This is a genomic window from Escherichia sp. MOD1-EC7011, from assembly GCF_002965005.1.
In the GTDB taxonomy this organism is placed as follows: Bacteria; Pseudomonadota; Gammaproteobacteria; order Enterobacterales; family Enterobacteriaceae; genus Escherichia; species Escherichia ruysiae.
This window is the reverse complement of the sequence record NZ_PTRD01000019.1, coordinates 57,672-114,039: the sequence shown is the minus strand read 5'-3', so window position 1 is coordinate 114,039 and position 56,368 is coordinate 57,672. Positions and strand designations below refer to the sequence as shown.

At 51.9% G+C, this 56,368-nt stretch carries 56 protein-coding genes, 3 tRNA genes, 1 pseudogene and 1 other annotated feature (2 of these 61 only partly in view); of the genes and pseudogenes, 39 read left to right on the top strand and 21 right to left on the bottom strand.

Annotated elements, in window-relative coordinates:
• A protein-coding gene (gene fhuF, locus A7098_RS09295) for a siderophore-iron reductase FhuF (RefSeq protein WP_032227059.1) crosses the window boundary here: on the bottom strand, positions 1-568 show its 5' portion. Its footprint begins 221 nt before the window's first position; 568 of the gene's 789 nt are visible here — the first part of the coding sequence; its start codon is at positions 566-568; the stop codon falls past the left edge of the window.
• A 140-nt stretch (positions 569-708) separates the two neighbouring features.
• On the opposite strand from fhuF, the gene A7098_RS09290 reads away from it, so the two are divergent.
• Entirely contained in the window at positions 709-945 is a 237-nt protein-coding gene (locus A7098_RS09290) for a DUF1435 domain-containing protein (protein WP_000941740.1), read from the top strand.
• A 38-nt stretch (positions 946-983) separates the two neighbouring features.
• Here the strand turns inward: A7098_RS09290 and A7098_RS09285 are convergent.
• The 4 genes from A7098_RS09285 to rsmC form a co-directional block, all read right to left on the bottom strand.
• Positions 984-1,070: transfer RNA gene (locus A7098_RS09285), tRNA-Leu, on the bottom strand.
• Between the two features lie 33 nt (positions 1,071-1,103).
• Positions 1,104-1,190 (bottom strand) — tRNA-Leu (locus A7098_RS09280).
• 28 nt (positions 1,191-1,218) lie between these two features.
• Positions 1,219-1,305, bottom strand: a tRNA-Leu gene (locus tag A7098_RS09275).
• 300 nt (positions 1,306-1,605) lie between these two features.
• Positions 1,606-2,637, bottom strand: a complete 1,032-nt coding sequence (rsmC, locus tag A7098_RS09270) for a 16S rRNA (guanine(1207)-N(2))-methyltransferase RsmC (RefSeq protein ID WP_001272352.1) — start codon at positions 2,635-2,637, stop codon at positions 1,606-1,608.
• 102 nt (positions 2,638-2,739) lie between these two features.
• Here rsmC and holD point away from each other — a divergent pair, with 102 nt between their 5' ends.
• The 8 genes from holD to A7098_RS09230 all read left to right on the top strand — a co-directional run bounded on the left by holD (position 2,740) and on the right by A7098_RS09230 (position 9,205).
• A complete protein-coding gene (holD, locus tag A7098_RS09265) occupies positions 2,740-3,153 on the top strand; it encodes a DNA polymerase III subunit psi (protein WP_000204010.1) in 414 nt (137 codons plus the stop codon).
• The gene (gene rimI / locus A7098_RS09260; RefSeq protein ID WP_001092448.1) at positions 3,122-3,568 is read left to right on the top strand and encodes a ribosomal protein S18-alanine N-acetyltransferase; all 447 of its coding nucleotides are present in this window, start codon (positions 3,122-3,124) and stop codon (positions 3,566-3,568) included. The genes holD and rimI overlap by 32 nt, the downstream gene beginning before the upstream one ends.
• Before the next feature lie 14 nt (positions 3,569-3,582).
• Positions 3,583-4,260, top strand: coding sequence for a pyrimidine 5'-nucleotidase (gene yjjG, locus A7098_RS09255; RefSeq protein WP_000870704.1), 678 nt, complete (start codon positions 3,583-3,585; stop codon positions 4,258-4,260).
• A gap of 90 nt (positions 4,261-4,350) precedes the next feature.
• Positions 4,351-5,940 carry a peptide chain release factor 3 gene (gene prfC, locus A7098_RS09250; protein ID WP_000175941.1) on the top strand — a complete coding sequence of 530 codons (1,590 nt, stop codon included), beginning with the start codon at positions 4,351-4,353 and terminating at the stop codon, positions 5,938-5,940.
• Between the two features lie 402 nt (positions 5,941-6,342).
• Entirely contained in the window at positions 6,343-6,948 is a 606-nt protein-coding gene (osmY, locus tag A7098_RS09245) for a molecular chaperone OsmY (protein ID WP_032224325.1), read from the top strand.
• A 115-nt stretch (positions 6,949-7,063) separates the two neighbouring features.
• The gene (locus A7098_RS09240) at positions 7,064-7,225 is read left to right on the top strand and encodes a DUF1328 domain-containing protein (protein ID WP_000490275.1); all 162 of its coding nucleotides are present in this window, start codon (positions 7,064-7,066) and stop codon (positions 7,223-7,225) included.
• Between the two features lie 121 nt (positions 7,226-7,346).
• A complete protein-coding gene (locus tag A7098_RS09235; RefSeq protein WP_010345506.1) occupies positions 7,347-8,420 on the top strand; it encodes a patatin family protein in 1,074 nt (357 codons plus the stop codon).
• Positions 8,417-9,205 carry a metal-dependent hydrolase gene (locus tag A7098_RS09230; protein ID WP_085460292.1) on the top strand — a complete coding sequence of 263 codons (789 nt, stop codon included), beginning with the start codon at positions 8,417-8,419 and terminating at the stop codon, positions 9,203-9,205. The genes A7098_RS09235 and A7098_RS09230 overlap by 4 nt, the downstream gene beginning before the upstream one ends.
• 114 nt (positions 9,206-9,319) lie before the next feature.
• On the opposite strand, the gene A7098_RS09225 is transcribed toward A7098_RS09230, so the two are convergent.
• Positions 9,320-10,183 (bottom strand): YjjW family glycine radical enzyme activase, encoded by an 864-nt coding sequence (locus tag A7098_RS09225; RefSeq protein WP_001088440.1) that lies wholly within the window; start codon positions 10,181-10,183, stop codon positions 9,320-9,322.
• A complete protein-coding gene (locus A7098_RS09220; protein ID WP_032224330.1) occupies positions 10,155-11,705 on the bottom strand; it encodes a YjjI family glycine radical enzyme in 1,551 nt (516 codons plus the stop codon). The genes A7098_RS09225 and A7098_RS09220 overlap by 29 nt, the downstream gene beginning before the upstream one ends.
• A 257-nt stretch (positions 11,706-11,962) precedes the next feature.
• On the opposite strand from A7098_RS09220, the gene deoC reads away from it, so the two are divergent.
• The 4 genes from deoC to deoD all read left to right on the top strand — a co-directional run bounded on the left by deoC (position 11,963) and on the right by deoD (position 16,378).
• Complete coding sequence (gene deoC / locus A7098_RS09215) at positions 11,963-12,742, top strand: deoxyribose-phosphate aldolase (protein WP_001298497.1); 780 nt, start codon at positions 11,963-11,965, stop codon at positions 12,740-12,742.
• Positions 12,743-12,981: 239 nt separating this feature from the next.
• The gene (gene deoA / locus A7098_RS09210) at positions 12,982-14,304 is read left to right on the top strand and encodes a thymidine phosphorylase (protein WP_000477816.1); all 1,323 of its coding nucleotides are present in this window, start codon (positions 12,982-12,984) and stop codon (positions 14,302-14,304) included.
• A 51-nt stretch (positions 14,305-14,355) separates the two neighbouring features.
• On the top strand, positions 14,356-15,579 hold the full coding sequence (deoB, locus tag A7098_RS09205; RefSeq protein WP_033549597.1) for a phosphopentomutase: 1,224 nt from the start codon (positions 14,356-14,358) through the stop codon (positions 15,577-15,579).
• Between the two features lie 79 nt (positions 15,580-15,658).
• Entirely contained in the window at positions 15,659-16,378 is a 720-nt protein-coding gene (gene deoD / locus A7098_RS09200) for a purine-nucleoside phosphorylase (protein ID WP_000224879.1), read from the top strand.
• Between the two features lie 148 nt (positions 16,379-16,526).
• Here deoD and A7098_RS09195 read toward each other — a convergent pair whose 3' ends face one another.
• From A7098_RS09195 to A7098_RS09185, 3 genes are read right to left on the bottom strand one after another with little or no spacing between them, the layout of a single operon-like run.
• Complete coding sequence (locus A7098_RS09195; protein ID WP_000999212.1) at positions 16,527-16,790, bottom strand: helix-turn-helix domain-containing protein; 264 nt, start codon at positions 16,788-16,790, stop codon at positions 16,527-16,529.
• A 31-nt stretch (positions 16,791-16,821) separates the two neighbouring features.
• The gene (gene lplA / locus A7098_RS09190; protein WP_105280694.1) at positions 16,822-17,838 is read right to left on the bottom strand and encodes a lipoate--protein ligase LplA; all 1,017 of its coding nucleotides are present in this window, start codon (positions 17,836-17,838) and stop codon (positions 16,822-16,824) included.
• A 27-nt stretch (positions 17,839-17,865) separates the two neighbouring features.
• Positions 17,866-18,510 carry a YtjB family periplasmic protein gene (locus A7098_RS09185; protein ID WP_105280693.1) on the bottom strand — a complete coding sequence of 215 codons (645 nt, stop codon included), beginning with the start codon at positions 18,508-18,510 and terminating at the stop codon, positions 17,866-17,868.
• 105 nt (positions 18,511-18,615) lie between these two features.
• On the opposite strand from A7098_RS09185, the gene serB reads away from it, so the two are divergent.
• Genes serB through nadR form a run of 3 tightly spaced genes read left to right on the top strand, consistent with a single transcriptional unit; the run spans position 18,616 to position 22,268 of the window.
• On the top strand, positions 18,616-19,584 hold the full coding sequence (gene serB, locus A7098_RS09180) for a phosphoserine phosphatase (RefSeq protein ID WP_001132952.1): 969 nt from the start codon (positions 18,616-18,618) through the stop codon (positions 19,582-19,584).
• 48 nt (positions 19,585-19,632) lie between these two features.
• Positions 19,633-21,015: a DNA repair protein RadA gene (gene radA / locus A7098_RS09175; protein ID WP_001029698.1), complete on the top strand. Its 1,383-nt coding sequence runs from the start codon at positions 19,633-19,635 to the stop codon at positions 21,013-21,015.
• Between the two features lie 20 nt (positions 21,016-21,035).
• Positions 21,036-22,268, top strand: a complete 1,233-nt coding sequence (gene nadR, locus A7098_RS09170; RefSeq protein WP_105280692.1) for a multifunctional transcriptional regulator/nicotinamide-nucleotide adenylyltransferase/ribosylnicotinamide kinase NadR — start codon at positions 21,036-21,038, stop codon at positions 22,266-22,268.
• Positions 22,269-22,502: 234 nt separating this feature from the next.
• On the opposite strand, the gene ettA is transcribed toward nadR, so the two are convergent.
• Positions 22,503-24,170 carry an energy-dependent translational throttle protein EttA gene (ettA, locus tag A7098_RS09165; protein WP_000046760.1) on the bottom strand — a complete coding sequence of 556 codons (1,668 nt, stop codon included), beginning with the start codon at positions 24,168-24,170 and terminating at the stop codon, positions 22,503-22,505.
• Positions 24,171-24,380: 210 nt separating this feature from the next.
• Here ettA and sltY point away from each other — a divergent pair, with 210 nt between their 5' ends.
• Entirely contained in the window at positions 24,381-26,318 is a 1,938-nt protein-coding gene (sltY, locus tag A7098_RS09155) for a murein transglycosylase (RefSeq protein WP_000409436.1), read from the top strand.
• A gap of 89 nt (positions 26,319-26,407) precedes the next feature.
• Positions 26,408-26,734, top strand: a complete 327-nt coding sequence (gene trpR, locus A7098_RS09150; protein ID WP_000068670.1) for a trp operon repressor — start codon at positions 26,408-26,410, stop codon at positions 26,732-26,734.
• Positions 26,735-26,818: 84 nt separating this feature from the next.
• On the opposite strand, the gene yjjX is transcribed toward trpR, so the two are convergent.
• Positions 26,819-27,340 (bottom strand): inosine/xanthosine triphosphatase, encoded by a 522-nt coding sequence (yjjX, locus tag A7098_RS09145; RefSeq protein ID WP_032224345.1) that lies wholly within the window; start codon positions 27,338-27,340, stop codon positions 26,819-26,821.
• Between the two features lie 51 nt (positions 27,341-27,391).
• Between yjjX and gpmB the strand changes: the two genes are divergently transcribed.
• Positions 27,392-28,039 carry a 2,3-diphosphoglycerate-dependent phosphoglycerate mutase GpmB gene (gpmB, locus tag A7098_RS09140; RefSeq protein WP_000942335.1) on the top strand — a complete coding sequence of 216 codons (648 nt, stop codon included), beginning with the start codon at positions 27,392-27,394 and terminating at the stop codon, positions 28,037-28,039.
• Here gpmB and robA read toward each other — a convergent pair.
• Positions 28,036-28,905, bottom strand: coding sequence for an MDR efflux pump AcrAB transcriptional activator RobA (gene robA / locus A7098_RS09135; protein ID WP_000371672.1), 870 nt, complete (start codon positions 28,903-28,905; stop codon positions 28,036-28,038). The genes gpmB and robA overlap by 4 nt on opposite strands.
• A 211-nt stretch (positions 28,906-29,116) precedes the next feature.
• Between robA and creA the strand changes: the two genes are divergently transcribed.
• From creA to creD, 4 genes are read left to right on the top strand one after another with little or no spacing between them, the layout of a single operon-like run.
• Positions 29,117-29,590 carry a protein CreA gene (gene creA, locus A7098_RS09130; RefSeq protein ID WP_000875485.1) on the top strand — a complete coding sequence of 158 codons (474 nt, stop codon included), beginning with the start codon at positions 29,117-29,119 and terminating at the stop codon, positions 29,588-29,590.
• Between the two features lie 12 nt (positions 29,591-29,602).
• On the top strand, positions 29,603-30,292 hold the full coding sequence (gene creB / locus A7098_RS09125; protein WP_001188653.1) for a two-component system response regulator CreB: 690 nt from the start codon (positions 29,603-29,605) through the stop codon (positions 30,290-30,292).
• Entirely contained in the window at positions 30,292-31,716 is a 1,425-nt protein-coding gene (creC, locus tag A7098_RS09120; RefSeq protein WP_032224350.1) for a two-component system sensor histidine kinase CreC, read from the top strand. Before creB ends, creC begins: the two co-directional genes overlap by 1 nt.
• Before the next feature lie 57 nt (positions 31,717-31,773).
• Positions 31,774-33,126 carry a cell envelope integrity protein CreD gene (gene creD / locus A7098_RS09115; protein ID WP_000920370.1) on the top strand — a complete coding sequence of 451 codons (1,353 nt, stop codon included), beginning with the start codon at positions 31,774-31,776 and terminating at the stop codon, positions 33,124-33,126.
• A gap of 58 nt (positions 33,127-33,184) precedes the next feature.
• Here the strand turns inward: creD and arcA are convergent, their stop codons facing one another.
• A complete protein-coding gene (gene arcA, locus A7098_RS09110; RefSeq protein ID WP_001194358.1) occupies positions 33,185-33,901 on the bottom strand; it encodes a two-component system response regulator ArcA in 717 nt (238 codons plus the stop codon).
• Positions 33,902-33,996: 95 nt separating this feature from the next.
• On the opposite strand from arcA, the gene yjjY reads away from it, so the two are divergent.
• From yjjY to A7098_RS09075, 7 genes are all read left to right on the top strand, one after another.
• Entirely contained in the window at positions 33,997-34,137 is a 141-nt protein-coding gene (gene yjjY / locus A7098_RS09105) for a protein YjjY (RefSeq protein WP_001303782.1), read from the top strand.
• A gap of 399 nt (positions 34,138-34,536) precedes the next feature.
• Positions 34,537-35,223, top strand: a complete 687-nt coding sequence (locus A7098_RS09100) for a tRNA/rRNA methyltransferase (RefSeq protein WP_085460295.1) — start codon at positions 34,537-34,539, stop codon at positions 35,221-35,223.
• 212 nt (positions 35,224-35,435) lie between these two features.
• Positions 35,436-35,501, top strand: coding sequence for a thr operon leader peptide (thrL, locus tag A7098_RS09095; RefSeq protein ID WP_001386572.1), 66 nt, complete (start codon positions 35,436-35,438; stop codon positions 35,499-35,501).
• Positions 35,437-35,556: a sequence feature (Thr leader region), on the top strand. (Overlaps the previous gene by 65 nt.)
• A 25-nt stretch (positions 35,557-35,581) precedes the next feature.
• Complete coding sequence (thrA, locus tag A7098_RS09090; RefSeq protein ID WP_105280691.1) at positions 35,582-38,044, top strand: bifunctional aspartate kinase/homoserine dehydrogenase I; 2,463 nt, start codon at positions 35,582-35,584, stop codon at positions 38,042-38,044.
• Between the two features lies 1 nt (position 38,045).
• Positions 38,046-38,978: a homoserine kinase gene (gene thrB / locus A7098_RS09085; protein ID WP_000241673.1), complete on the top strand. Its 933-nt coding sequence runs from the start codon at positions 38,046-38,048 to the stop codon at positions 38,976-38,978.
• A complete protein-coding gene (gene thrC / locus A7098_RS09080; RefSeq protein WP_105280690.1) occupies positions 38,979-40,265 on the top strand; it encodes a threonine synthase in 1,287 nt (428 codons plus the stop codon).
• Between the two features lie 213 nt (positions 40,266-40,478).
• Entirely contained in the window at positions 40,479-40,802 is a 324-nt protein-coding gene (locus tag A7098_RS09075) for a DUF2502 domain-containing protein (RefSeq protein ID WP_032224357.1), read from the top strand.
• Positions 40,803-40,840: 38 nt separating this feature from the next.
• On the opposite strand, the gene yaaA is transcribed toward A7098_RS09075, so the two are convergent.
• On the bottom strand, positions 40,841-41,617 hold the full coding sequence (gene yaaA / locus A7098_RS09070) for a peroxide stress protein YaaA (RefSeq protein WP_000906161.1): 777 nt from the start codon (positions 41,615-41,617) through the stop codon (positions 40,841-40,843).
• Positions 41,618-41,686: 69 nt separating this feature from the next.
• Positions 41,687-43,117 (bottom strand): sodium:alanine symporter family protein, encoded by a 1,431-nt coding sequence (locus A7098_RS09065; protein ID WP_105280689.1) that lies wholly within the window; start codon positions 43,115-43,117, stop codon positions 41,687-41,689.
• A 279-nt stretch (positions 43,118-43,396) separates the two neighbouring features.
• On the opposite strand from A7098_RS09065, the gene tal reads away from it, so the two are divergent.
• Together tal and mog are read left to right on the top strand one after the other, a co-directional pair.
• Positions 43,397-44,350 (top strand): transaldolase, encoded by a 954-nt coding sequence (gene tal / locus A7098_RS09055; RefSeq protein ID WP_000130187.1) that lies wholly within the window; start codon positions 43,397-43,399, stop codon positions 44,348-44,350.
• Positions 44,351-44,464: 114 nt separating this feature from the next.
• Positions 44,465-45,052, top strand: coding sequence for a molybdopterin adenylyltransferase (gene mog / locus A7098_RS09050; protein WP_024212610.1), 588 nt, complete (start codon positions 44,465-44,467; stop codon positions 45,050-45,052).
• Between the two features lie 33 nt (positions 45,053-45,085).
• On the opposite strand, the gene satP is transcribed toward mog, so the two are convergent.
• The 3 genes from satP to A7098_RS09035 form a co-directional block, all read right to left on the bottom strand.
• The gene (satP, locus tag A7098_RS09045; RefSeq protein WP_000528538.1) at positions 45,086-45,652 is read right to left on the bottom strand and encodes an acetate uptake transporter; all 567 of its coding nucleotides are present in this window, start codon (positions 45,650-45,652) and stop codon (positions 45,086-45,088) included.
• Positions 45,653-45,800: 148 nt separating this feature from the next.
• A complete protein-coding gene (gene msyB, locus A7098_RS09040) occupies positions 45,801-46,514 on the bottom strand; it encodes an acidic protein MsyB (RefSeq protein ID WP_001102347.1) in 714 nt (237 codons plus the stop codon).
• 26 nt (positions 46,515-46,540) lie between these two features.
• Positions 46,541-46,945: a DUF2541 family protein gene (locus A7098_RS09035; protein ID WP_000835565.1), complete on the bottom strand. Its 405-nt coding sequence runs from the start codon at positions 46,943-46,945 to the stop codon at positions 46,541-46,543.
• 375 nt (positions 46,946-47,320) lie between these two features.
• On the opposite strand from A7098_RS09035, the gene dnaK reads away from it, so the two are divergent.
• Both dnaK and dnaJ read left to right on the top strand, forming a co-directional pair.
• Positions 47,321-49,237, top strand: a complete 1,917-nt coding sequence (gene dnaK, locus A7098_RS09030; protein WP_000516135.1) for a molecular chaperone DnaK — start codon at positions 47,321-47,323, stop codon at positions 49,235-49,237.
• 88 nt (positions 49,238-49,325) lie between these two features.
• Positions 49,326-50,456 (top strand): molecular chaperone DnaJ, encoded by a 1,131-nt coding sequence (gene dnaJ, locus A7098_RS09025; protein WP_001118464.1) that lies wholly within the window; start codon positions 49,326-49,328, stop codon positions 50,454-50,456.
• 105 nt (positions 50,457-50,561) lie between these two features.
• Here the strand turns inward: dnaJ and mokC are convergent, their stop codons facing one another.
• Positions 50,562-50,714 (bottom strand): type I toxin-antitoxin system toxin MokC, encoded by a 153-nt coding sequence (gene mokC, locus A7098_RS09020; RefSeq protein WP_000809168.1) that lies wholly within the window; start codon positions 50,712-50,714, stop codon positions 50,562-50,564.
• 578 nt (positions 50,715-51,292) lie between these two features.
• On the opposite strand from mokC, the gene nhaA reads away from it, so the two are divergent.
• Positions 51,293-52,459, top strand: coding sequence for a Na+/H+ antiporter NhaA (nhaA, locus tag A7098_RS09015; RefSeq protein WP_000681376.1), 1,167 nt, complete (start codon positions 51,293-51,295; stop codon positions 52,457-52,459).
• Between the two features lie 59 nt (positions 52,460-52,518).
• Entirely contained in the window at positions 52,519-53,424 is a 906-nt protein-coding gene (nhaR, locus tag A7098_RS09010; protein WP_000062880.1) for a transcriptional activator NhaR, read from the top strand.
• Between the two features lie 95 nt (positions 53,425-53,519).
• On the opposite strand, the gene rpsT is transcribed toward nhaR, so the two are convergent.
• Complete coding sequence (rpsT, locus tag A7098_RS09005; RefSeq protein WP_001274021.1) at positions 53,520-53,783, bottom strand: 30S ribosomal protein S20; 264 nt, start codon at positions 53,781-53,783, stop codon at positions 53,520-53,522.
• Positions 53,784-53,885: 102 nt separating this feature from the next.
• Between rpsT and A7098_RS09000 the strand changes: the two are divergent.
• The 3 genes and pseudogenes from A7098_RS09000 to ileS all read left to right on the top strand — a co-directional run.
• Positions 53,886-54,103: pseudogene (locus tag A7098_RS09000) on the top strand (DUF2575 domain-containing protein).
• A gap of 7 nt (positions 54,104-54,110) precedes the next feature.
• Entirely contained in the window at positions 54,111-55,052 is a 942-nt protein-coding gene (gene ribF / locus A7098_RS08995) for a bifunctional riboflavin kinase/FAD synthetase (RefSeq protein WP_032224365.1), read from the top strand.
• A 42-nt stretch (positions 55,053-55,094) separates the two neighbouring features.
• Positions 55,095-56,368, top strand: partial view of an isoleucine--tRNA ligase gene (gene ileS, locus A7098_RS08990; protein ID WP_105280688.1) — the 5' portion only. The gene runs 1,543 nt beyond the window's last position; only the first 1,274 of its 2,817 coding nucleotides appear in the window; it begins with the start codon at positions 55,095-55,097; its stop codon lies off the right edge, out of view.

The following is a 56,368-nucleotide window of genomic DNA, read 5'->3' as shown; positions in this document are numbered from 1 at the left end:
AATAACCGGTATTACTCCAGATGAGTTTGCCGTTGATCTCTCCAGTTGCTTCTAATGCCTGCACTACCGGGACAAGCGCCTGGCTGATTAACGTTTCCATTCGTTGTTGTGGAGAATGCGTTGTTGCGTTTTTATCTTCACATACATCGACCCAGAAACAGGCTGCGCGCCCGGTTTCGTGAAACTCAACGTGGAAATGTTCTGGGGAAAGGTCTAACGCTTTTTCCTGCGTCAGCAGCGCCAGCATTAAGGGGGGCACCATCAGGCCGATATACCATTGCGCCCAGAGTGAGATCAGCGGTTTGTTCTCACGGATCATCATCGGTTGATTACGGTAGATATGATCGGAATAGACCGCCAGTAGAGAACGTAGCGCATTCGGTGATGACCATTGCGCCAGTGTCATGGCGTTAAGCGGGGCGGGTTCATCCAGACGGATAAACTCCAGCAAATGTTCACGATGTTCTGCGATCGTCGCCCGTACTGATTCCGCAAGCCCAGCATCCTGCGGCTGGAGATGCGTTCGCCAGATAACATCTTCATAGAGCGGTGCAGAACGATAGGCCATAATCGTGATAGTAATCTAAATGATAATGATTGCTAATCCTAGCGATAGGTTTGCCCGATAGCAAGGGATTTCTCTGGCTTGCAAATGATAAAAATTATCATATGATATTGGTTATCATTATCGCTTTGAGAGATTAAACCATGTTGCAACGTATGCTGGGCAGCGGCTGGGGAGTGTTGCTGCCGGGATTGCTGATTGCAGGGATGACGTATGCGGATTTATCGCCGGATCAGTGGCGGATTGTCATTCTGATGGGATTAGTGTTGACGCCGCTGATGCTATATCACAAACAGTTACGGCATTACGTTTTACTACCATCGTGCCTGGCGCTTATTTCTGGCGTCATGTTAATGATAATAAAGTGGAATCAGGGATGAAAAAGCAGGGAAGAAACAAGAGAAGAAGTAAAGATAATTGGTGCGAGGGGGGGGACTTGAACCCCCACGTCCGTAAGGACACTAACACCTGAAGCTAGCGCGTCTACCAATTCCGCCACCTTCGCACAGTCATCTTACTTTTTTGATATCGCCTCGTTTGGTGCGAGGGGGGGGACTTGAACCCCCACGTCCGTAAGAACACTAACACCTGAAGCTAGCGCGTCTACCAATTCCGCCACCTTCGCCCAGTGCGAGCAATATCAACGTGGTTTTTGGTGCGAGGGGGGGGACTTGAACCCCCACGTCCGTAAGGACACTAACACCTGAAGCTAGCGCGTCTACCAATTCCGCCACCTTCGCATACCATCAATTCTTAAAAAGAATTGCTACCACGGAGGCGCATTCTAGTGGTTTTCAGCTTTTCGTCAATAGTTAATTATCGCCTGATGTGTAATTGCTGGAAAAATGGTCATCAGGAGGCTAACGTGCAGGTTTTGTATGTCGGATAAGGCGTTCACGCCGCATCCGACATGGTATGTGGGTGCAGATGCCAGATGCGACGCTGGCGCGTCTTATCTGGCCTATGAAGGGCTAATGTGCAGTTTTTGTAGGTTGGATAAGGCGTTCACGCCGCATCCAACAAGGCTTGCGGCGAGAGACTTAACCTTTCTTCGCCTGGCGGGTCATAATGGCGCGATACACCTTGAAACGCCCGGTTTGCGCGATAACTTCGTGGAAGCCAAATGTCTCATCCAGCACGTCCGGATAAGGCAGGAAGGCGTTCGCTACAATTCGCAGCTCGCCGCCGCTATTAAGATGACGCACCGCGCCGCGAATCAGCGTTTGCGCGGCATCCAGGCTGGTTTGCATCCCATCGTGGAACGGCGGGTTGGAGATGATCATATCAAAACGACCTTTCACCTCAGAAAAGACGTTGCTGGCAAAGACTTCACCTTCAACACCGTTAGCAGCAAGCGTTGCGCGGCTGGCTTCTACCGCTGGTGCAGAAACATCGCACAGAGTGAGGCGAATCTTCGGTGAATGGCGCGCAAAGGCAACTGAAAGCACGCCCGCACCGCAGCCAACATCCAGCACTTTACCTTTCGTGTGCGGGGTTAACGTCGAGAGCAGCAACTGGCTACCGACATCCAGACCGTCGCGGCTAAACACGCCAGGCAGCGTTTTGACCGTCAGGCCATCGACGCTGTATTCGCCCCAGAATTTATCGGCATCAAATACCGGCTGTTTTTCCAGACGACCAAAATAGAGGCCGCAGCGACGGGCGCTGTCTACCTTATTCAATGGCGCATAATCTGCCAGCATTTGCTCGGCGCTGCGCACGCCGCTACGGTTTTCGCCAACGACGAAAATGTCAGTGCCCACTGGCAGCAGAGAAAGTAAATTCATCAACTGGAACTGAGCTTCCGGTTTGTTCTTCGGCCAGTAGTAAATCAGCGTATCGCAATCTGCGATGTCATCCGCCGTGGCGACCAGACTAAAACGGGCGTTATCACCCATCTGGCGGCTTAACACCTGCCAGTGGTGGAATTGCTGGGTATGAGCACGACTGGTCGCGGTATCTAAACGCGCGGGCAGGTCATCCTGTAAGTCACCGGCAAACAGAATACGGCTTTGTTCGAAATCATCACTGTGGCGCAGCAAGACTTCACTTGCCGGGGTAAATGCAGACATGGAATGCTCCTCAATTGATACTGGCGGCGATTATAGCCATATGTTGGCGCGGTATCGACGAATTTGCTATATTTGCGCCCCTGACAACAGGAGCGATTCGCTATGACATCCCGACGAGACTGGCAGTTACAGCAGCTGGGCATTACCCAGTGGTCGCTGCGTCGCCCTGGCGCGTTGCAGGGGGAGATTGCCATTGCGATCCCGGCACACGTCCGTCTGGTGATGGTGGCAAACGATCTTCCCGCCCTGACCGATCCTCTGGTGAGCGATGTTCTGCGCGCATTAACCGTCAGCCCCGATCAGGTGCTGCAACTGACGCCAGATAGGATCGCGATGCTGCCGCAAGGCAGTCGATGCAACAGTTGGCGGTTGGGTACTGACGAACCGCTGTCACTGGAGGGTGCTCAGGTGACATCACCGGCGCTCACCGAATTACGGGCAAACCCAACGGCACGCGCCGCGTTATGGCAACAAATTTGCACATATGAACACGATTTCTTCCCTCGAAACGACTGATTTACCTGCGGCTTTCCACATTGAACAACGCGCCCACGCCTTTCCGTGGAGTGAAAAAACCTTTGCCAGCAACCAGGGCGAACGCTATCTCAACTTTCAGTTGACACAAGACGGCAAAATGGCTGCGTTTGCGATTACGCAAGTGGTGCTGGATGAAGCTACATTGTTCAATATTGCGGTCGATCCCGACTATCAGCGTCAGGGACTGGGAAGGGCGCTGCTGGAACATCTGATCGACGAGCTGGAAAAACGCGGCGTGGCGACGCTATGGCTGGAAGTCCGTGCCTCTAACGCCGCCGCCATTGCTCTGTACGAAAGTTTAGGCTTTAACGAGGCGACGATTCGCCGCAATTACTACCCCACCACGGACGGTCGCGAAGACGCCATCATCATGGCGTTGCCAATCAGTATGTAAGACAAGGTGGAATAATGAAGTGGGACTGGATTTTCTTTGATGCCGATGAAACGTTGTTTACTTTTGACTCGTTCACCGGCCTGCAGCGGATGTTCCTTGACTACAGCGTCACCTTTACCGCTGAAGATTTTCAGGACTATCAGGCCGTTAACAAACCACTGTGGGTGGATTATCAAAACGGCGCGATCACTTCATTACAGCTCCAGCACGGGCGTTTTGAAAGCTGGGCCGAACGGCTGAACGTCGAGCCGGGTAAACTCAACGCTGCCTTTATTAATGCGATGGCGGAAATCTGCACACCGCTGCCTGGCGCGGTTTCCCTGCTTAACGCCATTCGCGGCAATGCCAAAATCGGCATCATCACCAACGGTTTTAGTGCCTTGCAGCAAGTGCGTCTGGAACGAACGGGTTTGCGTGATTATTTCGATTTGCTGGTGATTTCCGAAGAAGTTGGCGTTGCCAAACCGAATAAGAAAATTTTCGATTATGCGCTGGAACAGGCGGGCAATCCTGACCGTTCACGCGTGCTAATGGTTGGTGACACTGCTGAGTCCGATATTCTCGGTGGCATCAACGCCGGGCTTGCTACCTGCTGGCTGAATGCGCACAATCGCGAGCAACCAGAAGGCATTGCGCCCACCTGGACCGTTTCTTCGTTGCACGAACTGGAGCAACTCCTGTGTAAACACTGATTGCCTCCCCCCCGTTGATGGGTAAAATAGCCGCAATTTTTCGTTTTCAACAAGCGCGGCGCGATGCCGCTTACTCAAGAAGAAAGAATTATGACGTTGTCTCCTTATTTGCAAGAGGTGGCGAAGCGCCGCACCTTTGCCATAATTTCTCACCCGGACGCCGGTAAAACCACCATCACCGAGAAGGTGCTGCTGTTCGGACAGGCCATTCAGACCGCCGGTACAGTAAAAGGCCGTGGCTCTAATCAGCACGCCAAGTCGGACTGGATGGAGATGGAAAAGCAGCGTGGGATCTCCATTACCACGTCTGTGATGCAGTTTCCGTATCACGACTGCCTGGTTAACCTGCTTGACACCCCGGGGCACGAAGACTTCTCGGAAGATACCTATCGTACCCTGACGGCGGTGGACTGCTGCCTGATGGTTATCGACGCTGCAAAAGGTGTTGAAGATCGTACCCGCAAGCTGATGGAAGTTACCCGTCTGCGCGATACGCCGATCCTCACCTTTATGAACAAACTTGACCGTGATATCCGCGACCCGATGGAACTGCTCGATGAAGTTGAGAACGAGCTGAAAATCGGCTGTGCGCCGATCACCTGGCCGATTGGCTGCGGCAAGCTGTTTAAAGGCGTTTATCACCTGTATAAAGATGAAACCTATCTCTACCAGAGCGGTAAAGGTCACACCATTCAGGAAGTACGCATTGTTAAAGGGCTGAACAACCCGGATCTCGACGCTGCGGTTGGAGAAGATCTGGCACAGCAGCTGCGTGACGAACTGGAGCTGGTGAAAGGCGCCTCTAACGAGTTCGACAAAGAATTGTTCCTTGCGGGCGAAATTACTCCGGTATTCTTCGGTACTGCGCTGGGTAACTTCGGCGTCGATCATATGCTGGATGGCTTGGTGGAGTGGGCACCTGCGCCGATGCCGCGTCAGACTGACACCCGTACCGTAGAAGCGAGCGAAGACAAATTTACCGGCTTCGTATTTAAAATTCAGGCCAACATGGACCCGAAACACCGTGACCGTGTGGCGTTTATGCGCGTGGTATCCGGTAAATATGAAAAAGGCATGAAGCTGCGCCAGGTGCGCACCGCGAAAGACGTGGTGATCTCTGACGCGCTGACCTTTATGGCGGGTGACCGTTCGCACGTTGAAGAGGCTTATCCGGGCGATATCCTCGGTCTGCACAACCACGGCACCATTCAGATCGGCGACACCTTTACCCAGGGTGAGATGATGAAGTTCACCGGTATTCCGAACTTCGCACCGGAACTGTTCCGTCGTATACGTCTGAAAGATCCGCTGAAGCAAAAACAGCTGCTCAAAGGGCTGGTACAGCTTTCTGAAGAGGGCGCAGTGCAAGTGTTCCGTCCGATCTCCAATAACGACCTGATCGTCGGTGCGGTTGGTGTGCTGCAGTTTGATGTGGTGGTATCGCGCCTGAAGAGCGAATACAACGTTGAAGCAGTGTATGAGTCAGTCAACGTTGCCACCGCCCGCTGGGTAGAATGCGCGGACGCAAAGAAATTCGAAGAGTTCAAGCGTAAGAACGAAGGTCAACTGGCGCTCGATGGCGGCGATAACCTCGCTTACATCGCCACCAGCATGGTTAACCTACGCTTAGCGCAAGAGCGTTATCCGGACGTTCAATTCCACCAGACCCGCGAGCATTAATTCTTGCCTCCAGGGCGCGGCAGCCGCTGCGCCCTGTCAATTTCCCTTCCTTATTAGCCGCTTGCGGAATGTTCTTAAAACATTCGCTTTCGCTTATGCTTGCTCGCTTTTTAGCCGATATGGCGGGCGGTTTCAAAATTGTGATCTATATTTAACAAAGCAATGACATTTGTGTCGGCTTTAAATACCGTTATGTGAGTAGGTAACAGTATTTAAAACCGTTAACTGTCATTCGATTGATATTAATAACTGATTAAGAAGTTGTAACGGTCGTTATTCATCACCTATCGCTTTTTTGATGGCGACCATTGACTTCTGTCGAGGGTGAAGTCTCTCCCTATTCAGCAATGCAACCTCGTGTTGCCTGGCTCAAATTACGAGCAAATATACAGGAATAAATCGATGACTATGACAAGACTGAAGATTTCGAAAACTCTGCTGGCTGTAATGCTGACCTCTGCCGTCGCGACCGGTTCTGCCTACGCGGAAAACAACGCGCAGACCACCAATGAAAGCGCAGGGCAAAAAGTCGATAGCTCTATGAATAAAGTCGGTAATTTCATGGATGACAGCGCCATCACAGCGAAAGTGAAGGCGGCTCTGGTGGATCATGAAAATATCAAGAGCACTGATATCTCTGTCAAAACCGATCAAAAAGTCGTGACTTTAAGCGGATTTGTTGAAAGCCAGGCACAGGCCGAAGAGGCAGTGAAAGTGGCGAAAGGCGTTGAAGGCGTGACCTCCGTCAGCGACAAACTGCACGTTCGCGACGCTAAAGAAAGCTCCGTGAAGGGTTACGCCGGTGACACCGCCACCACCAGTGAAATCAAAGCCAAACTGCTGGCGGACGACATTGTTCCTTCACGTAAAGTGAAAGTTGAAACCACCGATGGCGTGGTTCAGCTCTCCGGAACCGTAGATTCTCAGGCACAGAGCGACCGTGCTGAAAGTATCGCCAAAGCGGTAGATGGTGTGAAAAGCGTTAAAAATGATCTGAAAACTAAGTAATTCGTCGTAATTCGTCCTCCCGAACTTTGTCGGGAGGCGCGATGTGCACCACACTAAAAATATCGCATTGAGTGAATATCAAGCGGTGACATTAACTATGGTAAAGGAGAGGCTTATGTTTCGTTGGGGCATCATATTTCTGGTTATCGCGTTAATCGCCGCCGCTCTTGGGTTTGGTGGTCTGGCCGGTACTGCAGCGGGTGCTGCAAAAATTGTCTTTGTCGTCGGGATTATTCTGTTCCTGGTGAGTTTGTTCATGGGCCGAAAACGACCCTAGATTTCAGACGATTAAGAAAATTTTATACAAAGCCAGTCCAGCGGACTGGCTTTTGCGGTTTTAGCGAATAATAAATTGCGTTACTTTGTCATTCTTTCACAACAAAAACAGGAAGGCAGAGGTGGGGCAGCGAATACCTGTAACGCTTGGTAATATTGCGCCGTTGTCGCTAAGGCCGTTCCAGCCTGGACGAATTGCGTTGGTGTGCGAAGGCGGCGGGCAGCGTGGAATCTTTACGGCTGGCGTGCTGGATGAGTTTATGCGCGCGCAGTTTAATCCTTTCGATCTCTATTTTGGCACGTCCGCCGGGGCGCAGAACCTTTCGGCGTATATTTGTAATCAGCCCGGTTACGCGCGTAAAGTTATCATGCGCTATACCACAAAGCGCGAATTTTTCGATCCAGTGCGCTTTGTCCGTGGAGGAAATCTTATCGATCTCGACTGGCTGGTGGAAGCGACTGCACGCCAGATGCCGTTGCAGATGGATACCGCCGCGCGGTTGTTCGATAGCGGCAAATCGTTTTATATGTGTGCCTGTCGTCAGGATGACTACACACCAAATTACTTTTTACCAACCAAACAAAACTGGCTGGATTTGATTCGCGCCTCCAGTGCTATTCCAGGTTTTTATCGCACCGGGGTTTCACTTGATGGGATTAACTATTTTGATGGTGGCGTCAGCGATGCGATTCCGGTTAAAGAAGCGGCAAGACAGGGGGCGAAAACGCTGGTGGTAATCCGCACCGTGCCGTCGCAAATGTACTATACGCCGCAGTGGTTTAAACGTATGGAACGTTGGCTGGGTGACAGTAGCCTACAACCGCTGGTCAATCTGGTGCAGCATCATGAAACCAGCTATCGTGCCATCCAGCAATTTATTGAGAAACCGCCAGGCAAGCTACGCATTTTCGAAATTTATCCGCCGAAGCCGCTGCATAGCATCGCGCTTGGCAGTCGGCTTCCGGCGCTACGTGATGACTATAAACTTGGGCGTTTATGCGGTCGCTATTTCCTGGCTACGGTCGGTAAAATGCTAACCGAAAAAGCACCGTTCACTCGCCATCTGGTGCCTGTGGCGATGCCGGAACCGATCGTCATTCCGCCAGCGCCAGTCGCCAACGATACGCTGGTTACCGAGGTGATAGACGCCCCGCAGGCGAATGACCCGACATTTAACAACGAGGATCTGGCTTGATTTGCCGTTTTATCGACACCCACTGCCATTTTGATTTTCCGCCGTTTAGCGGTGATGAAGAGGCCAGCCTGCAACGCGCGGCACAAGCGGGCGTAGGCAAGATCATTGTTCCGGCAACTGAGGCGGCAAATTTTGCCCGCGTGCAGGCGTTAGCGGAAAATTATCAACCGCTGTATGCCGCCTTAGGGTTGCATCCGGGGATGTTGGAAAAACATTGCGATGCGTCGCTGGAGCAGTTACAGCAGGCACTGGAAAGGCGCTCGCCGAAGGTGGTGGCGGTAGGGGAGGTAGGCCTGGATCTCTTTGGCGACGATCCACAATTTGATCGCCAGCAGTGGTTGCTCGACGAACAACTTAAGCTGGCGAAACGCTACGATCTGCCGGTGATCCTTCATTCACGGCGCACGCATGACAAACTGGCGATGCATCTTAAACGCCACAATTTGCCGCGTGCTGGCGTGGTTCATGGTTTTTCTGGCAGCCAGCAACAGGCCGAGCGGTTTGTGCAACTGGGCTACAAAATTGGCGTTGGTGGAACTATCACCTATCCGCGCGCCAGTAAAACCCGCGATGTCATCGCAAAATTACCGCTGGCGTCGTTGTTGCTGGAAACCGACGCGCCGGATATGCCGCTAAATGGTTTTCAGGGGCAGCCCAACCGCCCGGAGCAGGCTGCCCGGGTATTTGCCGTACTGTGCGAGTTACGCCCGGAACCCGCAGATGAGATTGCCGACGTGTTGCTTAATAACACGTATGCGTTGTTTAACGTGCCCGATGGCTGGTAAGGCCGTCCGTAAGTGAACAATGGTGCTGCTTGTTCCCCTCACCCTAACCCTCTCCCCAGAGGGGCGAGGGGACTGATTGTGCTTGATGTTGAGTTTTGCGACATCTCTGGCATGTCACAAATACAGCGCCGGAAATATCAATCGACTTACCCCGCGCTCCCGTAACGCACCAGCCAACTGCTCAACGTCTTCCGGTGTGGCGCTCGCCCAGCTTTGCGCTTCGCCATATACGCCGTGGGCATGAAACGCGTTCAAGCGTACCGGAACATCGCCAAGTCCCTTGATAAACGCCGCCAGTTCTTCAATGTGTTGCAAATAATCCACCTGATTGGGGATTACCAGTAAACGCAGTTCTGCCAGCTTGCCGCGCTCTGCAAGCAAACTGATGCTGCGCTTAATCTGTTGATTATCGCGTCCGGTTAACTGTTGATGACATTCGCTCCCCCACGCTTTGAGATCGAGCATTGCGCCATCGCACACCGGAAGCAATTTTTCCCAGCCGGTTTCGCTCAACATGCCGTTGCTGTCCACCAGACAGGTGAGATGGCGCAATTGTGGATCATTTTTGATAGCAGTAAACAGCGCCACCACAAACGGCAGTTGGGTCGTGGCTTCGCCACCGCTCACCGTTATCCCTTCAATAAACAACACCGCTTTGCGGATATGACTAAGCACCTCGTCCACGCTCATGGTTTGCGCCATCGGCGTGGCATTCTGCGGGCACATCTTCAGGCAGGTATCGCACTGCTCGCAGACTGCAACGTTCCACACCACTTTGCTGTCAACAATCTGCAACGCCTGATGCGGACACTGTGGCACGCATTCCGCGCAATTATTACAGCGCCCCATCGTCCACGGATTGTGACAGTTTTTGCAGCGCAGATTGCACCCTTGTAAAAACAGAGCCAGACGACTGCCTGGCCCGTCAACGCAGGAGAAGGGGATAATCTTACTGACTAAAGCGCATCTGCTGTTCATGGCTTATCACGCGCGGCTGGCGTTCCAGAATACGAGTGTTACGTGCAGCTTCTTCGCCCAGCCATGTTGTGTTGGTACGTGAACCTTCGGCACGATATTTTTCTAAATCCGACAAACGCACCATATAACCGGTAACGCGAACCAGATCGTTACCGCTGACATTGGCGGTAAATTCACGCATTCCGGCTTTAAAGGCACCGAGGCAAAGCTGTACCAGCGCCTGTGGATTACGCTTGATGGTTTCGTCGAGCGTCAGAATGTCGCTGATCCCAGAGTAATAATATGCATGATGCGGGGCGACGGTTTGCAGATGGGTGATTGGATCTGGCTCATCGCCATACGGCAATCGCGCCCCCGGCGTGGTGCCGATATCGGAACTGATCCCCGACTGTGCGTGTAACATGGCGCGTTTTTGCCAGCCATATTTCACGGGAGTATTGGCGACAAACTCCGCCAGTTGCGCGCTGATGCGATAACCGACTTCATTTGCGGCGGCTTCTTTACCGTAGCGCGCGGCAATCCCTTCTTTCTCGCACAGCAAGTTAACCGCTTCCGCCAGCCCGTACATGCCAAACATCGGCACAAAACGTTCAGGATCAATCAACCCTTCTTTGACCAGGAAGCTATTCTCAAAGAAGTGTGATTGTTGATAGAGAAATTCACATCGCGCATCGATGATGGCGATCTGCTGCTGGCAGTAGTGCGGTAGAGTGCGCGTAAAGAAGTCATCCAGCGATTCACTGCGCTCTGCAATGGCTTTCAGGTTAAGGCGTACTAGCGTGCTGCCACCGCCAGCCAGCGGCAGTGAGTTGTAACAGCTCACGATCCCGTAGCCCCCTTTTGTGAAAATTTTATCATGCACCGGACCGTTGGCGATGTGCGGTTTGCTACATTCACAAATGTTTTTTGCCACTTCCAGCAGCAGATCATCAGGGGTGATTTCAGGATCGTAGATAAAGGTCAGATTTGGAGAAACCTGCTTCAGCTCAGCATCTGCGCGTAAAATTGCACGGGTGATGGGGGAATCGGACGGGCCGATATTGGCATGCATAAAAGCGTCTGGCAGGGTTCTGTCGAGATAACGCCAGAAACGTTTTATTCGAATATCGATTTCGTCTTGTGTTAGAATTTTAACATACGGTTGCAACAACGCATCCAGTTGCCCCAGGTAGACCGGCATTGATGTGACTGACGGGACATGGTGATAAAGAATGGTCAGCAGGGAGAGCGCATCATCAAGATCTTTCGCGCCTTCCAGCTCCAGCCATTCAGAACCGTTCGCCAGAAAACGGGCGTAATCGGGTAAGACATAGCGCGGTTTGTACGGCGCATGACCTTCAAACATATCGCAGATTACGCCTTCATCCAGCGCGCGGCGGGCTTCGGCAGGAAGCTGTGGGTAAGGCAGATTGTTTTCTGCTTCCAGCGCCAGAAAATGGCGCTTCTGCTCCGGGCTAAGTACCGGACTGGTGACAATTTGCTGGCAACGTTGTTGCAGTGCCATTTCATGAGAAGTGGGCATCTTCTTTTCCTTTTATGCCGAAGGTGATGCGCCATTGTAAGAGGTTTCGTGATGTTCACTTTGATCCTGATGCGTTTGCCACCACTGGCGCATTCATTTGAAAGTGAATTATTTGATCCAGATAGCATTACCATAATGCAAATTTGTAAGTAGATTTTCTTAATTGTGATGTATATCGAAGTGTGTTGCGGAGTCGATGTTAGAATACTAACAAACTCGCAAGGTGAATTTTATTGGCGACAAGCCAGGAGAATGAAATGACTGATCTGAAAGCAAGCAGCCTGCGTGCACTGAAATTGATGGACCTGACCACTCTGAATGACGACGACACTGACGAGAAAGTGATCGCCCTGTGTCATCAGGCTAAAACTCCGGTCGGCAATACCGCCGCTATCTGCATCTATCCTCGCTTTATCCCGATTGCTCGCAAGACTCTGAAAGAGCAGGGCACCCCGGAAATCCGTATTGCTACGGTAACTAACTTCCCACACGGTAACGACGACATTGACATCGCACTGGCAGAAACCCGTGCGGCAATCGCCTACGGTGCCGATGAAGTTGACGTGGTGTTCCCGTACCGTGCGCTGATGGCGGGTAACGAGCAGGTTGGTTTTGACCTGGTGAAAGCCTGTAAAGAGGCTTGTGCAGCGGCGAATGTGCTGCTGAAAGTGATCATCGAAACCGGTGAACTGAAAGACGAAGCTCTGATCCGCAAAGCATCTGAAATCTCCATCAAAGCGGGCGCTGACTTTATCAAAACCTCTACCGGTAAAGTCGCGGTGAATGCGACGCCTGAAAGCGCGCGCATCATGATGGAAGTCATCCGCGACATGGGCGTAGAAAAAACCGTTGGTTTCAAACCGGCGGGTGGCGTGCGTACTGCGGAAGATGCACAGAAATATCTCGCGATTGCAGATGAACTGTTCGGTGCTGACTGGGCAGATGCACGTCACTATCGCTTTGGCGCTTCCAGCCTGCTGGCAAGCCTGCTGAAAGCTCTGGGCCACGGCGACGGTAAGAGCGCCAGCAGCTACTAAGCTGCCTTTTGCCAGAGGGCGGATGCCGGATGCTACGGGTCGGGTGCCCCTGCAGGCCTGATAAGACGCGTCAGCGTTGCATCAGGCTGTCAGCAGTGATGCCGGATGCGGCGCGAACGCCTTATCCGGCCTACGGGGCGAGTGCCGTGTAGGCATGATAAGAAGCGGTCAGCATCAGGCAATAACAACATCCGCCATCTGGCAACAACGCCTTCAAACTTATTCCACGGGAGGTTACCTTGTTTCTCGCACAAGAAATTATTCGTAAAAAACGTGATGGTCATGCGCTGAGCGATGAAGAAATTCGTTTCTTTATCAACGGCATTCGCGACAATACTATCTCCGAAGGGCAAATTGCCGCCCTCGCGATGACCATTTTCTTCCACGATATGACAATGCCGGAGCGTGTCTCGCTGACGATGGCGATGCGAGATTCAGGAACCGTTCTCGACTGGAAAAGCCTGCATCTGAATGGCCCGATTGTTGATAAACACTCCACCGGCGGCGTCGGCGATGTGACTTCGCTGATGTTAGGGCCAATGGTCGCTGCCTGCGGCGGCTATATTCCGATGATCTCCGGTCGCGGCCTCGGTCATACTGGCGGTACGCTCGACAAACTGGAATCAATCCCTGGCTTCGATATCTTCCCGGATGACAACCGTTTCCGCGAAATCATTAAAGATGTTGGCGTGGCGATTATCGGCCAGACCAGCTCACTGGCTCCGGCGGATAAACGTTTCTACGCAACCCGTGATATCACCGCAACCGTGGACTCCATCCCGCTGATCACTGCCTCTATTCTGGCTAAGAAACTGGCGGAAGGGCTGGATGCGTTGGTGATGGACGTGAAAGTCGGTAGCGGCGCGTTTATGCCGACCTACGAACTCTCTGAAGCCCTTGCCGAAGCGATTGTTGGCGTGGCAAATGGCGCTGGCGTGCGCACCACTGCGCTGCTCACCGACATGAATCAGGTGTTGGCCTCCAGTGCCGGTAACGCGGTTGAAGTGCGTGAAGCGGTGCAGTTCCTGACCGGTGAATACCGTAACCCGCGTCTGTTTGATGTCACAATGGCACTGTGCGTGGAGATGCTTATCTCCGGCAAACTGGCGAAAGATGACGCTGAAGCGCGCGCGAAATTGCAGGCGGTGCTGGACAACGGTAAAGCGGCAGAAGTCTTTGGTCGTATGGTGGCGGCACAAAAAGGCCCAACCGACTTCGTTGAGAACTACGCGAAGTATCTGCCGACAGCGATGCTGACGAAAGCAGTCTATGCTGATACCGAAGGTTTTGTCAGTGAAATGGATACCCGCGCGCTGGGGATGGCAGTGGTTGCAATGGGCGGCGGTCGCCGTCAGGCATCTGACACCATCGATTACAGCGTCGGCTTTACTGATATGGCGCGTCTGGGCGACCAGGTAGACGGTCAGCGTCCGCTGGCGGTTGTCCACGCGAAAGACGAAAACAGCTGGCAGGAAGCGGCGAAAGCGGTGAAAGCGGCAATTAAACTTGCCGATAAAGCACCAGAAAGCACACCAACCGTCTATCGTCGTATCAGTGAATAATTGTATACTGATCTGATCATTTAAATTTGAAGCACTGAGTACGGAGAACATATGAAACGTGCATTTATTATGGTGCTGGACTCATTCGGCATCGGCGCTACAGAAGATGCAGAACGCTTTGGTGACGTCGGGGCTGACACCCTGGGTCATATCGCAGAAGCTTGTGCTAAAGGCGAAGCTGATAATGGTCGTAAAGGGTCACTGAATCTGCCAAATCTGACCCGTCTGGGGCTGGCGAAAGCACACGAAGGTTCTACCGGTTTCATTCCGGCAGGAATGGACGGCAACGCTGAAGTTATCGGCGCGTACGCATGGGCGCACGAAATGTCATCCGGTAAAGATACCCCGTCTGGTCACTGGGAAATCGCCGGTGTACCGGTTCTGTTTGAGTGGGGATACTTCTCCGATCATGAAAACAGCTTCCCGCAAGAACTGCTGGATAAACTGGTCGAACGCGCTAATCTGCCGGGTTACCTGGGTAACTGCCACTCTTCCGGTACGGTCATCCTGGATCAACTGGGCGAAGAGCACATGAAAACCGGCAAGCCGATTTTCTATACCTCCGCTGACTCCGTGTTCCAGATTGCCTGCCATGAAGAAACCTTTGGCCTGGATAAACTCTACGAACTGTGCGAAATCGCCCGTGAAGAGCTGACCAACGGCGGCTACAACATCGGTCGCGTTATCGCCCGTCCGTTTATCGGCGACAAAGCCGGTAACTTCCAGCGTACCGGCAACCGTCACGATCTGGCTGTTGAACCGCCAGCACCAACTGTGTTGCAGAAACTGGTTGATGAAAAACACGGCCAGGTGGTTTCTGTCGGTAAAATTGCAGACATCTACGCTAACTGCGGTATCACCAAAAAAGTGAAAGCGACCGGTCTGGACGCGCTGTTTGACGCCACCATTAAAGAGATGAAGGAAGCAGGTGATAACACCATCGTCTTCACCAACTTCGTTGACTTCGACTCTTCCTGGGGGCACCGTCGTGACGTCGCGGGTTATGCTGCGGGTCTGGAACTGTTCGACCGCCGTCTGCCGGAGCTGATGTCACTGCTGCGCGATGACGATATCCTGATCCTCACCGCTGACCACGGTTGCGACCCAACCTGGACTGGTACTGACCACACCCGTGAACACATTCCGGTACTGGTGTACGGCCCGAAAGTAAAACCGGGTTCGCTGGGGCACCGTGAAACCTTCGCGGATATCGGTCAGACTCTGGCAAAATATTTTGGCACTTCTGATATGGAATATGGCAAAGCCATGTTCTGATAATGGGTGCGGCTTGATGCCCTCACCCCGCCCCTCTCCCACAGGGAGAGGGTGAAAACATGTTGATAAGGATAAAACAATGGCTACCCCACACATTAATGCAGAAATGGGCGATTTCGCTGACGTAGTTTTGATGCCAGGCGACCCGCTGCGTGCGAAGTATATTGCTGAAACTTTCCTTGAAGATGCCCGTGAAGTGAACAACGTTCGCGGTATGCTGGGCTTCACCGGTACTTACAAAGGCCGCAAAATTTCCGTAATGGGTCACGGTATGGGGATCCCGTCCTGCTCCATCTACACCAAAGAGCTGATCACCGATTTCGGCGTGAAAAAAATCATCCGCGTGGGTTCCTGTGGCGCTGTTCTGCCGCACGTAAAACTGCGTGACGTAGTTATCGGTATGGGTGCCTGCACCGATTCCAAAGTTAACCGCATCCGTTTTAAAGACCATGACTTTGCTGCTATCGCTGACTTTGACATGGTGCGTAACGCGGTAGACGCGGCTAAAGCACTGGGCGTTGATGCTCGCGTTGGTAACCTGTTCTCCGCTGACCTGTTCTACTCTCCGGACGGCGAAATGTTCGACGTGATGGAAAAATACGGCATCCTCGGCGTGGAAATGGAAGCGGCTGGTATCTACGGCGTCGCTGCAGAATTTGGCGCGAAAGCCCTGACCATCTGCACCGTGTCTGACCACATCCGCACTCACGAGCAGACCACTGCCGCTGAGCGTCAGACCACCTTCAACGACATGATCAAAATCGCACTGGAATCCGTTCTGCTGGGCGATAAAGAGTAATTGTGTTTCGCTGAAAGGCGAACGTCGTGTTAAGCCGGAGCGGGAGACTGCTCCGGCTTTTTAGTATCTATTCATTAATAGCGACTGATTTATAGATTTACTATTATTTTTCATGTGGATAGAAAATAAAATCCATTCAAGTATCTATTCATGTATGTTCAGCCGTCATCCATGAAGGGCATATCAGCAACTCTGGTGGACAACCATAAATTCCTGCCATTTTGTTTTTGATGTTTGAGCTAAGCCGCTCCGTCTTTTCTATCCGTTTTAGAGAGTTAATCGAGATACCTAACATTTTACTTAATTCAGCAAGCGATAATTTATGCATGATACGCACAGCGGCTAGCCAGGAAATACGCTGGCTGAACATTAAGTTGATAATCTCCCGTTTCTGCTTTTCCATATCGTTCATATTCGCTTCCTTTGGTATTTTACTCAGCAAGTTACCGCACTGCCCCCGCCATCCACGCCGACAATTCCCGTAGCTCTTTTTCCTGTTCAGGGAAGTCAACCAACAGAGCTTCGCATTCCTGTTGCAGCATATCCGCGCGGTACAGGCAGCCTTGCAGTCGTCCGGCGAGAGCTTCCAGCGGTGCGGGGTTGAGGCTATCGGTAAACACCTGGGTGCGGGTGATATGGCCTTTTTCAACGTCGAAGTGCAGTTCCACGCCGCCCCAGGTGAAGCGTTCATCCAGCAGATGCGAAAATGCAGGAGCCTGACCGAAGTTCCACTCCCAGCTACTCTGGCGGGCAAAGGTTTCAGCGAAATTTGGCAAGTCTGGCGTTTTGTCCGGGGAGATGATTTCCGCTTCCACGCTCTCGCCATAATGGGCGAAAAAGGCCTCGGTTATGGCCTCGCAAACCTGCTCATGGGTAATTCCCGGTAGCAATTCGGTGAGGTTGGTCACGCGGGAACGCACTGAGGTAATGCCTTTCGCTGCCAGTTTCTTTTTATCCGGGTTGAGATAGTTTGCCAGGCGGCTGAGGTCGGCATTGAGCAGCAAGGTGCCGTGGTGGAAGCCACGATCTTTGGTTTCGCGATAGGCCGAGCCTGATACTTTGCGGTCGCCTTCGGCGGTTTTCACCACCAGATCGTTACGTCCAGACGCTTCGGCGCTGACGCCGAGCGCGTTCAGCGCATTGAGCACAATCGATGTGGAGATGGTTTTATCGTACTCCGGCTTGCCAGCCATAAAGGTAAAACAGGTATTGCCGAGATCGTGGAACACCGCGCCGCCACCGCTACTGCGCCGCGCCAGGCGGACGTTATCTTCTTCCATCCGCCGGGTATTACACTCTTTCCACGGGTTCTGCGCGCGACCAATCACCACGGTGTCGGCATTGCGCCAGAGAAAAAGAACGCGCTGCGTGGCTGGCATCTGGCGAAAAATACATTCCTCCACCGCCAGGTTAAACCACGGGTCGTAAGAGTCAGAGATGAGCAGGCGTAATGTGGACATAACGATTTCCTTTCTTGTAGTAATGGGTCACTCTTTTTTCTCGCTTTCTTCCTCTTCCGGCACCGGTTTGCTGGCGGTTAACAGGAAGGGAGATTGCTGCCAGCGCGTACGTTTACCCTGTAGCAGCGTGCGGGTCAGCACTACGCCGATTGCCAGTGAGAGCAGCAACATCAGGCGTAAAATGTTAGTGGTGTTATCCACCTGTTTGGCTTCGGTGGCGAGCGTATGGGTGTCGAGCGTCAGCCGCAGGTAGCCGAGCGGGCCGTTTTTCCCCGCAATTGGTTCGACAATCTGCTGGTTAAAATAGCCGCCTGCTTTTTTACCGTCGAGCGCCAGCCGGTCGCGCACTTCGACGCTTTCGCCAGAACGTGCGATAAGATCGCCTTGTTCGTCATACACACCCGCGTCGAGGATGCGGCTTTCATCCGTTAACTGATCGAGGATCGCCTGAATGCGTTTTTCATCCGGTGAGTCGGTACGCATCAGCGGTGCAACGTTCAGCGTCACCTGACGCGCCAGGGTGCGGGCCAGTTCTTCCAGCTGTGGATTACGCTGTCGCTGGTGGTTTTGACTAAACCATGACGCCCCCTGCATCAGCGCCACTAACAAGGCGAGGCAGAACAGGACAATCACTGCCCGATGCAGCCGGAATTTCAGTTTTGTGCGAGCCATCTTCCACCCTTTGAAAATTTGAGACTTAATGTTGCCAGAAGCAATGGATACAAGGTAGCCTCATGCGTTATTTTCCCTGCTTCGAACGATTTTACAGGAGCCTTAATGCCTAACATTACCTGGTGCGACCTGCCTGAAGATGTCTCTTTATGGCCGGGTCTGCCTCTTTCATTAAGTGGTGATGAAGTGATGCCACTGGATTACCACGCAGGTCGTAGCGGCTGGCTGCTGTATGGTCGTGGGCTGGATAAACAACGACTGACCCAGTACCAGAGCAAACTGGGCGCGGCGATGGTGATTGTTGCCGCCTGGTGTGTGGAAGATTATCAGGTGATTCGTCTGGCTGGTTCGCTCACCGCGCGGGCTACGCGCCTGGCGCATGAAGCACAACTGGATGTTGCGCCGTTGGGGAAAATTCCGCACCTGCGCACGCCGGGTTTGCTGGTGATGGACATGGACTCCACCGCTATCCAGATTGAATGTATTGATGAAATTGCCAAACTGGCCGGAACGGGCGAGATGGTGGCGGAAGTGACAGAACGGGCGATGCGTGGAGAACTTGATTTTACCGCCAGCCTGCGCAGTCGCGTGGCGACGCTGAAAGGCGCTGACGCGAACATTTTGCTTCAGGTACGTGAAAATCTGCCGCTGATGCCAGGCTTAACGCAGCTGGTACTCAAACTGGAAACGCTGGGCTGGAAAGTGGCGATTGCCTCCGGCGGCTTCACCTTCTTTGCCGAATACCTGCGCGACAAGCTGCGCCTGACCGCCGTGGTAGCTAATGAACTGGAGATCATGGACGGTAAATTTACCGGCAATGTGATCGGCGACATCGTAGACGCGCAGTACAAAGCTAATACCCTGACCCGACTGGCACAGGAGTATGAAATCCCGCTGGCGCAGACCGTGGCGATTGGCGATGGTGCCAACGACCTGCCGATGATCAAAGCGGCAGGGCTGGGGATTGCCTACCATGCCAAGCCAAAAGTGAATGAAAAGACGGAAGTCACCATCCGTCACGCTGACCTGATGGGGGTGTTCTGCATCCTCTCCGGCAGCCTGAATCAGAAGTAATTGCACGCCCGTCATCCTGCGGGCGGCACAGCATTAACGAGGTACACCGTGGCAAAAGCTCCAAAACGCGCCTTTGTTTGTAATGAATGCGGGGCAGATTATCCGCGCTGGCAAGGGCAGTGCAGCGCCTGTCATGCCTGGAACACCATCACCGAGGTGCGTCTTGCTGCGTCGCCAACGGTGGCGCGTAACGAGCGTCTCAGTGGCTATGCCGGTAGCGCCGGAGTGGCGAAAGTCCAGAAACTGTCGGATATCAGCCTTGAGGAATTGCCGCGTTTTTCTACCGGATTTAAAGAGTTCGACCGCGTATTAGGCGGCGGGGTAGTGCCGGGAAGCGCCATTCTGATTGGCGGTAACCCAGGTGCGGGGAAATCCACGCTGCTGCTGCAAACGCTGTGCAAACTGGCCCAGCAGATGAAAACGCTGTATGTCACTGGCGAAGAGTCGCTGCAACAGGTGGCAATGCGCGCTCATCGCCTTGGCCTGCCGACCGATAATCTTAATATGCTGTCGGAAACCAGCATCGAACAAATCTGCCTGATTGCCGAAGAAGAGCAACCGAAGCTGATGGTAATTGACTCGATCCAGGTGATGCATATGGCGGATGTTCAGTCATCGCCAGGCAGCGTGGCGCAGGTGCGTGAAACGGCGGCTTATCTGACGCGATTCGCCAAAACACGCGGCGTGGCGATTGTCATGGTCGGGCACGTAACCAAAGATGGCTCGCTGGCTGGCCCTAAAGTGCTGGAACACTGTATCGACTGTTCGGTGCTTTTGGATGGCGATGCCGACTCCCGTTTTCGCACCTTACGCAGCCATAAAAACCGCTTCGGCGCGGTGAATGAGCTGGGTGTATTCGCGATGACCGAGCAGGGGCTGCGTGAAGTCAGCAATCCTTCGGCAATCTTCTTAAGTCGTGGCGATGAAGTGACCTCTGGTAGTTCAGTGATGGTGGTATGGGAAGGGACGCGCCCGCTGCTGGTGGAGATTCAGGCGCTGGTCGATCACTCGATGATGGCTAACCCACGCCGCGTGGCGGTCGGGCTGGAACAAAACCGTCTGGCGATCCTGCTGGCGGTGCTGCACCGTCATGGCGGTCTGCAAATGGCCGATCAGGATGTGTTTGTTAACGTGGTCGGCGGTGTGAAGGTGACCGAAACCAGTGCCGATTTAGCGTTACTGCTGGCGATGGTTTCCAGCCTGCGCGACAGGCCGCTGCCGCAGGATCTGGTGGTGTTTGGCGAAGTGGGGCTGGCAGGGGAGATCCGCCCTGTGCCCAGCGGTCAGGAACGAATCTCTGAAGCGGCGAAACACGGTTTTCGCCGGGCGATTGTTCCGGCGGCCAACGTGCCGAAAAAAGCGCCGGAAGGGATGCAGATTTTTGGCGTTAAAAAACTCTCCGACGCGCTTAGCGTGTTCGACGACTTATAATGAGAGATACGGAGGGAGATATGTCGTCATTTGATTACCTGAAAACCGCTATTAAGCAACAAGGCTGCACGTTACAGCAGGTTGCTGATGCCAGCGGTATGACCAAAGGGTATTTAAGCCAGTTACTGAATGCCAAAATCAAAAGCCCCAGCGCACAAAAGCTGGAGGCGTTGCACCGTTTTTTGGGGCTTGAGTTTCCCCGACAGAAGAAAATCATTGGTGTGGTATTTGGTAAGTTCTACCCGCTGCATACCGGACATATCTACCTTATCCAGCGCGCCTGTAGCCAGGTTGACGAGCTGCATATCATTATGGGCTTTGACGATACTCGCGACCGCGCGTTATTTGAAGACAGCGCCATGTCGCAGCAGCCAACGGTGCCGGATCGTCTGCGCTGGTTATTGCAAACCTTTAAATATCAGAAAAATATCCGCATTCATGCCTTCAACGAAGAGGGCATGGAGCCGTATCCGCACGGTTGGGATGTGTGGAGCAACGGCATCAAAAAGTTTATGGCTGAAAAAGGCATTCAGCCGGATCTGATCTACACCTCGGAAGAGACCGACGCACCACAGTACCTGGAGCATCTGGGGATCGAAACGGTGCTTGTCGATCCGAAACGCACTTTTATGAGTATCAGCGGAGCGCAGATCCGCGAAAACCCGTTCCGCTACTGGGAATATATTCCCACCGAAGTGAAACCGTTCTTTGTGCGCACCGTGGCGATCCTCGGCGGCGAGTCGAGCGGTAAATCTACCCTGGTAAACAAACTCGCCAACATTTTCAACACCACCAGTGCGTGGGAGTTTGGTCGTGATTATGTCTTTTCACACCTTGGCGGAGATGAGATTGCGTTGCAGTATTCCGACTACGATAAAATCGCGCTGGGTCACGCACAATATATTGATTTTGCAGTTAAATATGCCAATAAAGTGGCGTTTATCGACACCGATTTCGTGACCACCCAAGCGTTCTGCAAAAAGTACGAAGGGCGTGAGCATCCGTTCGTGCAGGCGCTGATCGATGAATACCGTTTTGATCTGGTGATCCTGCTGGAGAATAACACGCCGTGGGTGGCGGATGGTTTACGCAGCCTCGGTAGTTCGGTGGATCGTAAAGAGTTCCAGAATCTGCTGGTGGAAATGCTGGAAGAGAACAATATCGAATTTGTGCGGGTTGAAGAGGACGATTACGACAGCCGTTTCCTGCGCTGCGTGGAGCTGGTGCGGGAGATGATGGGGGAGCAGGGTTAAGACCCAATGCCTGATGCGACGCTGACGCGTCTTATCAGGCCTACTGTTTCGCAACGTATTGAAATCGCTGGGCTTGTAGGCCGGATAAGGCGTTCACGCCGCATCCGGCATTCGGAGTCCAATGCCTGATGCAACGCTGACGCGTCTTATCAGGCCTACTGTTTCGCAACGTATTGAAATCGCTGGACTTGTAGGCCGGATAAGGCGTTCACGCCGCATCCGGCATTTTACGCATTACTTCGCAATACGCTTGTACTTGATACGCTTCGGCTCCAGCGCGTCTGCGCCCAGCGTGCGTTTCTTGTACTCTTCGTACTCGGTAAAGTTACCTTCGAAGAACTCGACTTTACCTTCATCCTGGTAATCCAGAATGTGCGTCGCGATACGGTCGAGGAACCAACGGTCGTGCGAGATAACCATCGCGCAGCCCGGGAACTCCAGCAGGGCGTTTTCCAGCGCACGCAGGGTTTCGATATCCAGATCGTTGGTCGGTTCGTCGAGCAGCAGCATGTTGCCGCCAACCTGCAGCAGCTTCGCCAGATGCAGACGACCGCGCTCACCACCGGAAAGTTCGCCAACGCGTTTACCTTGATCAACCCCTTTAAAGTTAAAGCGGCCTACGTAGGCACGGCTCGGCATCTCGGTGTTACCGATCTTCATGATATCCAGTCCGCCGGAAACTTCTTCCCAAACGGTTTTGCTGTTATCCATTGAGTCACGGAACTGATCAACAGATGCCAGTTTCACCGTTTCACCTAAAGTGATGGTGCCGCTGTCCGGCTGTTCCTGACCAGAGATCATACGGAACAGGGTCGATTTACCCGCACCGTTCGGCCCGATGATCCCGACGATTGCCCCTTTCGGGATCGAGAAGCTCAGGGAGTCAATCAGCAGGCGATCGCCGTAGGATTTACGCAGGTTGCTGACTTCCAACACTTTATCGCCCAGACGCGGTCCAGGTGGAATAAACAGTTCGTTGGTTTCGTTACGTTTCTGGTATTCGGTGTTGTTCAGCTCTTCAAAGCGCGCCAGACGTGCTTTACCTTTCGACTGACGGCCTTTAGTCCCCTGACGTACCCACTCCAGCTCTTTTTCAATCGACTTACGACGTGCTGCTTCTTGCGAAGCTTCCTGCGCCAGACGCTGATCTTTCTGCTCCAGCCAGGAGGAGTAGTTACCTTCCCACGGAATACCTTCGCCACGGTCAAGTTCGAGGATCCAGCCCGCAACGTTATCGAGGAAGTAACGGTCGTGGGTAATCGCCACAACGGTGCCTTCGAAGTCGTGCAGGAAGCGTTCCAGCCACGCTACGGATTCGGCATCCAGGTGGTTAGTTGGTTCGTCGAGCAGCAGCATGTCTGGTTTTTCCAGCAGCAGGCGGCACAACGCCACGCGACGACGCTCACCACCGGAGAGGTTAGCGATTTTCGCCTCCCAGTCCGGCAGACGCAGCGCATCTGCTGCACGTTCCAGTTGCACGTTCAGGTTATGACCGTCGTGAGCCTGAATGATCTCTTCCAGACGGCCTTGTTCAGCGGCCAGCTTGTCGAAATCGGCATCCGGATCGGCGTATAACGCATACACTTCATCCAGACGTTTCAGGGCGTTAACCACTTCAGAAACCGCCTCTTCAATGGACTCACGCACGGTGTGTTCCGGGTTTAGCTGCGGTTCCTGCGGCAGATAACCAATCTTGATATCCGGCTGCGGACGCGCTTCGCCTTCGATGTCTTTATCGATGCCCGCCATAATGCGCAGCAGGGTAGATTTACCGGCGCCGTTCAGACCCAGGACGCCGATTTTTGCCCCAGGGAAGAAACTCAGAGAGATGTTTTTCAAAATATGACGTTTCGGCGGAACAACTTTGCCGACACGATGCATGGTATAAACGAATTGAGCCACGTTGGACTTCGCCTCTATGTTTATCGTGATGATGAGTTTTCAAAGGCGAAGTGTAGCCTGTTTCCTTATCTAATCCCAGCCGGTCGATCACCCTCGCAGTAAAAGTAAAAAAGTGTCCATAACGTGGCACAAACGGCAATGACTGGTTAGCATAAATCTATTAGGCGGCATGACGCTGCATTGATGTATTTACACTTAGAGGATGCGCTTGTGGAAAAAGCCAAACAAGTTACCTGGCGGCTGTTGGCTGCCGGTGTCTGTCTGCTGACGGTCAGCAGCGTGGCGCGAGCCGACTCACTGGATGAGCAGCGTAGCCGTTACGCGCAAATCAAGCAGGCCTGGGATAATCGACAAATGGATGTGGTCGAACAAATGATGCCTGGACTGAAGGATTATCCGCTTTATCCCTACCTGGAATACCGCCAGATTACCGATGACCTGATGAATCAACCGGCGGTCAAGGTCACTAACTTTGTTCGCGCTAACCCCACGCTTCCTCCCGCTCGCACGCTACAATCTCGCTTCGTCAATGAACTGGCGCGGCGTGAAGACTGGCGTGGTCTGTTAGCTTTTAGCCCGGAAAAACCAGGGACTACCGAAGCGCAATGTAATTATTACTATGCGAAATGGAATATCGGGCAGAGCGAAGAAGCTTGGCAGGGGGCGAAAGAACTTTGGCTAACCGGAAAGAGTCAGCCTAACGCTTGCGATAAGTTGTTTAGCGTCTGGCGCGCGTCCGGTAAGCAAGAACCACTGGCTTATTTAGAGCGTATCCGCCTGGCGATGAAAGCGGGCAATACCGGGCTGGTGACGGTACTCGCAGGGCAGATGCCTGCCGATTATCAAACTATCGCCTCGGCGATTATTTCGCTGGCGAACGATCCTAATACAGTGCTGACCTTCGCGCGTACTACCGGAGCGACTGATTTTACCCGCCAGATGGCAGCGGTGGCGTTTGCCAGCGTGGCGCGCCAGGATGCAGAAAACGCACGGCTGATGATTCCGTCACTTGCCCAGGCGCAGCAGCTTAATGAAGATCAGATTCAGGAGCTACGCGATATCGTCGCCTGGCGTCTGATGGGCAACGACGTCACCGACGAGCAGGCGAAATGGCGCGATGACGCCATTATGCGTTCGCAATCCACGTCGTTAATTGAACGACGCGTGCGGATGGCGCTTGGCACTGGCGACCGTTCTGGCCTGAATACCTGGCTGGCACGCTTGCCGATGGAAGCGAAAGAGAAAGATGAATGGCGTTACTGGCAGGCGGATTTACTGCTGGAACGCGGTCGTGAAGCGGAAGCAAAAGAGATTTTGCATCAACTCATGCAACAGCGTGGTTTCTACCCGATGGTTGCTGCACAGCGGATCGGCGAAGAGTATGAGCTGAAGATTGATAAAGCGCCGCAGAATGTTGACAGCGCCCTGACTCAGGGGTCGGAGATGGCGCGCGTGCGCGAGTTGATGTACTGGAATCTCGATAATACCGCGCGTAGCGAGTGGGCCAATCTTGTGAAGAGCAAGTCAAAAGCAGAGCAGGCTCAACTGGCGCGATATGCTTTCAATAACCAATGGTGGGATCTTAGCGTTCAGGCAACGATCGCCGGGAAGCTGTGGGATCATCTGGAAGAGCGATTCCCGCTGGCCTACAACGATCTTTTCAAACGCTACACCAATGGCAAAGATATCCCGCAAAGCTATGCAATGGCGATTGCCCGCCAGGAGAGCGCCTGGAATCCGAAAGTGAAGTCGCCGGTAGGCGCCAGCGGCCTGATGCAGATTATGCCTGGCACAGCGACCCATACGGTGAAGATGTTCTCAATTCCAGGTTACAGCAGCCCGGGACAATTGCTTGATCCGGAAACGAACATCAACATTGGCACCAGTTACCTGCAATATGTTTATCAGCAGTTTGGTAATAACCGCATTTTCTCATCGGCAGCCTATAACGCGGGACCAGGGAGAGTGCGTACCTGGCTTGGCAACAGCGCCGGACGTATCGACGCGGTGGCGTTTGTCGAGAGTATCCCGTTCTCCGAGACGCGCGGTTATGTGAAGAACGTGCTGGCTTATGACGCGTACTATCGCTATTTCATGGGCGATAAACCGACGCTTTTGAGCGCCACAGAATGGGGGCGTCGTTACTGAACCGCCCGTTTATGATATGCTATCGTACTCTTTTGCGAGTACAACCGGGGGAGGCATCAGGCTTCCCCCGCTAACAATGGCGACACACTATGGCTCAACAATCACCCTATTCAGCAGCGATGGCAGAACAGCGTCACCAGGAGTGGTTACGTTTTGTTGACCTGCTTAAGAATGCCTACGAAAACGATCTCCATTTACCGTTGCTAAACCTGATGCTGACGCCGGATGAGCGCGAAGCGTTGGGGACTCGCGTGCGTATCGTAGAAGAGTTGTTGCGCGGTGAAATGAGCCAGCGTGAGTTAAAAAATGAACTCGGCGCGGGCATTGCGACCATTACTCGTGGATCTAACAGTCTGAAAGCCGCGCCTGTCGAATTGCGCCAGTGGCTGGAAGAAGTGCTGCTGAAAAGCGATTGATTTTGTAGGCCTGATAAGACGCGTCAGCGTCGCATCAGGCATTGCGCACCGAATGCCGGATGCGTCGTGAACGCCTTATCCGTCCTACAATGGCTGATATACCGCATTATGAAACGGACTTAGCGCCAGGATCACCGCCTGGTGATAGACGCTGGCGCGGGTGAGTTTCCCGGCGGTAAACACGCCGATCGCGCCCTCTTTACGGCCAATCTCATCAATGCCGGTATAACGCGACATCACGGGGCCAAGCGCCTCGCCCTCACGCACTTTCTCCAGAATCACCGCAGGTAACGGCAAAGTTGCCGAACGCGCTTCACCGCGCTGGCTCGCGTTTTCAATCACCACCCAACTGAAGGTGCTGTCACCATCAATACCCGCTTCAATTGCTACCCAAAAATCAGCCTCTGGGCGTAAACGACGAGAATTTGCTACCCGATTTCGTGCGCCAGCGCGCGTTTCCTCACTGCCAAAGGGCTGTTCCGGTACGCCGCTCTCGACGGCAACGGACTCAATGTGGCAGGATCCTTCGCCGAAGATCTCGTGAAATGCCTGCAGAATGGCCTGAATTTTAGCGGGATTGGTGGTCGCACAGACAACATGGTGCATAATCAGGATTACTCACAAAATTAACGTTAAAGCAGTATACGGAAAAAAAGCATGTTACAGGTATACCTTGTCCGCCACGGTGAAACACAGTGGAACGCCGAGCGACGTATTCAGGGCCAGTCTGACAGCCCGCTGACTGCAAAAGGTGAGCAACAGGCAATGCAGGTGGCGAACCGTGCCAAAGAGCTTGGCATTACGCATATCATCAGTAGTGATTTAGGCCGCACCCGGCGTACGGCGGAAATCATCGCCCAGGCTTGTGGTTGTGACATCATCTTTGATTCCCGCTTGCGTGAGTTAAATATGGGCGTGCTGGAGAAAAGACACATTGACTCTCTGACTGAAGAAGAAGAGAACTGGCGTCGTCAGCTCGTCAATGGCACCGTTGACGGGCGTATTCCTGAAGGCGAGTCGATGCAGGAACTTAGCGATCGCGTTAACGCAGCACTGGAATCTTGTCGGGATTTACCACCGGGAAGTCGACCACTGCTGGTGAGTCACGGTATCGCGCTGGGATGCCTGGTGAGTACCATTCTGGGCTTACCGGCATGGGCAGAACGCCGCTTACGTCTGCGTAACTGTTCTATTTCGCGCGTGGATTATCAGGAAAGCCTGTGGCTGGCATCTGGCTGGGTAGTTGAAACCGCAGGGGACATCTCGCATCTGGACGCCCCTGCATTAGACGAGCTACAGCGTTAACGACGTATTGGAATAAGCAGCTCGCAGCGCAGATTAATTGGGCGATCTCCCGCTTTGGCATCTTCTGCCGGGTAGTATCGCTCAATATCCTGACCTTTACGGCGGGTCAGGTTGAGCATCGGCATACAGGTTCCGTATACCGTCAGAATAAACTCCTGCACGCCGGTTCCCAGACCTTCGTAGGTAAACATCACATAGTCGCCACCCTGCAACAGTACCGGATGTCCCGTCAGTACATAGCCGTCAGCTTGATCCCGAGCCAGAGCCGTGGTGTAAAACACTTCTTGCTCGTCATCTTTATCCTGGCTTGGACGCGTTTCGTTCAAACCGTAAAGCACTGGTGGAATGGTTGGCGAGTTGCCGAGAAAATCGTGCCAGAACTGGTAGCGCATTTCGTGGCGGAAATCAGAGATTTGCTCCAGCGAACAGGAGTAGCTCTGGGTAACACCAATCAGCGGCGTATCTTCCAGGGTGACAAATTTGTGCTCTGGCATGGTAAATTCACCCAGACGCAGCGGCGGGCGAATACCAAAGGCGCTCCATTCAGGAGAACGGCGGTAAAGTGCGGGAGTCTGGGCAAACTGCTTCTTGAATGCGCGGGTAAATGTCTGTTGAGAGTCGAAGCGGTATTGCAGCGCGATATCCAGAATCGGACGCGCAGTCAGGCGTAGTGCGACCGCCGATTTCGACAAACGACGAGCACGAATATACGCGCCAATAGCATGGCCAGTGACATCTTTAAACATTCTCTGTAAGTGCCACTTGGAATAACCTGCTTTCGCCGCTACATTGTCGAGCGACAGGGGCTGATCCAGATGACCTTCCAGCCAGATTAAAAGGTCGCGAATAATGCCGGCCTGATCCATAAAATATCCTCATCCTTTCAACAACGAGCACCTGACATCAGGTAATTGGATAATAGCATTTTTTGTTGTTTTAGCATTCAGTGTTTTTTTCTTAGCAGAGTATGTTTTAGGTCTTGACGGAGATAAAAATATTGAGTTTTTGTTCTTAATCAATATGTTATTTATCATGACGAACTAATTGCTCAGTGTAACTTATAAAAATGGTAACAATATGAAATACAAGCATTTGATCTTGTCCTTAAGCCTGATAATGCTGGGACCATTGGCTCATGCGGAAGAAATTGGTTCGGTCGACACCGTATTTAAAATGATCGGTCCGGATCACAAAATTGTCGTGGAAGCCTTTGACGATCCCGATGTAAAAAATGTCACTTGTTATGTGAGTCGGGCGAAAACCGGCGGTATTAAAGGGGGATTAGGTCTGGCGGAAGATACTTCCGATGCGGCCATTTCCTGCCAGCAGGTAGGGCCGATTGAACTGTCGGATCGCATTAAAAACGGCAAAGCTCAGGGCGAAGTCGTGTTCAAAAAACGGACTTCTCTGGTCTTTAAGTCGTTACAGGTCGTGCGTTTCTATGACGCCAAACGCAACGCGCTCGCTTACCTGGCTTACTCCGACAAAGTTGTCGATGGTTCACCGAAAAATGCCATCAGCGCCGTTCCTGTCATGCCGTGGCGACAATAACAGAGGCGATTTATGCAACGGGAAACGGTCTGGTTAGTGGAAGACGAGCAAGGGATAGCCGACACGCTGGTCTACATGTTGCAGCAGGAAGGTTTTGCCGTCGAGTTCTTTGAACGGGGCTTACCGGCGCTGGATAAAGCGCGCCTGCAGGTTCCTGACGTTATCATTCTCGATGTCGGCCTGCCTGATATTAGCGGTTTCGAACTGTGTCGCCAGTTGCTGGCGCTCCATCCTGCGTTGCCTGTACTGTTTCTGACCGCCCGTAGTGAAGAGGTGGATCGCCTGCTTGGGCTGGAGATTGGCGCTGACGACTACGTGGCTAAACCGTTTTCACCTCGCGAAGTGTGCGCCAGGGTGCGCACCTTACTGCGTCGGGTGAAGAAGTTTTCTACGCCGTCTCCCGTCATCCGTATTGGTCATTTTGAACTGAATGAACCTGCGGCGCAGATCAGCTGGTTTGACACGCCATTAACGCTGACGCGGTACGAATTTCTGTTGTTGAAAACGTTACTCAAGTCGCCAGGCCGCGTCTGGTCACGCCAGCAATTGATGGATAGCGTCTGGGAAGATGCACAGGACACTTACGATCGCACTGTCGATACTCACATCAAAACGCTGCGCGCCAAACTGCGCGCTATAAATCCCGACCTTTCGCCAATTAATACTCATCGCGGAATGGGATACAGCCTGAGGAGCCTGTAATGCGCATCGGGATGCGCCTATTGCTGGGCTATTTTTTACTGGTGGCGGTGGCAGCCTGGTTCGTACTGGCAATTTTTGTCAAAGAAGTTAAACCGGGTGTGCGAAGGGCGACGGAAGGTACGCTGATCGACACCGCAACGTTGCTGGCGGAGCTGGCGCGTCCCGATTTGCTCTCTGGTGACCCAACGCATGGGCAACTGGCGCAGGCGTTTAACCAGCTACAAAATCGCCCGTTTCGCGCCAATATCGGCGGCATTAACAAAGTGCGCAATGAATACCATGTCTATATGACTGATGCGCAGGGCAAAGTATTGTTCGATTCGGCAAACAAAGCCGTGGGACAGGATTATTCCCGCTGGAATGATGTCTGGCTAACGTTGCGTGGTCAGTATGGTGCGCGCAGCACGTTGCAAAATCCTGCCGACCCCGAAAGTTCTGTGATGTATGTCGCCGCGCCGATTATGGACGGTTCACGGCTTATTGGCGTTTTGAGCGTAGGCAAACCGAACGCGGCGATGGCACCGGTCATTAAACGCAGCGAGCGACGAATTTTATGGGCGAGTACCATTTTGCTGGGGATTGCGCTGGTGATTGGCGCGGGAATGGTTTGGTGGATCAACCGCTCCATTGCCCGACTCACCCGCTATGCTGATTCCGTTACCGACAATAAACCCGTTCCTCTCCCTGAACTCGGCAGTAGCGAGCTGCGTAAGTTAGCGCAGGCGCTGGAAAGTATGCGCGTGAAGCTGGAAGGGAAAAACTATATTGAGCAGTATGTTTACGCATTAACGCATGAGCTAAAAAGCCCACTGGCGGCGATTCGTGGCGCAGCGGAAATTTTACGTGAAGGCCCGCCGCCAGAAGTGGTGGCTCGCTTTACCGATAATATTTTGACGCAAAATGCGCGAATGCAGGCACTGGTGGAAACGTTATTACGCCAGGCAAGACTGGAGAATCGCCAGGAAGTGGTTCTTTCTGCGGTTGACGTAGCGGCATTATTTAACCGCATCAGCGAAGCGCGCACCGTGCAGTTGGCAGAAAAAAATATCACTCTGCATGTTATGCCTACAGAGGTTAAGGTTGCTGCTGAACCTGCGTTACTGGAGCAGGCGCTGGGGAATTTACTGGATAACGCCATCGATTTTACTCCCGATCATGGCTGCATAACGCTTAGTGCTGTGGCAGATGAGGAGCAAGTTACGCTTAAGGTGCAGGATACCGGCAGTGGCATTCCTGACTACGCGCTGTCGCGCATTTTTGAACGCTTTTACTCTTTACCGCGTGCAAATGGGCAAAAAAGCAGTGGTCTTGGGCTGGCGTTTGTCAGCGAAGTTGCCCGTTTGCTCAATGGCGAAGTCACGCTGCACAACATGCCGGAAAGCGGTGTGCTGGCCTCGCTTCGGCTTCACCGTCACTTCACATAACTTCAAATTCTTCTCACATAGCCTTCATACACTGCCGTCATTGCAAAGGAGAAGACTATGTTGAAATCCCCCCTGTTCTGGAAAATGACCACTTTGTTTGGCACGGTGTTGCTGTTGTTAATTCCATTAATGTTGATTCGGCAGGTGATTGTCGAACGTGCCGATTACCGGAGCGATGTGGAAGATGCGATTCGCCAAAGCACCAGCGGACCGCAAAAACTCGTTGGGCCGCTCATCGCTATTCCTGTGACCGAGCTTTATACGGTGCAGGAAGAGGATAAAACCGTGGAGCGGAAACGAAGTTTTATCCATTTTTGGTTACCTGAGTCGTTGATGGTTGATGGCAATCAGAACGTGGAAGAACGGAAGATCGGTATTTATTCCGGCCAGGTCTGGCACAGTGATTTAACGCTGAAAGCCGATTTTGACGTTTCGCGTCTTAGCGAACTCAACGCGCCAAATATCACCTTAGGCAAGCCATTTATTGTGATTAGCGTCGGGGATGCGCGTGGTATTGGCGTGGTGAAAGCGCCTGAACTTAACGGAACTGCGCTGAGCATTGAACCTGGCACCGGGTTAGAGCAAGGCGGGCAGGGCGTACATATCCCTTTACCCGAAGGAGACTGGCTGAAGCAGAACCTGAAGTTGAATATGGCGCTGAATTTAAGCGGTACTGGTGATTTTTCTGTGGTGCCGACGGGACGTAATAGCGAGATGACCTTAACCAGCAACTGGCCGCACCCCAGTTTTTTAGGCGATTTTTTGCCAACGAAACGGGAGTTAAGTGCATCCGGTTTTCAGGCGCAATGGCAAAGTAGCTGGTTTGCTAATAATCTCGGTGAGCGTTTTGCTTCAGGCAATGATAGCGGCTGGGAAAATTTCCCGGCGTTTAGCGTCGCAGTCACTACGCCAGCCGATCAGTATCAATTAACGGATCGGGCGACCAAGTACGCCATTTTGCTGATCTCGCTAACTTTTATGGCCTTCTTTGTCTTTGAAACATTAACGGCAAAGCGTTTACACCCGATGCAATATTTGCTGGTAGGGCTGTCATTGGTGATGTTTTATTTGCTCTTGCTGGCGCTTTCTGAACATACCGGTTTTACCGTGGCATGGATAATCGCCAGTCTGATTGGGGCGTTAATGAACGGTATTTACTTACAGGCAGTATTAAAAGGCTGGCGCAACAGCATGTTGTTTACTCTCGCGCTGTTGTTGCTGGATGGCGTGATGTGGGGACTGCTGAATTCTGCCGATAGCGCGCTGTTGTTGGGAACCTGTGTGCTGGTGGTGGCGCTGGCTGGCATGATGTTTGTGACACGTGATATCGACTGGTATGCATTTTCACTACCGAAAATGAAAACCAGTAAAGAAGTCACAACAGACGATGAGTTACGCATCTGGAAATAATGTTGAAAAATAAAAACGGCGCTAAAAAGCGCCGTTTTTTTTGACGGTGGTAAACCGATTAATCTTCCAGATCACCGCAGAAACGATAACCTTCACCGTGAATGGTGGCGATGATTTCCGGCGTATCCGGCGTAGATTCGAAATGCTTACGAATACGACGGATTGTCACGTCTACAGTACGGTCGTGCGGCTTCAGCTCACGACCGGTCATTTTCTTCAGCAGTTCAGCACGGGACTGAATTTTGCCTGGGTTTTCACAGAAGTGAAGCATGGCGCGGAACTCGCTGCGCGGCAGTTTGTACTGCTCGCCATCAGGGCCGATCAACGAACGGCTGTTGATGTCCAGTTCCCAACCATTGAACTTGTAGCTTTCAACGCTACGACGTTCTTCGCTGACAGTACCCAGATTCATGGTACGAGACAGCAAGTTGCGTGCACGGATAGTCAGTTCACGCGGGTTGAACGGTTTGGTGATGTAATCGTCTGCACCGATTTCGAGGCCGAGAATTTTATCGACTTCGTTGTCACGGCCAGTCAGGAACATCAACGCAACATTCGCCTGCTCGCGCAGTTCACGCGCTAACAGAAGACCGTTCTTACCCGGCAGATTGATATCCATGATCACCAGGTTGATGTCATATTCAGAGAGGATCTGATGCATTTCCGCGCCATCTGTCGCTTCGAAAACATCATAGCCTTCCGCTTCGAAAATACTTTTCAACGTGTTGCGTGTTACCAACTCGTCTTCAACGATAAGAATGTGCGGGGTCTGCATGTTTGCTACCTAAATTGCCAACTAAATCGAAACAGGAAGTACAAAAGTCCCTGACCTGCCTGATACATGCTGCAAATTAACATGATCGGCGTAACATGACTAAAGTACGTAATTGCGTTCTTGATGCACTTTCCATCAACGTCAACAACATCATTAGCTTGGTCGTGGGTACTTTCCCTCAGGACCCGACAGTGTCAAAAACGGCTGTCATCCTAACCATTTTAACAGCGACATAACAGGCTAAGACGTGCCGGACACCCAATAAAACTACGCTTCGTTGACATATATCAAGTTCAATTGTAGCACGTTAACAGTTTGATGAAATCATCGTATCTAAATGCTAGCTTTCGTCACATTATTTTAATAATCCAACTAGTTGCATCCTACAACTAATAAACGTGGTGAATCCAATTGTCGAGATTTATTTTTTATAAAATTATCCTAAGTAAACAGAAAGATATGTAGCGTTTTTTAACAATTGAACGGTTAGTACAGTCAAGAAATAGTTTAGCTTTTTTTAAGTTAAGTAAAGGGCTTTTTCTGCGACTTGCGTTAATATTTTGTAAATTCTCTCCGCGCAGTAAGTTGACATTCATCACTCTATTCGCGGTTATTTGGTCAAGAAGAGTAGCAACATGCGTTTGACGATTATTCTGGTTGCACCCGCCAGAGCAGAAAATATTGGGGCAGCAGCGCGGGCAATGAAAACGATGGGTTTTAGCGAACTGCGAATTGTCGATAGTCAGGCACACCTGGAGCCAGCCACCCGATGGGTTGCACATGGATCCGGTGATATTATTGATAATATTAAAGTTTTTCCGACGCTGGCTGAATCGTTACATGACGTAGATTTCACTGTCGCCACTACAGCGCGTAGTCGGGCGAAATATCATTACTACGCGACACCGGTGGAACTGGTGCCATTGTTGGAAGAAAAATCGGCGTGGATGAATCATGTGGCGCTGGTCTTTGGTCGTGAAGATTCCGGGCTGACCAACGAGGAACTGGCACTGGCTGATATTCTTACCGGCGTGCCAATGGTGGCGGATTACCCTTCGCTCAATCTGGGGCAGGCGGTGATGGTCTATTGCTATCAATTAGCAACATTAATACAACAACCGACGAAAAGTGACGCAACGGCAGACCAACATCAACTGCGCGCTTTACGCGAACGTGCCATGTCGTTGTTAACGACGTTAGCGGTGGCAGATGACACAAAACTGGTCGACTGGTTACAGCAACGTCTGGGGCTTTTAGAGCAACGAGATACCGCAATGTTGCATCGTTTGTTGCATGATATTGAAAAAAATATCACCAAATAAAAAACGCCACGTCATGTTGTTTTTAGGTTTTCATTCTGACTGCAACGGGAAATCTGTCTCTGAATGGATTAAAAAAGAGCATCTGCCAGCAGCTTATGAACTGGTTACCTGCCGTGAGTAAATTAAAATTTTATTGACTTAGGTCACTAAATACTTTAACCAATATAGGCATAGCGCACAGACAGATAAAAATTACAGAGTACACAACATCCATGAAACGCATCAGCACCACCATTACCACTACCATCACCATTACCACAGGTAACGGTGCGGGCTGACGCGTACAGGAAACACAGAAAAAAGCCCGCACCTGACAGTGCGGGCTTTTTTTTCGACCAAAGGTAACGAGGTAACAACCATGCGAGTGTTGAAGTTCGGCGGTACATCAGTGGCAAATGCAGAACGTTTTCTGCGGGTTGCCGATATTCTGGAGAGCAATGCCAGGCAGGGGCAGGTGGCTACAGTCCTCTCTGCTCCTGCCAAAATAACCAACCATCTGGTGGCGATGATTGAAAAAACGATTAGCGGCCAGGATGCTTTGCCTAATATCAGCGATGCCGAACGTATTTTTGCCGAACTTCTGACGGGACTCGCCGCCGCCCAGCCGGGTTTTCCGCTGGCGCAACTGAAAACGTTCGTCGATCAAGAATTTGCCCAAATCAAACATGTTCTGCATGGTATCAGCCTGTTGGGACAGTGCCCGGACAGCATCAACGCTGCGTTGATCTGCCGTGGTGAAAAAATGTCGATCGCCATTATGGCCGGTGTACTGGAAGCGCGCGGACATAACGTTACCGTTATCGATCCGGTCGAAAAACTGCTGGCAGTCGGTCATTACCTCGAATCTACCGTCGATATTGCTGAGTCCACCCGCCGTATTGCGGCAAGCCGCATTCCGGCTGACCACATGGTGCTGATGGCAGGTTTCACCGCCGGTAATGAAAAAGGCGAACTGGTGGTGCTGGGACGTAACGGTTCCGACTACTCCGCTGCGGTACTGGCCGCCTGTTTACGTGCCGATTGTTGCGAGATCTGGACGGACGTCGACGGTGTCTATACCTGCGACCCGCGTCAGGTGCCCGATGCGAGGTTGTTAAAGTCGATGTCCTATCAGGAAGCGATGGAGCTTTCCTACTTCGGCGCTAAAGTTCTTCACCCCCGCACCATTACCCCCATCGCTCAGTTCCAGATCCCTTGCCTGATTAAAAACACCGGAAATCCACAAGCGCCGGGGACGCTCATCGGTGCCAGCCGTGATGAAGACGAATTACCGGTCAAGGGCATTTCCAATCTGAATAACATGGCGATGTTCAGCGTTTCCGGTCCAGGAATGAAAGGAATGGTCGGCATGGCGGCGCGCGTCTTTGCAGCAATGTCACGCGCCCGCATTTCAGTGGTGCTGATTACGCAATCGTCTTCCGAATACAGCATCAGTTTCTGCGTTCCACAAAGCGACTGTGTGCGAGCTGAACGGGCAATGCAGGAAGAGTTCTATCTTGAACTGAAAGAAGGTTTACTGGAGCCGCTGGCGGTGACGGAACGACTGGCCATTATCTCGGTGGTGGGCGATGGTATGCGCACGCTGCGTGGGATCTCGGCGAAATTCTTTGCCGCGCTGGCTCGTGCCAATATCAACATTGTCGCCATTGCTCAGGGTTCTTCTGAACGCTCAATCTCTGTCGTAGTAAATAACGATGACGCGACGACTGGTGTGCGCGTTACTCACCAGATGCTGTTCAATACCGATCAGGTTATCGAAGTATTTGTGATTGGCGTTGGCGGTGTTGGCGGCGCGCTGCTGGAGCAACTAAAGCGTCAGCAAAGCTGGCTGAAGAACAAACATATTGATTTACGAGTCTGTGGCGTTGCCAACTCGAAGGCGTTGCTGACTAATGTGCATGGCCTCAACCTGGAAAACTGGCAGGAAGAACTGGCGCAAGCCAAAGAGGCGTTCAACCTTGGGCGCTTAATTCGCCTGGTGAAAGAATATCATCTGCTGAACCCGGTCATTGTTGACTGCACCTCCAGCCAGGCGGTGGCGGATCAATATGCCGACTTCCTGCGCGAAGGTTTCCACGTTGTCACGCCGAACAAAAAGGCCAACACCTCGTCGATGGATTACTACCATCTGTTGCGTTATGCGGCGGAAAAATCGCGGCGTAAATTCCTCTATGACACCAACGTTGGGGCTGGATTACCGGTTATTGAGAACCTGCAAAATCTGCTCAATGCTGGTGATGAATTGATGAAGTTCTCCGGCATTCTTTCAGGTTCGCTTTCTTATATCTTCGGCAAGTTAGACGAAGGCATGAGTTTCTCCGAGGCGACCACGCTGGCGCGGGAAATGGGGTATACCGAACCGGATCCGCGAGATGATCTTTCTGGTATGGATGTGGCGCGCAAACTGTTGATTCTCGCCCGTGAAACTGGACGTGAACTGGAGCTGGCGGATATCGAGATCGAACCTGTGCTGCCCGCAGAGTTTAACGCAGAGGGTGATGTTGCAGCTTTTATGGCGAATCTGTCACAGCTCGACGATCTCTTTGCCGCGCGCGTGGCGAAGGCTCGTGATGAGGGTAAAGTTTTGCGCTATGTTGGCAATATTGATGACGATGGCGTCTGCCGCGTGAAAATTGCTGAAGTGGACGGTAACGATCCGCTGTTCAAAGTGAAAAATGGCGAAAACGCCCTGGCCTTCTATAGCCACTATTATCAGCCGCTGCCGTTGGTTCTGCGCGGATACGGCGCGGGCAATGACGTTACGGCTGCCGGTGTCTTTGCCGATCTGCTACGCACCCTCTCATGGAAGTTAGGAGTCTGATATGGTTAAAGTTTATGCTCCGGCTTCCAGTGCCAATATGAGCGTCGGGTTTGATGTGCTTGGCGCGGCGGTAACGCCTGTTGATGGCGAGTTGCTTGGGGATGTGGTGACGGTTGCGGCGGCAGAGACATTCAGCCTCAACAACCTTGGACGCTTTGCCGACAAGCTACCGTCAGAACCACGAGAAAATATCGTTTATCAGTGCTGGGAGCGTTTTTGCCAGGAGTTGGGCAAGCAAATTCCAGTGGCGATGACCCTGGAAAAGAATATGCCGATCGGTTCTGGTTTAGGTTCCAGCGCCTGTTCGGTGGTCGCGGCACTGGTAGCGATGAATGAACACTGCGGCAAGCCGCTCAATGATACCCGTTTGCTGGCTTTGATGGGCGAGCTGGAAGGACGTATCTCTGGCAGCATTCATTATGACAACGTGGCACCGTGCTTTCTTGGTGGTATGCAGTTGATGATCGAAGAAAACGGCATCATCAGCCAGCAAGTGCCGGGGTTTGATGAGTGGCTGTGGGTGCTGGCGTATCCGGGGATTAAAGTCTCGACAGCAGAAGCTCGAGCTATATTACCGGCGCAGTATCGCCGCCAGGATTGCATTGCGCACGGGCGACATCTGGCGGGCTTCATTCACGCCTGCTATTCCCGTCAGCCTGAGCTTGCCGCGAAGCTGATGAAAGATGTTATCGCTGAACCCTACCGTGAACGTTTATTGCCAGGCTTCAGGCAGTCGCGGCAGGCGGTTGCGGAAATAGGCGCGGTAGCGAGCGGTATCTCCGGCTCCGGTCCGACATTGTTCGCTCTGTGTGACAAGCCGGATACCGCCCAGCGCGTTGCCGACTGGTTGGGTAAGAACTACCTGCAAAATCAGGAAGGTTTTGTTCATATTTGCCGGCTGGATACGGCGGGCGCACGAGTACTGGAAAACTAAATGAAACTCTACAATCTGAAAGATCACAACGAGCAGGTCAGTTTTGCGCAAGCCGTAACGCAGGGGTTGGGCAAAAATCAGGGGCTGTTTTTTCCGCACGACCTGCCGGAATTTAGTCTGACCGAAATTGATGAGATGCTGAAGCTGGATTTTGTCACTCGCAGCGCGAAGATCCTCGCCGCGTTTATTGGTGATGAGATCCCGCAGGATGCACTGGAAGAGCGCGTGCGCGCGGCGTTTGCCTTCCCGGCTCCGGTCGCCAATGTTGAAAGCGATGTCGGTTGTCTGGAATTGTTCCACGGGCCAACGCTGGCATTTAAAGATTTCGGTGGTCGCTTTATGGCACAAATGCTGACTCATATTGCGGGCGATAAGCCAGTGACCATTCTGACCGCGACCTCCGGTGATACCGGAGCGGCAGTGGCTCATGCTTTCTACGGTTTACCGAATGTAAAAGTGGTTATCCTCTATCCACGCGGCAAAATCAGTCCACTGCAAGAAAAGCTGTTCTGTACGCTGGGCGGCAATATTGAAACCGTTGCCATCGACGGCGATTTCGATGCCTGTCAGGCGCTGGTGAAGCAGGCGTTTGATGATGAAGAACTGAAAATGGCGCTGGGGTTAAACTCCGCTAACTCCATTAACATCAGCCGGTTGCTGGCGCAAATTTGCTACTACTTTGAAGCTGTGGCGCAGTTGCCGCAAGAAGCGCGCAACCAGCTGGTTGTCTCGGTGCCGAGCGGTAACTTCGGCGATTTGACGGCAGGCCTACTGGCGAAATCTCTTGGCCTGCCGGTGAAGCGTTTTATTGCTGCGACCAACGTGAACGATACCGTGCCGCGTTTCCTGCACGACGGGCAGTGGTCGCCAAAAGCCACCCAGGCGACGTTATCCAACGCGATGGACGTGAGTCAGCCGAACAACTGGCCGCGCGTGGAAGAGTTGTTCCGCCGCAAAATCTGGCAACTGAAAGAGCTGGGTTATGCGGCGGTGGATGATGAAACCACGCAACAGACGATGCGTGAGTTAAAAGAGCTGGGCTATACCTCAGAACCGCACGCTGCTGTGGCTTACCGTGCGCTGCGTGACCAGTTGCATCCAGGCGAATATGGTCTGTTCCTTGGCACCGCACATCCGGCGAAGTTTAAAGAGAGTGTGGAAGCGATTCTCGGTGAATCGCTGGCGCTGCCAAAAGAGCTGGCAGAACGAGCTGAATTACCGCTGCTTTCTCATAATCTGCCCGCCGATTTTGCCGCGTTGCGCAAGCTGATGATGAATCATAAGTAGTATCCATTAATTTCCTGAAAATGGCCGGGCTTGCGTTTATGCAGTTCGGCTTTTTTATGGAGAAAACATGAGAAAAATCGACAGAAAAAAAGGAGAAATTTTCAATAAATGCGGTAACTTAGCTCTTTGAATGGTAGAGAATGACAACGGGGATTCTTTTACCGTAAGCTCCTCATATCGGCTCATAACTGGCAATGATAAAAGGAGTCACCTGTGAAAAAGATGCAACCTATCTTACTCGCACTTTCCCTGATTCTGGTCGCTCCTATGGCAGCGCAGGCTGGGGAAATAATGCTAGTACCATCAGTGAAATTACAGATTGGCGATCGCGACCACCGTGGTTACTACTGGGATGGCGGTTACTGGCGTGACCGTGACTGGTGGTATCGAAATTATGAATGGCGAGACAATCGCTGGCACCCACACGGAGCGCCGCGTCATAATTGGTATAATGATCATCGAAATGATCACCGTGGAGATCATCGACACGATCACGGCGGCGATCATCGTCCGGGTCCGGACAGGCACCATCGGTAAATACAAATGCCGGATGACCTCCGGCATTTACCGCAAACTTAACGCAGTTCGTAGCGTTTAAACACCAGTTCGCCATTGCTGGAACTGGCTTCATCGAAGAAGTAACCTTCACTATTAAAACCAGTCAGTTGCTCTGGTTTGGTCAGGCGATTTTCAATAATAAAACGACTCATCAGGCCACGCGCTTTCTTAGCGTAGAAGCTAATAACCTTAAACTTACCGTTCTTCTCATCGAGGAACACCGGCTTGATAATCTCAGCATTCAGTTTCTTCGGTTTCACTGATTTAAAATACTCATCTGACGCCAGATTAATCACTACCTGATCGCCTTGCGCTTCGAGCGCCTCGTTCAGCTTGTTTGTGATCACATCACCCCAGAATTGGTACAGATCTTTACCCCTGGCGTTCTCAAGACGAATACCCATCTCCAGACGATATGGCTGCATTAAATCAAGTGGGCGCAGTACGCCATACAAACCGGAAAGCATACGCAGATGCTGCTGGGCAAAAGCGAAATCTTCTTCACTGAAGGTTTCGGCCTGCAAACCTGTGTAGACATCGCCTTTGAACGCCAGAATCGCCTGTCGGGCATTCTCCGGGGTGAAATCTGGCTGCCAGTCTTGAAAGCGAGCGGCGTTGATACCCGCCAGTTTGTCGCTGATGCGCATCAGCGTGCTAATCTGCGGGGGCGTCAGCTTCCGCGCTTCGTGAATAAGCTGCTGAGAGTTGTCTAACAGCTCCGGCAACGTATAGCGCGTAGTAGCCAACGGGCTTTGATAATCAAGCGTTTTCGCAGGTGAAATCAGAATCAGCATATCCAGTCCTTGCAGGAAATTTACAGCGACTGTAGCAAAAAAAGCGGATGAATTGATCGATAGTTGTGATTAGTCCCGCGAAACATCATCCCACGTATCAGGCGCGAGTTGCTGGTCGATATCCGGGTAGCGCAGCGGATCAAACACCGGACGCACACCAAGTTTGCGCTGGCGAAGATAATCACTGGCAATGGTATGCACTACCGGAGAGAGCAGCAAAATAGCGGTCAGATTAGTGATAGCCATACACGCCATAATAATATCAGCCAGTTGCCACATCATGGGCAGGCTAAGTAGTGTGCCACCAATCACGGTGGTAAAGATGCAGATACGCAGGCACCAGATCGCTTTGGGGCTGTTCAGGCGTAAAAAGAAAAGATTATTTTCTGCATAAATGTAATTGGCGACGATGGAGCTGAAGGCAAACAGAATTACCACTATTGTAACAAACTCCGCCCCCCAGGAACCCATTAGTGCTCGCATCGCTTTCTGGAGAAGTTGTATACCCTCCAGCGGCATATAGGTTGTACCGTTTCCGGCCAGTAATATCAGCATGGCGCTCGCCGTGCAGATGACCAGGGTGTCGATAAAGATGCCGATCATCTGGACAACACCTTGCGCTGCCGGATGCGGTGGCCATGATGCCGCCGCCGCTGCTGCGTTCGGTGTTGATCCCATCCCCGCCTCATTGGAAAACATACTGCGCTGAAAACCGTTAGTAATCGCCTGACTCAGGGTATAACCCGCCGCGCCGCCTGCCGCTTCCTGCCAGCCAAAGGCGCTTTCAAAAATAGACCAAATAACGTGTGGAAGTTGCCCGATATTCATTGCGCAAATGATCAGGCTGGCGAGTACCCAGATTAACGCCATAATAGGGACAAACCATTGCATCAACCGGGCGACGCCATGAATGCCGTGAGTTATCGCCAACAGAGTAAAAATGGCGAGAATGACCCCCGTTACTAACGGAGGGAAATCAAATGCAAAACTCATCGCGCGAGCGACAGCATTTGCCTGAACTCCGCTGAAAATCAATCCGTAGGCGATGAGCAAAAAGACGGCGAACAGAACGCCCATCCAGCGCATCCCCAATCCACGCGCCATATACCATGCCGGTCCGCCGCGAAACTGCCCATTGACGTCACGTTCTTTATAAAGCTGGGCAAGGGAACATTCGGCAAAAGAGGTCGCCATGCCAATAAAAGCGGCAACCCACATCCAGAAAACAGCACCCGGTCCACCGGCGGTGATGGCCAGCGCAACGCCTGCCAGGTTACCGCTGCCAACGCGTGCGGCGAGACTGGTACACAATGATTGAAAAGAAGTTAAACCGCCTCGTTGCGGATGAACGCTATTTTTAAGACTTTTGCCAAACTGGCGAATGTAGCGAAACTGAACGAACCCAGAACGAAAAGTGAACCAACAACCTGCGCCGAAGAGCAGGTAGATCATCACTGATCCCCATAGTACGTTGTTAATAAAAGAGAAAAAATCAGGCATTCGTATCCCTCTTGTCGCCGGCGCGCGGTTACATTCCTGTGTAAACGTTACCAATTGATTAAGAATTATATACGATGTGCATTGGTAGATAACGCCTGAGTAGCATACTTGAGTTTTTGTTTAAAAATGGCGAGCGATATCAACGCAGTGTCAGAAAACTTAAACAGTCTCGCCTGGCTATAACCCTCTCGTCTGCGGTTGCGCTGTCGTTGCGTCGTGATATCATCAGGGCAGACCGGTTACATCCCCCTAACAAGCTGTTTAAAGAGAAATACTATCATGACGGACAAATTGACCTCCCTTCGTCAGTACACCACTGTAGTGGCCGACACTGGGGACATCGCGGCAATGAAGCTGTATCAACCGCAGGATGCCACAACCAACCCTTCTCTCATTCTTAACGCAGCGCAAATTCCGGAATACCGTAAGTTGATTGATGATGCTGTCGCCTGGGCGAAACAGCAGAGCAACGATCGCGCGCAGCAGATCGTGGACGCGACCGACAAACTGGCAGTAAATATTGGTCTGGAAATCCTGAAACTGGTTCCGGGCCGTATCTCAACAGAAGTTGATGCGCGTCTTTCCTATGACACCGAAGCGTCAATTGCGAAAGCAAAACGCCTGATCAAACTCTACAACGATGCAGGTATTAGCAACGATCGTATTCTGATCAAACTGGCTTCTACCTGGCAGGGTATCCGTGCTGCAGAACAGCTGGAAAAAGAAGGTATCAACTGTAACCTGACTCTGCTGTTCTCCTTCGCTCAGGCGCGTGCTTGTGCGGAAGCGGGCGTGTTCCTGATTTCTCCGTTTGTTGGCCGTATTCTTGACTGGTACAAAGCCAATACCGATAAGAAAGAGTACGCTCCGGCAGAAGATCCGGGTGTCGTTTCTGTATCTGAAATCTACCAGTACTACAAAGAGCACGGTTATGAAACCGTGGTTATGGGCGCAAGCTTCCGTAACATCGGCGAAATTCTGGAACTGGCAGGCTGCGACCGTCTGACCATCGCACCGGCACTGCTGAAAGAGTTGGCTGAGAGCGAAGGGGCTATCGAACGTAAACTGTCTTACACCGGCGAAGTGAAAGCGCGTCCGGCGCGTATCACCGAGTCTGAGTTCCTGTGGCAGCACAACCAGGATCCAATGGCAGTAGATAAACTGGCGGAAGGTATCCGTAAGTTTGCTGTTGACCAGGAAAAACTGGAAAAAATGATCGGCGATCTGCTGTAATCATTCTTAGCGTGACCGGGAAGTCGGTCACGCTACCTCTTCTGAAGCCTGTCTGTCACTCCCTTCGCAGTGTATCATTCTGTTTAACGAGACTGTTTAAACGGAAAAATCTTGATGAATACTTTACGTATTGGCTTAGTTTCCATCTCTGATCGCGCATCCAGCGGCGTTTATCAGGATAAAGGTATCCCTGCACTGGAAGAATGGCTGACATCGGCGCTAACCACGCCGTTTGAACTGGAAACCCGCTTAATCCCCGATGAGCAGGCGATCATCGAGCAAACGTTGTGTGAGCTGGTGGATGAAATGAGTTGCCATCTGGTACTCACTACGGGAGGGACTGGGCCGGCGCGCCGTGACGTGACGCCTGATGCGACGCTGGCAGTAGCTGACCGCGAGATGCCGGGCTTTGGTGAACAGATGCGCCAGATCAGCCTGCATTTTGTACCAACCGCGATCCTTTCGCGTCAGGTGGGTGTGATTCGCAAACAGGCACTGATCCTGAACTTACCCGGTCAGCCGAAGTCCATCAAAGAGACGCTGGAAGGTGTGAAGGATGCTGAGGGTAACGTCGTGGTGCACGGTATTTTTGCCAGCGTACCGTACTGCATTCAGTTGCTGGAAGGGCCATACGTTGAAACGGCACCGGAAGTGGTAGCGGCATTCAGACCAAAGAGTGCAAGACGCGAAGTTAACGAATAAAAAAATCCCCCCGAGCGGGGGGATCTCAAACAATTAGTGGGATTCACCAATTGGCAGAACGGTGCGGCCAAACTGCTCGTTCAGCACTTCACCCATCGCCAGATAGATTGCGCTGGCACCGCAGATCAAACCAATCCAGCCGGCAAAGTGGATGATCGCAGCATTACCGGCAATGTTACCGATCGCCAGCAGAGCAAACAGCACGGTCAGGCTAAAGAAAACGAATTGCAGAACGCGTGCGCCTTTCAGCGTGCCGAAGAACATAAACAGCGTAAACACGCCCCACAGACCCAGGTAGACACCAAGGAACTGCGCATTTGGCGCATCGGTCAGACCCAGTTTCGGCATCAGCAGAATCGCAACCAGCGTCAGCCAGAAAGAACCGTAAGAGGTGAATGCGGTTAAACCGAAAGTGTTGCCTTTTTTGTACTCCAGCAGACCGGCAAAAATTTGCGCAATGCCGCCGTAGAAGATGCCCATGGCAAGAATAATACCGTCCAGGGCGAAATAACCCACGTTGTGCAGGTTAAGCAGAATGGTGGTCATGCCGAAGCCCATCAGGCCCAGCGGTGCCGGATTAGCCAACTTAGTGTTGCCCATAATTCCTCAAAAATCATCATCGAATGAATGGTGAAATAATTTCCCTGAATAACTGTAGTGTTTTCAGGGCGCGGCATAATAATCAGCCAATGGGGCAGTGTCTATGATCTTTTGAGGGGAAAATGAAAATTTTCCCCTGTGTCAGGTATCAGGGCTGAGTGGCGCTAATCATTCGTCGCAGACAGGCGATTTGTAACACCGCTGGAATTGTCACCCGAAAGGCAGTGCCGCTAACGGCTTTAACCCCATTTAATGCTGCACCCACCGGCCCTCCCAGACCCGCGCCGCGTAGCAGACCATGCCCAAGCACGCTCATCGCAGCGTGGGTACGCAAAATGCGGGTCAGCTGGCTGGAAAGCAGATGCGACACGCCTTTGGCCAGTTGCTTGTCTTTCATCAATAACGGCAGCAGCTCTTCCAGTTCGTTAACCTTCGCGTTGACGGTCTGCAAAAACTCCTTTTTATGCGTCTCGTCCATTTTCTTCCAGGTGTTGCGCAGAAAATGTTCGAGTAACTGTTGCTCAATTTCAAAGGTAGACATCTCTTTATCGGCTTTCAGTTTCAGCCGTTTGGAGACGTCGAGTAAAATAGCGCGATACCGTTTGCCGTGTCCGCGCAGTTTGTTAGCGATGCTATCGCCGCCGAAATGTTGTAATTCCCCGGCAATTAGCTGCCAGTTGCGGCGATGCTGCTCTGGATGCCCTTCCATCGATTTAAACAGTTCGTTGCGCATTAATACGCTGGACAGGCGGGTTTTGCCTTTTTCATTATGAGTGAGTAAGCGGGTAAAGTTTGCCAGCTGTTCTTCGCTGCAATGCTGTAGAAAATCTAAGTCCGAATCATGTAGATAATTGACGTTCATGTCATTGTGGCTTCTGTATTAAAAGATTAGTCGTCGCCGATAATTTTCAGCGTGGCCATATCCGATGAGTTCACCGTATGACCGGAAAAGGTGATTTTTGACACGCAGCGTTTGTTGTCGTTATCGCTGTTAATGTTGATCCAGCCGGTGGTTTGCCCTTCTTTGATTTCAGCCGGAATGTTCAGGCTTTGGCTGGCGCTACGGGCTGCTTTGAAATAAACCGACGCGGCGCTTAACTGTAAATCGCCATGATCGGCAGTGAGTTGTATGCGTTTTACAATGCGGCAAACGGGGAGTTTCAACGTCAGATCGTTGGTTTCGTTACGCGGCATGGCAATGACGCCGAGGATTTTATGGTCGTTGGCCTGCGCGGTGCAGCACAGCATCAGGCCGAGCACGAGGCTGGCGGAAATCATAAAAATGGATTTCATGAAGATTCTCTTAGCGGGGAGCAGTCGGGGGAAGAATAGCCACTAGTTTACTGCTGACGAAAAGAAGATTCAGGTGCGTAATCTTTTCTTTTTATTACAATTTTTTAGTGAATGATTTGTGTGAAATTCATTTTTTACGTGAATATTATTGCTCCCTTTTTTTCACTTCTTCCGGCATATCGTGAAATTTCTGCGCAAAAGCACAAAAAATTTTTGCATCTCCCCCTTGATGACGTGGGTTACGACCCCATTTAGTAGTCAACCGCAGTGAGTGAGTCTGCAAAAAAATGAAATTGGGCAGTTGAAACCAGACGTTTCGCCCCTATTACAGACTCACAACCACATGATGACCGAATATATAGTGGAGACGTTTAGATGGGTAAAATAATTGGTATCGACCTGGGTACTACCAACTCTTGTGTAGCGATTATGGATGGCACCACTCCTCGTGTGCTGGAGAACGCCGAAGGCGATCGCACCACGCCTTCTATCATTGCCTATACCCAGGATGGTGAAACTCTGGTTGGTCAGCCGGCTAAACGTCAGGCAGTGACGAACCCGCAAAACACCCTGTTTGCGATTAAACGCCTGATTGGCCGCCGCTTCCAGGACGAAGAAGTGCAGCGTGATGTTTCCATCATGCCGTTCAAAATTATTGCTGCTGATAACGGCGACGCATGGGTCGAAGTTAAAGGCCAGAAAATGGCACCGCCGCAGATCTCTGCTGAAGTGCTGAAAAAAATGAAGAAAACTGCAGAAGATTACCTGGGCGAACCGGTAACTGAAGCAGTTATCACCGTACCGGCATACTTTAACGATGCTCAGCGTCAGGCAACCAAAGACGCAGGCCGTATCGCTGGTCTGGAAGTAAAACGTATCATCAACGAACCGACCGCTGCTGCACTGGCTTACGGTCTGGACAAAGGTACTGGCAACCGTACTATCGCGGTTTATGACCTGGGTGGTGGTACTTTCGATATTTCTATTATCGAAATCGACGAAGTTGACGGCGAAAAAACCTTCGAAGTTCTGGCAACCAACGGTGATACCCACCTGGGTGGTGAAGACTTCGACAGCCGTCTGATCAACTACCTGGTTGAAGAATTCAAGAAAGATCAGGGCATTGACCTGCGCAACGATCCGCTGGCAATGCAGCGCCTGAAAGAAGCGGCAGAAAAAGCGAAAATCGAACTGTCTTCCGCTCAGCAGACCGACGTTAACCTGCCATACATCACCGCAGACGCGACCGGTCCGAAACACATGAACATCAAAGTGACTCGTGCAAAACTGGAAAGCCTGGTTGAAGACCTGGTGAACCGTTCCATCGAGCCGCTGAAAGTTGCTCTGCAGGACGCTGGCCTGTCCGTATCTGATATCGACGATGTTATCCTCGTTGGTGGTCAGACTCGTATGCCGATGGTTCAGAAGAAAGTTGCTGAGTTCTTTGGTAAAGAGCCGCGTAAAGACGTTAACCCGGACGAAGCTGTGGCAATCGGTGCTGCCGTTCAGGGTGGTGTACTGACTGGCGACGTGAAAGACGTACTGCTGCTGGACGTTACCCCGCTGTCTCTGGGTATCGAAACCATGGGTGGTGTGATGACGACGCTGATCGCGAAAAACACCACTATCCCGACCAAGCACAGCCAGGTGTTCTCTACCGCTGAAGACAACCAGTCTGCGGTAACCATCCACGTGCTGCAGGGTGAACGTAAACGTGCGGCTGATAACAAATCTCTGGGTCAGTTCAACCTGGATGGTATCAACCCGGCTCCGCGCGGTATGCCGCAGATCGAAGTTACCTTCGATATCGATGCTGACGGTATCCTGCACGTTTCCGCGAAAGACAAAAACAGCGGTAAAGAGCAGAAGATCACCATCAAGGCTTCTTCTGGTCTGAACGAAGATGAAATCCAGAAAATGGTACGCGACGCGGAAGCTAACGCCGAAGCAGACCGTAAGTTTGAAGAGCTGGTACAGACTCGCAACCAGGGCGACCATCTGCTGCACAGCACCCGTAAGCAGGTTGAAGAAGCAGGCGACAAACTGCCGGCTGACGACAAAACTGCTATCGAGTCTGCGCTGACTGCACTGGAAACTGCTCTGAAAGGTGAAGACAAAGCCGCTATCGAAGCGAAAATGCAGGAACTGGCACAGGTTTCCCAGAAACTGATGGAAATCGCCCAGCAGCAACATGCACAGCAGCAGACTGCCGGTGCTGATGCTTCTGCAAACAACGCGAAAGATGACGATGTTGTCGACGCTGAGTTTGAAGAAGTCAAAGACAAAAAATAATCGCCCTATAAACGGGTAATTATACTGACACGGGCGAAGGGGATTTTCCTCTCCGCCCGTGCATTCATCTAGGGGCAAATCAAAAAAAATGGCTAAGCAAGATTATTACGAGATTTTAGGCGTTTCCAAAACAGCGGAAGAGCGTGAAATCAAAAAGGCCTATAAACGCCTGGCCATGAAATATCACCCGGACCGTAACCAGGGTGACAAAGAGGCCGAGGCGAAATTTAAAGAGATCAAGGAAGCTTATGAAGTTCTGACCGACTCGCAAAAACGCGCGGCATATGATCAGTACGGTCATGCGGCATTTGAGCAAGGCGGCATGGGCGGCGGCGGTTTTGGCGGCGGCGCAGACTTCAGCGATATTTTTGGTGACGTTTTCGGCGATATTTTTGGCGGCGGACGTGGTCGTCAACGTGCGGCGCGTGGTGCTGATTTACGCTATAACATGGAGCTCACCCTCGAAGAAGCTGTACGTGGCGTGACCAAAGAGATCCGCATTCCGACTCTGGAAGAGTGTGACGTTTGCCACGGTAGCGGTGCAAAACCAGGTACACAGCCGCAGACCTGTCCGACCTGTCATGGTTCTGGTCAGGTGCAGATGCGCCAGGGCTTCTTTGCCGTGCAGCAGACCTGTCCGCACTGTCAGGGGCGCGGTACGCTTATCAAAGATCCGTGCAACAAATGCCATGGTCATGGTCGTGTTGAGCGTAGCAAAACGCTGTCCGTTAAAATCCCGGCAGGGGTGGACACTGGAGACCGCATCCGTCTTGCGGGCGAAGGTGAAGCAGGCGAGCATGGCGCACCGGCAGGCGATCTGTACGTTCAGGTTCAGGTTAAACAGCACCCGATTTTCGAGCGTGAAGGCAACAACCTGTATTGTGAAGTCCCGATCAACTTCGCTATGGCGGCGCTGGGCGGCGAAATCGAAGTGCCGACCCTTGATGGTCGCGTCAAGCTGAAAGTGCCTGGCGAAACCCAGACCGGTAAGTTGTTCCGTATGCGCGGTAAAGGCGTTAAGTCTGTTCGCGGCGGTGCACAGGGCGATTTGCTGTGTCGCGTTGTCGTCGAAACGCCGGTAGGTCTGAACGAGAAGCAGAAACAGCTGCTGCAAGAGCTGCAAGAAAGCTTCGGTGGCCCAACCGGCGAGCACAACAGCCCACGCTCAAAGAGCTTCTTTGATGGCGTGAAGAAGTTTTTTGACGACCTGACTCGCTAATTTCCCCAAAGGCCTGCCCGTGGGCAGGCCAGGGTAAAAAAATAGGGTGCGTTGAAGATATGCGGGCACCTGTAAAGTGGCGGGGATCGCCCCCCGCCGTTGCTCTTACTCGGATTCGTAAGCCGTGAAAACAGCAACCTCCGTCTGGCCAGTTCGGATGTGAACCTCACAGAGGTCTTTTCTCGTTACCAGCGCCGCCACTACGGCGGTGATACAGATGACGATCAGGGCGACTATCATCGCCTTATGCTGCTTCATTGCTCTCTTCTCCTTGACCTTACGGTCAGCAAGAGGCACTCTACATGTGTTCTGCATATAGGGGGCCTCGGGTTGATGGTAAAATATCACTCGGGGCTTTTCTCTATCTGCCATCCAGCTAATGCCTGAGACAGACAGCCTCAAGCACCCGCCGCTATTATATCGCTCTCTTTAACCCATTCTGTTTTATTGATTCTAATCCTGAAGACGCCTCGCGTTTTTATGGCGTAATTTTTAAAGGATTCAATTAATTAACGTTGATTTCTCCCTTTATTGCAATTATTGACAAATAAGTTGGATATATTTGAAATATTGCCCTAACAAACAGCTCCGGCTTACAACAAATTACTTATTCCGAATAAACCCCTCAGAAATCTTGACATTAGGCTATGATTATCAGGGTTTGAGGTCATCAGCCACCGCTTTCGAGCGCCAACAACACTTCCTCTGCTGGTGACATAATCTTCTTTATAGATCGTTAAAAGCGAATTGTTCCTACACTATAATCTGATTTTAACGATGATTCGTGCAGAGTAAAATAGTAAAAACGATCTATTCACCTGAAAGAGAAATAAAAAGTGAAACATCTGCATCGATTCTTTAGCAGTGATGCCTCGGGAGGCATTATTCTCATCATTGCCGCTGTTCTGGCGATGATTATGGCCAATAGCGGTGCAACCAGTGGATGGTATCACGACTTTCTTGAGACGCCGGTTCAGCTGCGGGTAGGTTCTCTTGAAATCAATAAAAACATGCTGTTATGGATAAATGACGCGCTAATGGCGATATTTTTCCTGTTAGTTGGTCTGGAAGTTAAACGCGAGCTGATGCAAGGATCGCTGGCCAGTTTGCGCCAGGCTGCGTTTCCGGTTATTGCCGCAATCGGCGGGATGATTGTCCCGGCATTGCTCTATTTGGCCTTTAACTACGCCGATCCTATCACTCGTGAAGGGTGGGCAATCCCGGCGGCGACTGATATTGCCTTTGCCCTCGGTGTCCTGGCGTTATTGGGAAGCCGTGTACCGTTAGCACTGAAGATTTTTTTGATGGCGCTGGCTATTATCGACGATCTTGGAGCCATCATTATCATCGCCTTGTTTTACACTAATGACTTGTCAATGGCCTCTCTTGGCGTTGCTGCTGTAGCAATTGCGGTGCTCGCGGTGCTGAACATTTGTGGTGTTCGCCGCACGGGAGTTTATATTCTGGTCGGCGTGGTGTTGTGGACTGCAGTGTTGAAATCAGGCGTCCACGCAACGCTGGCAGGCGTCATTGTCGGTTTCTTTATTCCATTGAAAGAGAAGCATGGTCGTTCTCCGGCGAAGCGCCTGGAGCATGTATTGCACCCGTGGGTGGCTTATCTGATTTTGCCGTTGTTTGCTTTTGCCAATGCCGGCGTTTCTCTGCAAGGCGTGACGCTGGATGGCCTGACCTCCATCCTGCCATTAGGGATCATCGCCGGTTTGCTGATTGGTAAGCCGTTGGGTATTAGTTTGTTCTGCTGGCTGGCGCTGCGTTTGAAACTGGCGCATTTGCCGGAGGGAACCACTTATCAGCAAATTATGGCGGTTGGTATCCTGTGCGGTATCGGTTTTACTATGTCTATCTTTATCGCCAGCCTGGCTTTTGGTAGCGTAGATCCAGAACTGATTAACTGGGCGAAATTGGGCATTCTGGTTGGCTCAATCTCTTCGGCGGTAATTGGATATAGCTGGTTACGCATTCGTTTACGTCCATCAGTTTGACAGGACGATGTTCCGGGGAGCCATAAATGGCTCCCTTTTCATTCTTATCAGGGAGAGAAATGAGCATGTCTCATATCAATTACAACCACTTGTATTACTTCTGGCATGTCTACAAAGAAGGCTCTGTGGTTGGCGCAGCGGAGGCGCTTTATTTAACACCACAAACCATTACCGGACAGATCCGGGCGCTGGAAGAGCGCCTGCAAGGGAAATTATTTAAGCGTAAAGGACGCGGTCTGGAACCCAGTGAACTGGGGGAACTGGTCTATCGCTATGCCGATAAAATGTTCACGTTAAGCCAGGAAATGCTGGATATCGTCAACTATCGCAAAGAGTCCAACTTATTGTTTGATGTTGGTGTGGCAGATGCCCTTTCCAAACGCCTGGTCAGCAGTGTTCTGGATGCCGCAGTTGTAGAAGACGAGCAGATCCATCTACGCTGTTTCGAATCGACGCACGAGATGCTGTTAGAGCAGTTGAGTCAGCATAAGCTGGATATGATCATCTCTGACTGTCCGATAGACTCCACCCAACAGGAAGGGCTGTTTTCCATGAAAATTGGTGAGTGTGGCGTCAGTTTCTGGTGCACTAACCCGCTGCCGGAAAAGCCGTTTCCTGCCTGTCTGGAAGAGCGTCGCTTACTTATTCCGGGGCGTCGCTCAATGTTGGGACGCAAGCTATTAAACTGGTTTAACTCTCAGGGCTTAAACGTTGAAATTCTGGGGGAGTTTGATGATGCGGCGTTGATGAAAGCCTTTGGGGCGACGCATAACGCTATTTTCGTTGCGCCTTCGCTGTATGCCAATGATTTTTATAATGATAACTCGGTTGTGGAGATAGGGCGAGTTGAGAACGTCATGGAAGAGTACCATGCGATTTTTGCCGAAAGGATGATTCAACACCCTGCGGTACAGCGTATTTGCAATGCCGATTACTCTGCGCTGTTTACGCCAGCCGCGAAATAACTATTCGTACTTTGCAGGCTGCAGTTTTGGCCTGCTGGAGACATAAAAAAACCCGCTTACGCGGGTTTTTTTACAAAGCTGACAACAAAAGGCGATTAAGCCAGTTTGTTGATCTGTGCAGTCAGGTTAGCCTTATGACGTGCAGCTTTGTTTTTGTGGATCAGACCTTTAGCAGCCTGACGGTCCACGATCGGTTGCATTTCGTTAAATGCTTTCTGTGCAGCAGCTTTGTCGCCAGCTTCGATAGCTGCGTATACTTTCTTGATGAAAGTACGCATCATAGAGCGACGGCTTGCGTTGTGCTTACGAGCCTTTTCAGACTGAATGGCGCGCTTCTTAGCTGATTTGATATTAGCCAAGGTCCAACTCCCAAATGTGTTCTATATGGACAATTCAAAGGCCGAGGAATATGCCCTTTTAGCCTTCTTTTGTCAATGGATTTGTGCAAATAAGCGCCGTTAATATGGCGGCGCTCGTTACGTAGTGATGGCGCAGGATTCTACCAGCTTGCGTGGTGTGAATACAGCTTTTCCGCGATAAAATTGCAGCAGGTCGTTAGTTTCTTACCGTGATTTGCGCCATGGCAATGAAAAGCCACTTCTTTCTGATTTCAGTACTCAATCGCCGGTTAACCTTGACCGCTGTACAAGGTATACTCGGACGATTTTCACTGTTTTGAGCCAGACATGAAGCTGATACGCGGCATACATAATCTCAGCCAGGCCCCGCAAGAAGGGTGTGTGCTGACTATTGGTAATTTCGACGGCGTGCATCGTGGTCATCGCGCGCTGTTGCAAGGGTTGCAGGAAGAAGGGCGCAAGCGCAACTTACCGGTGATGGTGATGATTTTTGAGCCTCAACCGCTGGAACTGTTTGCTACCGACAAAGCCCCGGCACGTCTGACCCGACTGCGGGAAAAGCTGCGTTACCTTGCAGAGTGTGGCGTTGATTACGTGCTGTGCGTGCGTTTCGACAGACGTTTCGCGGCGTTAACCGCGCAAAATTTCATCAGCGATCTTCTGGTGAAGCATTTGCGGGTAAAATTTCTGGCTGTTGGTGATGATTTCCGCTTTGGCGCTGGTCGTGAAGGTGATTTCTTGTTATTACAGAAAGCGGGCGCGGAATACGGCTTCGACATCACCAGTACGCAAACTTTTTGCGAAGGCGGCGTGCGTATCAGCAGTACCGCTGTGCGTCAGGCATTGGCAGATGACAACCTTGCTCTGGCGGAAAGTTTACTGGGGCACCCGTTTGCCATCTCCGGGCGCGTTGTCCACGGTGATGAGTTAGGGCGCACTATTGGTTTCCCGACGGCGAATGTACCGCTACGCCGTCAGGTCTCCCCGGTGAAAGGGGTTTATGCGGTGGAAGTGCTGGGCCTCGGTGAAAAGCCGTTACCCGGCGTTGCAAACATCGGAACACGCCCTACGGTTGCCGGTATTCGCCAGCAGCTGGAAGTGCATTTGTTAGATGTTGCAATGGACCTGTACGGTCGCCATATACAAGTAGTGTTGCGTAAAAAAATACGCAGTGAGCAGCGATTTGCGTCGCTGGACGAACTGAAAGCGCAGATTGCGCGTGATGAATTAACCGCCCGCGAATTTTTTGGGCTAACAAAACCGGCTTAAGCCTGTTATGTAATCAAACCGAAATACGGAACCGAGAATCTGATGAGTGACTATAAATCAACCCTGAATTTGCCGGAAACAGGGTTCCCGATGCGTGGCGATCTTGCCAAACGCGAACCGGGAATGCTGGCGCGTTGGACTGATGATGACCTGTACGGCATCATTCGTGCGGCTAAAAAAGGCAAAAAAACCTTCATTCTGCATGATGGCCCTCCATATGCGAATGGCAGCATTCATATTGGTCACTCGGTTAACAAGATTCTGAAAGACATAATCATCAAGTCCAAAGGGCTTTCCGGTTATGACTCGCCGTATGTGCCAGGTTGGGACTGCCACGGTCTGCCAATCGAGCTAAAAGTAGAGCAAGAATACGGTAAGCCGGGTGAGAAATTCACCGCCGCCGAGTTCCGCGCCAAGTGCCGCGAATACGCTGCGACCCAGGTTGACGGTCAGCGCAAAGACTTTATTCGTCTGGGCGTGCTGGGCGACTGGTCACACCCGTACCTGACCATGGACTTCAAAACTGAAGCCAATATCATCCGCGCGCTGGGTAAAATCATCGGCAACGGTCACCTGCACAAAGGTGCGAAGCCGGTACACTGGTGCGTTGACTGCCGTTCTGCGCTGGCTGAAGCGGAAGTTGAGTATTACGACAAAACCTCTCCGTCCATCGACGTTGCTTTCCAGGCAGTCGATCAGGATGCGCTGAAAGCGAAATTTGGCGTCAGCAACGTTAACGGCCCAATCTCGCTGGTTATCTGGACGACTACGCCGTGGACTCTGCCTGCGAACCGCGCAATCTCTATTGCACCGGATTTCGACTATGCGCTGGTGCAGATCGACGGTCAGGCCGTGATTCTGGCGAAAGATCTGGTTGAAAGCGTAATGCAACGTATCGGCGTTACCGATTACACCATTCTCGGCACGGTGAAAGGTGCAGAGCTTGAGCTGCTGCGCTTTACTCATCCGTTTATGGGCTTCGACGTTCCCGCAATCCTTGGCGATCACGTTACCCTGGATGCCGGTACTGGTGCTGTTCACACCGCGCCTGGCCACGGCCCGGACGACTATGTGATTGGTCAGAAATACGGCCTGGAAACCGCTAACCCGGTTGGTCCGGACGGCACTTATCTGCCGGGTACTTACCCGACGCTGGATGGTGTGAACGTCTTCAAAGCGAACGACATCGTCGTTGCGCTGTTGCAGGAAAAAGGCGCGCTGCTGCACGTTGAGAAAATGCAGCATAGCTATCCGTGCTGCTGGCGTCACAAAACGCCGATCATCTTCCGCGCGACGCCGCAGTGGTTCGTCAGCAT

Bases quoted from the DNA above. Each gene is read 5' to 3' on its own strand.
- A7098_RS09290 (WP_000941740.1), top strand. From the start codon at position 709: ATGTTGCAACGTATGCTGGGCAGCGGCTGGGGAGTGTTGCTGCCGGGA.
- rsmC (WP_001272352.1), bottom strand. From the start codon at position 2,637: ATGTCTGCATTTACCCCGGCAAGTGAAGTCTTGCTGCGCCACAGTGAT.
- holD (WP_000204010.1), top strand. From the start codon at position 2,740: ATGACATCCCGACGAGACTGGCAGTTACAGCAGCTGGGCATTACCCAG.
- rimI (WP_001092448.1), top strand. From the start codon at position 3,122: ATGAACACGATTTCTTCCCTCGAAACGACTGATTTACCTGCGGCTTTC.
- yjjG (WP_000870704.1), top strand. From the start codon at position 3,583: ATGAAGTGGGACTGGATTTTCTTTGATGCCGATGAAACGTTGTTTACT.
- prfC (WP_000175941.1), top strand. From the start codon at position 4,351: ATGACGTTGTCTCCTTATTTGCAAGAGGTGGCGAAGCGCCGCACCTTT.
- osmY (WP_032224325.1), top strand. From the start codon at position 6,343: ATGACTATGACAAGACTGAAGATTTCGAAAACTCTGCTGGCTGTAATG.
- A7098_RS09240 (WP_000490275.1), top strand. From the start codon at position 7,064: ATGTTTCGTTGGGGCATCATATTTCTGGTTATCGCGTTAATCGCCGCC.
- A7098_RS09225 (WP_001088440.1), bottom strand. From the start codon at position 10,183: ATGAACAGCAGATGCGCTTTAGTCAGTAAGATTATCCCCTTCTCCTGC.
- A7098_RS09220 (WP_032224330.1), bottom strand. From the start codon at position 11,705: ATGCCCACTTCTCATGAAATGGCACTGCAACAACGTTGCCAGCAAATT.
- deoC (WP_001298497.1), top strand. From the start codon at position 11,963: ATGACTGATCTGAAAGCAAGCAGCCTGCGTGCACTGAAATTGATGGAC.
- deoB (WP_033549597.1), top strand. From the start codon at position 14,356: ATGAAACGTGCATTTATTATGGTGCTGGACTCATTCGGCATCGGCGCT.
- deoD (WP_000224879.1), top strand. From the start codon at position 15,659: ATGGCTACCCCACACATTAATGCAGAAATGGGCGATTTCGCTGACGTA.
- A7098_RS09195 (WP_000999212.1), bottom strand. From the start codon at position 16,790: ATGAACGATATGGAAAAGCAGAAACGGGAGATTATCAACTTAATGTTC.
- lplA (WP_105280694.1), bottom strand. From the start codon at position 17,838: ATGTCCACATTACGCCTGCTCATCTCTGACTCTTACGACCCGTGGTTT.
- A7098_RS09185 (WP_105280693.1), bottom strand. From the start codon at position 18,510: ATGGCTCGCACAAAACTGAAATTCCGGCTGCATCGGGCAGTGATTGTC.
- serB (WP_001132952.1), top strand. From the start codon at position 18,616: ATGCCTAACATTACCTGGTGCGACCTGCCTGAAGATGTCTCTTTATGG.
- nadR (WP_105280692.1), top strand. From the start codon at position 21,036: ATGTCGTCATTTGATTACCTGAAAACCGCTATTAAGCAACAAGGCTGC.
- trpR (WP_000068670.1), top strand. From the start codon at position 26,408: ATGGCTCAACAATCACCCTATTCAGCAGCGATGGCAGAACAGCGTCAC.
- yjjX (WP_032224345.1), bottom strand. From the start codon at position 27,340: ATGCACCATGTTGTCTGTGCGACCACCAATCCCGCTAAAATTCAGGCC.
- gpmB (WP_000942335.1), top strand. From the start codon at position 27,392: ATGTTACAGGTATACCTTGTCCGCCACGGTGAAACACAGTGGAACGCC.
- robA (WP_000371672.1), bottom strand. From the start codon at position 28,905: ATGGATCAGGCCGGCATTATTCGCGACCTTTTAATCTGGCTGGAAGGT.
- creA (WP_000875485.1), top strand. From the start codon at position 29,117: ATGAAATACAAGCATTTGATCTTGTCCTTAAGCCTGATAATGCTGGGA.
- creB (WP_001188653.1), top strand. From the start codon at position 29,603: ATGCAACGGGAAACGGTCTGGTTAGTGGAAGACGAGCAAGGGATAGCC.
- creC (WP_032224350.1), top strand. From the start codon at position 30,292: ATGCGCATCGGGATGCGCCTATTGCTGGGCTATTTTTTACTGGTGGCG.
- creD (WP_000920370.1), top strand. From the start codon at position 31,774: ATGTTGAAATCCCCCCTGTTCTGGAAAATGACCACTTTGTTTGGCACG.
- arcA (WP_001194358.1), bottom strand. From the start codon at position 33,901: ATGCAGACCCCGCACATTCTTATCGTTGAAGACGAGTTGGTAACACGC.
- yjjY (WP_001303782.1), top strand. From the start codon at position 33,997: ATGACTAAAGTACGTAATTGCGTTCTTGATGCACTTTCCATCAACGTC.
- A7098_RS09100 (WP_085460295.1), top strand. From the start codon at position 34,537: ATGCGTTTGACGATTATTCTGGTTGCACCCGCCAGAGCAGAAAATATT.
- thrA (WP_105280691.1), top strand. From the start codon at position 35,582: ATGCGAGTGTTGAAGTTCGGCGGTACATCAGTGGCAAATGCAGAACGT.
- thrB (WP_000241673.1), top strand. From the start codon at position 38,046: ATGGTTAAAGTTTATGCTCCGGCTTCCAGTGCCAATATGAGCGTCGGG.
- thrC (WP_105280690.1), top strand. From the start codon at position 38,979: ATGAAACTCTACAATCTGAAAGATCACAACGAGCAGGTCAGTTTTGCG.
- yaaA (WP_000906161.1), bottom strand. From the start codon at position 41,617: ATGCTGATTCTGATTTCACCTGCGAAAACGCTTGATTATCAAAGCCCG.
- A7098_RS09065 (WP_105280689.1), bottom strand. From the start codon at position 43,117: ATGCCTGATTTTTTCTCTTTTATTAACAACGTACTATGGGGATCAGTG.
- tal (WP_000130187.1), top strand. From the start codon at position 43,397: ATGACGGACAAATTGACCTCCCTTCGTCAGTACACCACTGTAGTGGCC.
- mog (WP_024212610.1), top strand. From the start codon at position 44,465: ATGAATACTTTACGTATTGGCTTAGTTTCCATCTCTGATCGCGCATCC.
- satP (WP_000528538.1), bottom strand. From the start codon at position 45,652: ATGGGCAACACTAAGTTGGCTAATCCGGCACCGCTGGGCCTGATGGGC.
- msyB (WP_001102347.1), bottom strand. From the start codon at position 46,514: ATGAACGTCAATTATCTACATGATTCGGACTTAGATTTTCTACAGCAT.
- A7098_RS09035 (WP_000835565.1), bottom strand. From the start codon at position 46,945: ATGAAATCCATTTTTATGATTTCCGCCAGCCTCGTGCTCGGCCTGATG.
- dnaK (WP_000516135.1), top strand. From the start codon at position 47,321: ATGGGTAAAATAATTGGTATCGACCTGGGTACTACCAACTCTTGTGTA.
- dnaJ (WP_001118464.1), top strand. From the start codon at position 49,326: ATGGCTAAGCAAGATTATTACGAGATTTTAGGCGTTTCCAAAACAGCG.
- mokC (WP_000809168.1), bottom strand. From the start codon at position 50,714: ATGAAGCAGCATAAGGCGATGATAGTCGCCCTGATCGTCATCTGTATC.
- nhaR (WP_000062880.1), top strand. From the start codon at position 52,519: ATGAGCATGTCTCATATCAATTACAACCACTTGTATTACTTCTGGCAT.
- ribF (WP_032224365.1), top strand. From the start codon at position 54,111: ATGAAGCTGATACGCGGCATACATAATCTCAGCCAGGCCCCGCAAGAA.